Origin of the sequence: Streptomyces sp. NPDC056231, assembly GCF_048270745.1 — a bacterium.
Taxonomy (GTDB): Bacteria; Actinomycetota; Actinomycetes; order Streptomycetales; family Streptomycetaceae; genus Streptomyces.
Genome location: NZ_JBLVKW010000005.1, coordinates 172,423 through 214,625 on the forward strand (window position 1 = coordinate 172,423; position 42,203 = coordinate 214,625).

The following is a 42,203-nucleotide window of genomic DNA, read 5'->3' on the forward strand; positions in this document are numbered from 1 at the left end:
GACCGCCGAGGGCGAGGGCTGCGCCGACGGCCACGGCCGCCCACTTCCTTCGATATGTACGTCGTGACGCCATGTGGGTCCCTTCGGGCGGGCGTGACATATAGGCAGGGAAAGAACGATCCAGGGACGACACCGGTCAGCGGCCTCCCGTCATGCGCTGGTACTCCGCCGCCACCGCTCCGGCCGGCACCGATCGGTCCAGGAACAGGAGGTCGTCCATGCGGCAGTCGCAGGCGTTGTTCTCCCGGGTGTTCTGGGGGAAGCTTCCGCCGATCTTGATGCCGCGGGGATCGGTGGGCGAGGCGCGGTGGGGCGCCGACGTGCCGGCGATTTCCCAGGGGTCGCCCGGCGTGACGTAGAAGCCGTCCAGGGGCTTGCCGTCGCGGTAGAGCGCGAGGGTGCCGTCGCGGAAGTCGAATGTCGCGGCCAGGTGGACCCATTCACCACGAGGCAGCAGTTCTTCCCAGGGGGCCTCGGCGGCGAACGTCTGGGAGGCGCCGCTGTCCAGGCGTCTCCCCAGCGCGACCAGCTTCAACTCGCCGTTCACCTGAATGAGTTCGAGCAGCGCACGCACCGCGTGACCGTCAGAGGTTCCGGACAGCACGCCGGCCAGCCCGATCGCGTTGTAACGGTCGTTCGGGTTGGCCGTGTTGGAGTTGAGGGCGGGATTGTCGCCCGTCATCTTGAACCAGCCCATGACGGTGGCACCCCGGGCACTGCGGAAGGCCCCGAGGGACGACATGCCCTCGGCGTCCCAGGCCCCGGCCTTCCAGTCGTCGTTGCCCGCGGTGTCCGGGTTCTGCTGGCGCACCTGCAGGGCGGGCGAAGCGCCCGGGTACGCTTCGTCGGCCACGCGCATCGCTGCACCGCCGTTGATCAGGCTGAGCGTGGTGCCGGAGCGCCCGATGTCCTGCTCGCGACCGGGGTCGGCGGGGTCCGGGTGTCCGAAATCGTACGCCGCCACAGCCTGGGCTCGCAGCGGAGTGTAGGCGGTTGACGGGCGGGCCGCATGGGCCGGAAACGTGCCGGCGGCAAGCGAGGCGGTCGCGGCGAGTGCGGCGACGGCAAGTGAGTAGCGTCTGGTGCGGGGCGATGTCATACAGCCTCCCAGCGGCAGCGAAGGGGCAGTGAAGGGTCGGTCGATCAGGGTCTCCCGATCGACAGAAAGCGCTTTCGTCCGCGTGCGGGGACCATGTAACCCCCTTCGCTACGACCCTGACAATGGGCGTGTACTCGCCAATTTCTTGGGCGCCCTTCCGCGGCGGCGCGAACCTCCTTGCGAACGAGCACCCAGACCGCGAGCGGCCCATCGAGGCGCAGACCCCACGAACTCACAGCGATTTACGAGCGGTTCGCTCCGATTCCGAGCGGGTACGGCGGGTGGGTGAAGTGGCCCGGCGGGCAACCGCGCGGGTGCCGGTTCACCGCAGGTGCGCCTGTCGCGGCGGACTCGGCGGGAGCCTCGATCATTCAGCTGAACACGCCGCCTGGAAGCGGTGGTTGAGGCCGCACGCGAGCAGCGTCAGGCCCCGGCCGACCAGGCTGAGCAGCAGCTGGGATCGGCTGTTCGCGACGACGTACATGGAGACGAGCGTGGCGATGATGGCCGGAGCGGTGGCGTAGTAGAGCCAGGGAAAGAACCACATGTGGACCTGGAGCCGTTCGGGTGCCTCCGCTGCCGGCCTTCGACGTGTGCGCAGCCGGGCGAGTGAGACTGATCAGCCAGGCATCCCGGCCGCACGGCGGAGCCGCCCGCCGGTGTGCCAGGGAGTGCGCATCCTTGTCCTGTGCCGCCTCAGCGATAGGCGGCCTGACCGGTGAGGGCCTGCCCGACGACCAGTGTGTGCACCTCACTGGTGCCCTCGTACGTGAGCACCGACTCGAGATTGTTGGCGTGCCGCAGCGGCGAGTACTCCAAGGAGATGCCGTTGGCCCCGAGCACGGTCCGGCACTCCCGGGCGATGGCCAGTGCCTCCCGTACGTTGTTCAGCTTGCCCGCACTCACCTGCTCGGGGCGGAGGGTGCCGAGGTCCTTGAGCCGGCCGAGGTGGAGGGCGAGCAGCGCCGCGTTGCCGAGGGAGAGTGCCATGTCGGCGAACTTGCGCTGGGTGAGCTGGAAGGCGCTGATCGGCCTGCCGAACTGGACGCGCGCGTCTGCATAGTCGATGGCCGTCTGCAGGCAGTCACGGGCCGCGCCGACTGCGCCGAAGAGGATGCCGAACCGGGCCTCGTTCAGGCACGAGAGCGGACCCCGCAGCCCCTGGGCCCCGGGGAGCCGGGCGGATTCCGGCAGCCGGACGTTGTCGAAGTGGAGCTCGGAGGTGATCGAGGCCCGGAGCGACATCTTCTGCTTGATGTCACGGGTGGTGAAGCCCGGCGTGCCGCGTGGCACGAGGAAGCCCCGGACGCCGTCCTCGGTCTGCGCCCAGACCGTGGCCACGTCGGCGATGCCACCGTTGGTGATCCACATCTTGGAGCCATTGAGGATCCAGTCGCCGCCGTCACGGACGGCACGCGTGCGCATCGCCGCCGGGTCACTGCCGAAGTCGGGTTCGGTGAGGCCGAAGCAGCCGATGGCTTCCCCCGCGGCGAGCCGGGGCAGCCACTCCTGCCTCTGCTCCTCGGACCCCCACTTCCGGATCGAGTACATCGAGAGCGAACCCTGGACGGACACGAAGCTGCGGAAGCCTGAGTCGGCGGCCTCGAGTTCCAGGCAGGCGAGCCCGTAGCCGACAGCGCTGACGCCCGCGCAGCCGTAGCCCTCCAGATGCATGCCGAGAACGCCCAGCTTGCCGAGTTCGGGGGCGAGTTCGCTGGCGAAGTGCGCGTTCTCGAACCACTCGCCGATGTGCGGGCGGACCCGGTCGGCGAGAAACTTGGCGACCGTGGCCTGGATTTCGCGTTCCTCGTCGCTGAGCACCGAGGCGATGTCCAGCAGGGCGAGGGGGTCCTTCATCGGCTTGTTGCCGCTCATCGTGTGCTCCTGGGAGGGGGTACGGAGGTGTGCGTGGTGGTCGGGGCGGGTTGCCTCGGTGGCTGGGTCAGCTGTCGAGCCAGTCGGCGATGGAGTCGGTGTGCTCGCCCAGCCGCGGCGGGCGCCGTGCGTAGTGGACCGGGGTACGGGACAGCCCGATGGGGTTGGCCACGAGGTTCATCGGACCGTCGTGCCCGCCCTCGGCCTCGGCGCCCGCGTCGTCCGGGGTGACGCGCGGCGCAAGCCCCAGCTGTTCGGCCAGGTCGAAGGCCCCGGCGAGGTCGTTCACCGGACCGCACGGCACGCCGAGCGGAGTGAGGAGGTCGAACCATTCGTCCGCCGCGCGCCGCCGGAGCCGTACGCACAGCTCTTCGGCGAGCGCGTCGACGTGGGTCACCCGGTCGGTGTTGGTGGCGAACCGCGGATCCACGGCCAGACCGGCCGCGTCCAGGCCCCGGCACAGCGCGGCGAACTGGCGGTCGTTGCCGACGGCGACGACGAGTGGCCGGTCCGCCGTCTCGTAGACCTCGTACGGCGCGATCGACGGATGGCGGTTGCCCAGGATGCCCGGCACCTGACCGGCCAGGGTGTAGCCGGCGGACTGGTTGACCATGCCGGACAGCAGCGACGACAGCAGGTTGACCTCGACATGCTGACCCTCGCCGGTCGCATCCCGATGACGCAGGGCGGCCATGACCCCCATCGCGGCATGCAGCCCGGTGAGTACGTCGACCAGCGCGACACCCGTCTTCACCGGTTGCCCGGGGGCCGGTCCGGTGACACTCATCAGTCCGCCGACGGCCTGGATCAGCAGGTCGTAGCCAGGCAGCGCCGCACCCTTACCCGCTCCGAAGCCGGTCACCGAGCAGTACACGAGGCCGGGGTTGAGTTCGCGGACCCGCTCGTAGGCGAGCCCGTACTTGTCCATGGTGCCGGGGCGGAAGTTCTCGAACACCACGTCCGCCCGGCGGATCAGTTCCGTCGCCCTGCGGCGGCCCGTCGGGTCGCGCAGATCCACGGCGAAGGATCGCTTGTTGCGGTTGACGGAGAGAAAGTAGGTGGCCTCACCCTGTGCCTTCGGCGGGCCCCACGCCCGGGTGTCGTCACCGGTTCCCGGCTGCTCCACCTTGATCACATCCGCGCCGAGGTCGGCGAGGAGCATGGTCGCGTACGGTGCCGCGAGCACCCGGCCGAAGTCGGCCACCAGCACACCGGACAGCGGCAGTCGAGCAGCGCCGGTCATCGGGTTCCTGCCTGGGAGGCGTCCGCCAGTCCGGCCTCGACGAGTGCCTCGGCCATGCGCACGGCGAGCAGCGGCACGAGTCCGGAGGGCTTCCACACCACGGTGTTGCCGTATCCGAGCGCTGGGGCGACCTTCCCCGCGGGGATGGCGACGGGGAAGTTGAACGGGGTGACCGCGGCGACGACACCCACCGGACGGTGGATCACCGCGGCGGCCTCCGGGGCGCGGTCACGGCCTGCGTGCTGCTCCATCGGCGTTCCCTTCCGTATGCGTCCGTACGCACCGTCCTGGAGCGCATCGGGATGACCAGGCCGCCATTCTCCGCATGCCGCAGCCCCTCACGCAGTGGACAGAATGTCCCGGCCATCGCGCATTCCGCGCTCCACTATGTCCATGGCTGTCGGCCTCGGGGCGCGGTTGGCTCGGCGGTCCATCCCCGTGCATCCCGGCTCGCCCCGGTGCCCGGCGAGAAGCGCACCCGGCTCGTCAGCTCCGGTGCCGAGGCGGTGGAGAACGCGGTCAAGATCGCCCGCGCGGCCACCGGCCGGCCAGCCGGTCACTGGTCCACGATCCCCTCCCAGGCGGCCAGCGCGAGCAGCAACTCGGCCCGTACATGCGCGGAGTCGAGATCGACGCCCAGCAGTGTCCGGATCCGCTCCATCCGGCTGCGCAGTGTGTGCCGGTGGACCTCCAGGGCTGCGGATGCGGCACCCCACTGTCCGTGATGTTCCAGGAACGCGCGGAGGGAAGCGAGCAGTTCCGAGCCGTTGTCCCGGTCGTGTGCGGCCAGCGGCGCGAGCCGTTCGGCGGCCACCCGGCGGAGAACCTCTCGGCTCTCGGGGGCGCTGACGAGCACGTGTCCGGCCAGCGACTCGAAGGCTACGAGCCCCGCCCGGCCGCGCGCCTCGGCGACCGCGGCGGCGTTGCTCGCCTCCTGGAGCGCCTGCGGCCCGGCGTCGGGCTCGTGCACAAGGCTGAGCCCGGCCCAGAGGCGCGGCCCGAACCGTTCGACCGCATCGTCGACAAGATCCCGGGCGATACCGATACCCGTGGCGCCGCGGCGTCCGTCGCTCGCTGCGGGACCGTCGTCCCCACCCGCTCGCATCCCCGTTCGGGGGCCGTCCCCGGGCAGCAGGAGCACGGCACGCCCCTCACGTACGGCACCGAAGCGCGGCAGGCCGATCTCGGCGAGTCGGGGGCCGACCGTGTCGAGGGCCTGCCGAGGGCTCGGCCCGCTCAGTAGGAGGACGCGGATGCCGTTGCGGGCCGGGAAGCCGGCCTCCGCCAGGTGGTCGAGGGCGGTGCGCGAGGGGAGTGTCCCGTCCAGGACCATGCGCAGGAAGAGGCTGTTGACCCGGTGCTGCTCGTCCTGCAGGCGCAGAGGCTTCTCGGCCTGGAGCGCGATCAGCGACGCCGCATGCCCGAGCAACAGGTGGTCGACGGCGGTCAGTTCCCGGTCGGCGGCCAGCACGAGTCTGCCGTGGGTACGTGGGCCCACGCGGACCTGTTGGGCGACGACCACCCCGTGCGGTCCGGCACTCAGCGCCTGCGTCGCCCGGTCACTCCCGCCGGCGCTCCTCAGCTCGGCGAGCACACCGGGGTCGACGCCCGCCGAACCGGACGGATGGGCGGCACGCACCGCACCGGCTTCGTCCAGGTACAGCACCGTGGAGTGCGTCGAGACGGCCAGTTCCCGTACGACGGCCCTGGCGCCGTCGCGCAGCGCGGCCCGGGTCATCCGGGGCTGGACGCGGGAGGCCCGTACGACTCCCTCGTACTGCAGCTCGGCCAGGCGTTCCATCAGGGCCTTGGTGATCGCGACGAACGGCGTGGGCAGCGGCACTTCGAGCAGGGGCAGTCCCACCTTGTCGGCCGCGTCCACGACGGCCGCGGGAACGTGCCGGTGCGAGAGTCCAGTGCCGAAGCCGACTGCGGCCACACCGGCATCCGCCAACCGCTGGATGTACGCCTGCTGCCCGGCCTCCGCTTCCGGTAGTCGCAGTCCGGTGGTGAGCAGCAGTTCGCCGCCGCTCAGCCAGGGAACGGGGTCGGCCAGATCGATGCTGTGGGCCCAGACGGCCTCCCGGTCGAGCCCGTCCCGCCCGGCCAGCACCGTCAGCCGCAGCTCGGGGCGGCCGATCAGCCAGTGGAGGGGTACGCCCAAGGTTTCCACCGCCGCCCTGCCCGCGCCGCGGGGTCGCACCCGGGCCTCTCGTTCGATCGGGCAAAGCTAGCAGGCCGGCAGGAATCCGCCTCGACCGGTGCGGGAGCGTTCCCGGCTCCCTTCACGGCGCACAGGGTCGCGCCACCTTCGCCGACTCAGAGTGCCCGGCGGGAAGCATCTCCGCCGACACCGTACCCACCGGACGACTCCGGGAACTCACCTACGATCGACCGCGTGTGCGCAAACGTCATCGTCGCCGAAGACGACGAGAAACAGGCCGAACTCGTACGCCGCTACCTCGAACGTGAGGGCCACGCGGTCACCGTCGTCACGGACGGTCTCGCCGCACTCGACGAGGTGAGGCACGGGGAGCCCGACCTGCTGGTCCTCGATGTGATGATGCCTCGGGCGGACGGGCTCGATGTGGTGCGTGTCCTGCGCGCCGAGCACCGGGAGCTGGCGGTGCTGATGCTGACGGCCCGGACCACCGAGGACGATCTGCTGCTGGGCCTCGACCTGGGTGCGGACGACTACATGACCAAGCCGTACAGCCCGCGCGAACTGATGGCCCGGGTCCGCACGCTCCTGCGCCGCACGAATCGGCCAGGACAGGCGACCCCCTCCGCGGACGCCGTCGATGAGGTGCTCTCCGTGGGCGGACTCAGAGTTGACTCGGCCCGGCACGAGATATCGGTCGACGGTATGTCGGTGGAATGCACGCCGGGTGAGTTCCGGATCCTCGCCGCGATGGCCGCCGAGCCCGGCCGGGTCTTCAGCAGGCAGCGGCTCCTGGAGGAGTTGCACGGCTTCGACCGGTACATCAGCGACCGCACGGTCGACGTGCACATCATGAACCTGCGCAAGAAGATCGAGCCCGCCCCGCGGAAGCCGTCCCGGCTGCTCACCGTCTTCGGAGTCGGGTACAAACTGACCGACCCCGCAAGGGGCGCGTCGCGTGCGTAGCCGTGGCCGGCTGGACCGCCGGCGACTGCCCTTCCGCAAGAGTCTGCTCGTGCGGCTGCTGGCCGTATCGGCGCTGGTGGCGGCCTGTTCGGTGGCGGCCACTGCCTGGCTCGCCGTGCAGACCACTTCCGGTGCCATCAAGCAGGAGCAGGGCCAGAACCTCACCGCGGATGCCCGGATCTACACCAAGCTGCTCGGCTACGCGGCGGGCCATTCCCAGTGGGACGGTGTCGAGACGACGGTGCGCGATCTGGCGGCGCGGTCCGGCCGCCGGATCGCCCTGACCACCCAGCGCCGGGAGATCATCGCCGACTCCGCGACGGGGGCGTCCCCGCCCGCGCTTCCCGCGCAGGCGTCGGCCGTGGTCGACCCGCTCTCCGTGGACACAGCTCTGGCAGCGCAGTCCTCCGGAGCGACCGGCACCGCGGCCGACCGCGTCGACCCGCGAGCCGTCGGACCGTTCCGCCTGCCCCCGGCGGAACGTACGCAATTGCGCCGCATCGCCGACCGGGGCGTGGCGTGCCTCAACGACGCCGGGATCGCCTCGGACATCGTGGAGGAACCGAGCGGGCGCCCCCGCATCCAGATCGTCGGCAACGACCCCGACCGGATCCTGGGCACCAGATGCTCGACCGACGCACTGGACAGGCCCACCGGAACCGAGAAGAAGGCACTCGACGCGCTCAACAAGCTGGCCGACGCCTGCCTGGACCGCCAGGGCCGTGCAGCCGTACACCTGCGCCTGGACCTCTCCTGGGGCCAGGACCCCGGGCCGGAACCGAGCCCCGGCCCGGTCCGTCGGCTTTCCGCCGCTCCCCCCGTCCCGGTGCCGGCCGTCCAGAGCAGCGACAACGACCGGGCGATCGCGTCGTGCGTCGGCGCCGCCCGCCGCGAGCAGCTCAGTTCGTACGTGGCCTCGCCCGCACTGCTGTTCATCGGGGACGCGGGCGGCGCCACCGTCCCCGGTTTCGATCTCTCACCGGCGAACACCGCCCGTATCGCAGGTGTCGCCGCCCTGGTACTCGCCCTCACCGTCGGCGCCTCGGTGCTGGCAGGAGTCCGGCTCGTACGCCCGTTGCAGGCACTCACCGGTGCCGCCCAGCGAATGCGGGACGGCGAGCAATCGGCGCCTGTACCGGTCACCGCGGACAACGAGATCGGACGACTCGCGGCCACGTTCAACGACATGACGGCGCATCGTGCACGCCTCGAGGAACAGCGGAAGGTGATGGTCAGCGATGTCGCCCACGAGTTGCGCACCCCACTGAGCAATATCCGTGGCTGGCTGGAGGCAGCGCAGGACGGCGTGGCGGACCTCGACCCGGCTTTCGTCTCCTCGCTCCTGGAGGAGGCCGTTCAGCTGCAGCACATCGTCGACGACCTTCAGGACCTGGCCGCGGCCGACGCGGGCGCGCTGCGTCTGCACCCGGCGCCGGTACGGATCGACGACCTCCTCGGCCAGGTCGTCGCGGCGCACCAGGCCCGCGCCGAGACGGCCGGAGTGACGCTGACGGTGGGCACGGCGGTTCCCGGGCCCCCTTCTCGTCCCCTGACCGCCGACCCGGTACGCCTGCGGCAGGCCCTCGGCAACCTGGTGTCCAACGCGGTACGCCACACACCTCCGGAAGGGCACGTGACCCTGCGCGCATACGGCTCCGAGTCGGGTGACGAGGTGGTCGTGGACGTCGAGGACACCGGCGGCGGCATCTCGTCCGAGGACCTCCCGTACGTCTTCGACCGTTTCTGGCGCGCGGAGAAGTCGCGGAGCCGCCGCACCGGCGGCAGCGGTCTCGGCCTGGCCATCGTCCGCAAACTCGCCGAGGCGCATGGTGGCGTGGTGAGCGCCGCGAGTACGGAGGGAAAGGGCTCGGTCTTCACGCTGCGCCTGCCGACGGGTCCGCATCCCACACCGGCGGGCCGGTCACCGAAGCCGTCCGACCGTCCGGACGAGGCCGCCCTGCGCCATCGGGGCTGATGCGATGACCACAGCGATCTGACAGCTTCTTCATAAGTTCACGCGAGGCTGACGGCATGCCCGGCGCCTGGTGCGAATCGGCATCCAGGCACCACCAAGGCCGGGCTGGAACTGGAGCCACGTATGTCCCACCGTCCCCGTCCGACCCTGCGCACCGCCGTCCTCACCGCCGTCGCGGCGGGCGCAGTACTCCTCCCGTCCGCCACGGCCCTCGCAGCGGCCCCTTCCAACGCAACGCCCAGCCCTTCGGTGACGTCCACCGAGCGGACCCCGGCGCCCGTTCCGGAAGCCGGGTCGAGCAGGCCCGCGCGTGGCGAGGTGCCCTCGGTGGCGCCCCGTGGCGGCGTGGCCGCGGGCGACAGGCCCAGCCCGGCCCCGGCCGTGCGCTTGAAGCATGGCTCCGCCGAGCCGCGTGGCGGCGTGGCCGCGGGCGAGCGTCCGATCGGCACGACGAGCAACACCACCGCCGCCGTCGCGGGTTCGGTCGCCGCCGCGGCCCTGCTCGGGGGCGCGGGCACTCTGGTGCTGCGCCGCCGCGCGACCGCACACCGAAACGGCTGACCCTCGCAGTGGCGCCGCTCTTCATGGGCGGCGCCACTGCCCGTCTCCGCCTCGCCTGTCACCTGCTCTGGAGCCCGCATGTCCCCTGCCCACCACAGACGCCAGCGATCCGCCGCGCCGACGGCTCTCGCCTGTCTCACCCTCGCTCTCGTCACCGGCTGCACATCCCACGCCGCGGCGCCGTCGCCCCCCACCCGCTCCCCCACGCATTCCCCCACTGCCCCCGCCGGCTCCCCCGGCTCCCCCGGGGCGGAACAGCCCGCGGCTCCCGCCCAAGTGGCCATCCCCTCGATCAAAGTGACCAGTTCCCTGATGCCGCTCGGTCTCAACGCGGACGGCACCGTCGAGGTCCCACCGGCGGAGAAGGGCATGACAGCAGGCTGGTACACGGGAAGTGCGATCCCGGGCGAGCGCGGAGCGGCCGTCCTCATCGGGCACAACGACACCCGGTTCGGCAGGGCCGTCTTCCACGACCTGAAGAAGATCGGCAAGGGGACGGACATAGTCGTGCGCAACGAGCAAGGCCAGACAACCCACTTCACCGTCACCGGCACGGAGTCCGTGAGCAAGCAGGCGTTCCCCACGAAGAAGGTGTACGGCAGGACCGACGACCGCGCCCTCCGTCTCATCACCTGCGACGGCGCATTCGACGCCCAGGGCCACCCGGTGGACAACCTCATCGTCTACGCGACCGCCCGCTGACGGCAGGTCCGATGAGGCCTCCACCACCATTGGTACGCAATGGCAGGCCTCCCGACACCCGACGTCTACCCACGAGTAACTCCCGCTGCTTGGATGGGTGTCGCCTGTTCCACCCCCATCAGCAGATGCAGGAGACCCCCGTGCCGCTCACCGCGCTCCGCCGCACCTCCGGCGTGACTCTGTCCGCCGCGCTCGCCGCCGTCACGCTGATCGCCAACGCCCCTCAGGCGTCTGCGGCCGACGCCCCGTCCCTGCGCGTGCTCACGTACAACACGTTTCTGATGCGCAAGAACCTCTTCCCGAACTGGGGACAGGACCACCGAGCCGCAGAGATACCGAAGACATCCTTCTTCCAGGGCAATGACGTGGTCGTCCTCCAGGAGGCGTTCGACAACTCCGCCTCCGACGCTCTGGCACGGAGCGCAACCGCTCAATACCCCTACCAGACACCGGTGATGGGCCGGAGCAAGAGCGGTTGGGATGCCACCGGCGGTGCTTACTCGGCCACCACTCCGGAGGACGGTGGGGTCACGGTCCTGAGCAAGTGGCCGATCGTCCGCAAGGAGCAGTTCATCTACAAGGACGCCTGTGGCAGCGACTGGTGGTCCAACAAGGGCTTCGTCTACACCGAACTGAACGTCAGTGACTCCTCCCCCTCGTAAACGAGGGGGCTTATCGCTATGCCGGTTGGGCTTCGCGACGGACCAGCCCGGCCCGTAGGACGTTCAGGGCGCCCACTGTGTCCGCATGCGCGTGGTGGCCGCACGAGACGCAGTGGAACTTCTCCTGGGTGGGCCGGTTCTCCTTGGCGGTGTGCCCGCACCGAGGGCACCGCCGGGAGGTGTTGCGGGGGTCCACGGCCATCACTTCCCGTCCGGCGCACTCTGCCTTGGCGGTGAGGATCGTCAGGAACACCCCCCATCCGGCATCAGCGATCGAACGGTTCAGCCCGGCCTTCGCGGCGGCCCCGTTGGGCAGGAAGCCGCCCGGCGTGGCGGGGTCCGGCTTCGGAGCCGGGGCCTTGCTCATGTTGCGGATCCTTAAGGATTCGTGCGCGATGAAGTCGTGTTCGCGTACGAGGCCGAGCGCGGTCTTGTGCGCGTGGTCGAGTCGTTGGCGGCGGACCTTGCGATGCAGCCGGGCCACCACCTCTACGGCCTTGCGGCGACGCTTGCACCGGGCGAGGGCCCGCTGCGCGGCATCGAGCCTGGCGGCGGCCTTCGCCCCGTGACGGGGGTTGGGCACGAACTCGCCGCCCGAATCGGCGAGGAAGTTCGTTATCCCCATGTCGATGCCGACCACGCTGCCGGTCGCGGGAAGCGGCTCAGGCGCGGTCTGCTCGGCGGTGAGGATGACGTACCAGCGCCGCCCTTCACGCTTGACGCTGACCGTCTTGACCTTGCCGACCACCGGACGGTGCCGGTGCACCTTGACGTGCCCGACGCCCTGGAGGCGGACGCGGGTGACGGGATCATGCGGAGTCGAGTCCCAGCGGCAGCCGTCGCCGTCCTTCGGGAAGTCGACGGTGTCGAACCGCTTGCCCGAACGAAAACGCGGATACCCCGGCGCCTCCCCGGCCTTCACCCGGCGGAAGAACGCCGCGAACGCCTTGTCCAGCCGCCGCAACGTCGCCTGCTGCGAGGAGAACGACCAACGGCCCTGACGCTCCAGGTCGAACGCCCGGATGTCCTTGAGCTGCGCGGACTGCTGCCCGTACCGAACCGTCGTCCTCGAGCCGTGCCGGTAGGCGTCACGGCGCTCCTGCAACGCTCCGTTGTAGAGCGAGCAGTGATCACGCAGCATCTCGGCGAGCGCGCCCTGCTGGCCCGCAGTGGGCCGCATGAGGAACTTGTACGCACGGATCATCCGGCCCACCCCCCTTCGGCTGTCGTGATCAACATAGTGCAGGCCACTGACAACGCAGCGAACTTTGGCGCTTCGCGCCTCCGGGCCGAGGATGCGTTTCCCTCCCCGGCTGAAGCCGGGGATACCCACGCAAGATCACGGATGGAGCGCTTGAGGGGTGGCGAGTGATGAAACCGCGCAAGGTTCGCGTTCCGCCGGAGCTCGCAACAATCGATTTTTCCGCACGAGTGCACAGATCACGACAAGATCGATCATTCGCCCCTGGCGCACTTGCCCGTCCCGCGCTTCACTCCTGACTCATGAAACGACAGATCACGTCCATGCTCGCCGGACTGGTGCTGGCCGCCGGTTCGGCGTTCGGCGCGGGCCCGGCGGCCGCGGCCGAGCCGGTTCCCGTGGAGTTCGGCACCGACTGGCACGACCCGCTGACCGCGGCGCCGGCCATCGAGAAGCCCGACACTCGATCCTGCGAAGTCACCATCGCGGAGGCGCAGTTCCGTGATTTCAAGCCGTACAGGGGAAGTTACGCCCCGCCCGTGGAGTGCGGAGACCGCTGGAGCAAGGTGGTGCTGCGCCTCGACGGAAAAGTGAAGGGCCGTCAGTACGACCGGCTCGGCTACCTTCGTATGGGCGGCGTCGAAGTGTTCCGTACGTCCACGCCCGAGCCCTCCGTCGACGGGATCACCTGGTCGGTGGAGAAGGACGTCACCCATTACAGCGACACACTGCGCCGCGAGCAGCCCGTCGAAATGCTCATCGGCAATGTCGTCGACGAGACATACACCGGCGTCATCGACGTCAAGGTCACGCTGACCTTCTATGCCGCAAAGGGCAGTACGAAAGCCGCCGAGACGCCCGACAAGGTGCTCCCGCTGGAGGGCGCCACGCTGACCACGCCGCGTAACTCCGAGCGTATCGTCGCCGAGGTGTACGCCACCGGATCCGGCGGCGGCTGCGAGGAGTACTGGTACCTGACCGTGCCGGACTCCGCGTCCTACTCGTGCAGGGCGGACAAGGGTCCGTACCGCGAGGTGCAGGTCAAGGTCGACGGCCAACTAGCGGGAATCGCAGCGCCGTTCCCGACCGTGTGGACCGGCGGCTGGTCCAACCCCTTCCTGTGGTACGTCGTTCCGGCGCCGCGTGCCTTCGACGTGAAGCCGATCGAGTACGACCTGACGCCGTTCGCCGGCATCCTCAACGACGGGCGCGAGCACCGCGTCGAGGTGTCGGTCGCGGGCCTGCCCGCGGGGCAGAGCGGCTGGAGCACGCCCACGAACGTCCTCGTCTGGCAGGACGAGGGCAGCGAGCACGTCACCGGGGCGCTCACGAAGCACGATCAGAGTGATCTTTCCAACTCGACGACGATCACGCCCGGTTCACTGAACCGGCTCGACACCAAGGGCGGCCACCGGCTCACCGTCGCCGGCTATGTGAACACCTCGCACGGGCGCGTCGAGACCACCGTCTCGCGCACCCTCGCCAATACCTCAGCCCACCACTGGACGGAGGACGAGAACACCGACGGGCTCACGTCACGCTGGGACGACGACGAGACGGTGACCGTGGACGGCCGCGGCCCGGCGCGGGTCGCGCTCACCCATCGCGTCTACACCATGGACGGCGAGACCACGATCGGCACGGACAACCGGCTGCGCACCGTCCTCACGCTCGGGGACCGCGCGGACACCTCGGTCGTACGCGCCGGCAAGCGCATCTCCTGGTCGCGGCTCGACGACACGTACACCGGCGACGCCACCTGGACGCTGGGGGTCCCGCGTGACCAGCGCCATGCCGTCGGCACGTCGAACGAGCGCTACCGGCTCGACGGGTCGGAGGGCTGCTACGACCGCACACTACGGACCGAGCAGGGCGTCCTGACGGAGGACCGTACGGGCTGCTGAGCCCACGCGGGGCCCGGCCGTGCGTGCCGGGCTCCGCCAACGGCCATCGTCCCCACCGCGCCCTGGGGCAAGCCGCTCCACTAAGCCCGCTTCCCCCACCGATGATCGGGCCCGGGCAGACCAGCCACCTGCAGGTCCGCCAACGAGATCGACTCGGCGGAACACTTCGCGAGTACCAACGTGCTGCTTGACCTGGCCGGATGATTAACCGGCACCCGCACTGCCGGGCAGCGGAACCCCCGGGTCACCGCCCTCTGAGGGGCGGTGACCCGGGAGGTTCACTGCGGTGGTGCCGTCGTCAGCAGGTGTTGCACTGCTGGGGAAGAGTGTCCCAGAAGGAGGTGTCCGCGTGGTCGATCGAGCCGTCGGCGACCGCCTGGATAGTGGCTTCCATGGTGAGCACCGACTGCCGGATCAGGTAACCGTTGGACTTCTGGCCGAGTACATACGGTGCGTACTCGTGGTCGCTCATCCCGCGCATCTCGAACAGCAGCGTGGCGATGCCGTACTCGGCCGCCATGCCGTTACGGCCGATGGTGTTGGCCGAGCCCCCGTCGTAGCGGCCGATGTTGCCCCAGCCGGTGCGGTTGACGTTGTGGTACACCACGGAGCCGAGCCGCTTGGACTTCTCGACCAGTTCGGGCGAGACGTCCGGGGTCGTCGGGTACAGGATCGAACCGGACACCAGATCCCCGTTCACCCGGGACTGGGTGCCCTGGTGGTGCAGGTCGATCGCGTAGTCCACGTCGTAGGCGCGCAACACATTCTCGTGCAGGGCCCGCGTCTCGGGCTGCTCCTTGGCCACGTGGTCGCGGTTGAGGTCGACCTCGTTGGCGTTGTAGCGGGTCAGGTGGCGTTCGCCTTTGGCGAGGTAGCCGTCGAGGGGGAAGTTCACGTCGCCCATTGCGCCGTCCGCGTTGAACATCGGGATGAAGAGGATGTTCACCTTCTTGAGCAGCGAGGCCTTGGATGGCGAGCCGAGGGACTTGATGGTGTGCAGCATGGCCTCGGTGGTCAGCTGCTCGTTGCCGTGCTGCTGCGCCAGGTACAGGATCGTCGGGTTGTCCGGGTTGCTGACGTACTTGACCAGGTGGATGTCGCGGCCCTTGACGGTCTGCCCGATCACCTCGAGCTCCATGGCGTCCTGCTTGGCGTCCTGGGCCTTCAGGAAGCGGGTCACGTCGTCGTAGGTGGACAGGATCGAGGTGTTGATCGTCTCGTTGCCCCGGTAGTCGGGGCCTTCCCCGACCGCAGCGGCGGTGCCGGTGAACAGGGCACCGGTCAGCAGGAGTGCGCCGGTGAGGGCGGCGGTAGTAGTGCGGGCGGATCTGGTGAAAGTGGACCTACGCATGTGTTTCTCCCTGGTATCGCGAGCATCGTCTGACGGCGGGCGAGCCTATGATCTTGTTGAAAACCCGTCAATGCTGTTGTGTCTCAGAGGCGTTACTGCAGATGAGAGCATTTTGGCGGCAAAATGCCGTGAAGTGCATGGCCGTTGCAGGCAGGTCGGCCGCCCGCCGGGCCAGGTGCGTATGCGACAGGAGTAAGGCCCCCGTTCACAGATGTCTCTTGAGCGCCTAGAGTGGCGCACGCCCCCTCGGAAGTGCCTTACGACACCTGAGGAGCAGTGAATGTCCGCTCGGAGATGGGTCGCCACACCGGCGAGCACCGCCCTGATCGCCGGCCTCTCCACCGTTGCCGCCAACGCCACCGGCAACCCCACCGCCGGCGCGATCCCGCCGGTGTCCCACTGCGGCACCGAGGCCTCCGGATCCGGCAACAACGGCTTCGTCGACTACGCGCAACTGACCACCGATCTCCAGCAGCTGGAGACCAGCACCGGCGGCATCGTCGATGTGGAGGTGGCCGGGTACTCCAACCAGGGCCGCGCCATCCACACCGCGCGCGTCGGCGAGGGCGACAAGGTCGTGTATGCAGACGCAGATCCACGGCAATGAGATGCACGGCACCGAGGCGGCCCTGGAGCTGCTCAAGCAGTGGGGCTCCAACACCCCGGCGGCCAAGAAGCTGCGGAAGAACGTCACCGTGGTGGTCATCCCCCGGTTGAACGTCGACGGAGGCGAGCTCGACCAGCGGCAGAACGACATGACCTGGGACGAGGTCGTCGCCGACTTCCCGCAGCTGGCGAGTGCGTCCCCGTCGTGGAACTACAACTCCCGGGTCGGCGGTTTCGACATCAACCGTGACTTCCACCCGAACCTGGACTACGTTCCTGCCGCCGAGGACTTCCCGGGCGACAGCGCCGACACCGGCTGGTACATCACTCCCGAGGCGCAGACCTCCCGCGATGTCTACCGTTCGCTGGAGCAGGAGTTCGGCACCGTCGACTACTTCGTCGACCTGCACAACCAGTGGTCCTGCTACGCCACCGATGACATGGAGAGCATGTCACCGCTGTCCATCTCGGCCAAGTTCATCGACAACCCGGCCGAGTTCGGCAGCTGGCCCAAGTTCGACATGGACGCCTCCAAGCGGGCCAACGTCGCCGTCTACGAGGCGCTCCAGAAGCGGGGCAAGTCCTCCTACGGCAATCTGACCCTCTACCCACAGTCCACCAACCTGCCGGGCACCGCGCTCGGTTCGTACCAGCTGCGCGGCTCTGCGGCGATTCTCTTCGAGACGTCCTCGCAGACCCAGTACGACGGCATGAAGCGCAACGGCATGCTCACCAAGATGGTCGAAACCGGGCTCGGCGGCCTGGTCGACGCCGTCGCGGACGGCTCGGTGAACTCCCTCGACACGGGCGTCTACGACGCCATCCCGACGCGCGTCACGCTGCCTTCCGACGGCCCCGGCGTCTGACGGAGCGGACAGCCCGCGGCATCGCCCGGCAGTCCGGCTCTTCCCTGGATCCGCACCGCCGCTTCGGTCCGGAGCCAGCGGAACCGCCGCCCTGCCGGGAGGTGCCGCTTCACGCCTGCCGAACCGCGCCGGGGCCAGGTCGACGCCGAGTACTTCGATGTCGGTCACAGCCGCTCCCGGCCCTGACAGCGCCGCCCCCGCGCGATCGAGTTCGAGGCCGATGCAGAGGGGGCGCCGGTGGGGCAGGTTGGTGGCGCGAACATCGACGATCCGCTGGGTGAGCTTGTTGTCGTTGGCCTGGGCGGAGGTCAGGAGCGCGGCAAAATCGCCGGTGAGTCGGGCGACCCCGGGCCGGTGGGGAGCGAAAGAAACGGAAGCCCATGTTCTATGACATCGGTCACAGCGCTCCGCCGACCAACCGGCATACTTAGTAGATGCGGCGTGGCAAATACCTGCACATTTGTCCGCATTTGCCCTAATTTGAATCCCGCCGCGCGTCCCGAAATTCCGCCCGGCCGGCCAGCACGCCCGTTGCCCCGCGCTGTAACGCTTCTGACGCCGCGACAGCTTCCTCTCCCGCCGTCATGTGCGGACCGAAGACCCGCACACAGCCCTGGCGAGGTCCCGAGACCTACGAGGCGACATAGCGGCGGTACCTCTTGTGCTCCCTGTCGAGCCGTTCTAAGAATGGCGACCCACAGGACATCGCCGCAGTTCGGAACCGGTGTTCACGCAGAGTCGACCATGCACCGGGCGCTCGGCGTCACCGAGCGAGTAGGAGCCCCCGTATGAAGTCGTCTCGAACGTCCGCGAGGCTCCTCGCTCTCGGCCTGGGTCTGGCCTCCACCGCGCTTGGCGCGGCGGTGCCGGCGAGCGCCCAGACAGCCGCCACCCCGTCCGCTGCCACCGGTACCTCCGTGGCGCGGTACGCCGGGTCGGTTCAGGAGGCTGCGAACAACAAGGCGTTCTTCGAGGCCGTGCTCAAATCGGTCGCCGCGAAGCGCGCCGCCCAGCCGAACGTGCGGGCGGTGACCCTCTACTACAACGCCTCCCAGGCACCGAGCTTCCGTTCGCAGATATCGAGCGCGGCCTCGATCTGGAACAGCTCCGAGTCCAACGTCAAGCTCAAGGAGACTTCGAGCGGTGCCGACTTCTCCTACCACGAGGGCAACGACCCGCGCGGGTCCTACGCCTCCACCAACGGCCACGGACGCGGCTACATCTTCCTCGACTACGCCCAGAGCCGGCAGAACGACTCGATCCGCGTCGTCACCCACGAGACCGGGCACGTGCTGGGCCTGCCGGACAACTACAGCGGGCCGTGCAGTGAGCTGATGTCGGGCGGCGGCCCCGGCCCGTCCTGCACCAACCGCTACCCGAACGCCACCGAGCGCTCGCGTGTCGACCAGCTGTGGGCCACCGGACTCGCGCATGCCCTGGGCACGGTGAACCGGGCCCGCTGACCACCTGAGCGCTGCACCACCGGTACGGACCGTGGCGCCGGGTCGCGGTCCGTACGTGTGCTCGCCGGGCCGTGCGCTGCACTCATCCATGCCGCCCGCGACCTGCTGCCCGACCCGGGTCGCTCCATCAGCTCGATCGCCGAACTGCTCGGTATCTCCCCGGGCACCCTGTACAACCACATCCCGGACCTGCGCGAGCTGCGCGCAGGCGCCTTGCCCCGTCAGCTCGAAGCGCCGACGAAGTAGACCCACTCCAGCCGGGCATGCCCGAGCGGCGCACGCACGACTACGTCCGCAACGGGCTGACCGCCTTGTTCGCCGCGTTCGACGTCTTCACCGGCGACCGCGGCAGGTTGGGAACCTGCCGCGGGCCGCGTCGCTGTTGTGGGTCACGTGCCTGCGCACGGGACCTGTTCCGGCGAGGTCAGTCCGCCGGGGTCTCCCACCCGTAGTCCGGCAGCTTGAAGAAGTCGTCCCCGTTGACCCGGTCGGCGCTGCCCGTGGCCAGGCCCGTCAGCAGGGACTCCACTCCGGTACGTACGGACTGGACGAACATGCCGCGCTGCCGCTGTCCCAAGTCATCCTGCTGCCCGCGGACTTCGAAGAGGACTGTGCCGGTTCCGTTGAGGGCGAAAGCGGAGCGGCCCTGGCCGGCGTATTCGCGCGCGTCGGGGTGGAAATAGCGGCCGGTCGCGGCGAGCCTCGACTGTTCGCCGTATGCGTCGGCGATGCCGTTGGCCACCGTGAGCGCATAGCGGCGGGACTTGTCCTGGTCCAGCTTCGGCCACTGCTTCTTGTACTTGGCCCCATCGTTGATGCCGAGCGGCGGATAGTCCAGCGAGACCGTGATCAGCTTGCCGTCCTGAGGGCCCCCTGTGATGCGCTCGCAGGGACCCATGTGGTGCAGATCGATGAACCCGTCGACAGATCCCTTCTCATTGCGCATCTTCACATACGTGTCACGGATCGCGCGCGACTCGGGAGAGAGGAAGAAGCCGGCGTCGGTCTGCTCGCCGGGGAGGTCGGAGGCCCGCGGGACGTAGTTCAGATCCGGGTTGAAGTCCCGGTTGAGGTCATAGCCGGGCTGGTCGATGCCGTCGCCGCGGAGGCTGTGGTACCAGGCCCGCGGCGCCCCGGCCAGCTGGGGGAACTGCGCGACGGTCTGGTCCCAAGAATGTACGTTCATACGACGGTTGAGCTCGCCGCCGTCCGGGTTCACCATCGGCATGGCAACCAGGGTGACTTTGCTGAGGAGTTCGGCGGTCTTCGGACCAGAGTCCGAACCCAGCTCCTTGAGGATGCCGATGAGGGCCTCCGTGCCCGTGCGCTCGTTGCCGTGAATGGCGCTGGTCACCATCAGGACGCGGGGACCGGTGCCCACTCGCGCGGCCCACAGTTCGCGGCCCTGGGTGGTGCGCCCGGCGACATCGACCTGCACCCGGCCTTTGCTGGTCTTCTCGATCTGCCGCAGTGTGGCACCGAGTTGACTATGGTCGGTCCAGCCGGACCAGGACGGACCGTCGGAGGTCTTGCAGTTGCCGGGATCGCTTTCGGCGGCCGTGGCGGCGGCCGGTGAGGTGACCAGTACCGCGCCGAGGGCGGCGGAGGCCGCGACGGTGGCAACGGCTGTGCGTAGCGCTCGCGGACGGGTGTTCCGCGTGCTGCGGTAGGTGCGCATGGGGCGGGCTCCTCACAACGTTACGGGTGGCACTGGGGTGGGGGGCGTTCCGGATGATGCTGACCCGAGGGTCAAGGAAAGGTCAATGGGGCGTACATGAATGCCCATGTCGGCGAACGACCCCGAAGGCCTGGAGGTGGGCGGCGCCGGCTGTGCGTCAGGTCAGCCCATAAGGCCGGCACAACGCCATCGGCAGCAGACAGCCGCACCCCGGATGGTGCCGACCCTGCCTCCGGTCCGCCCGGCGGCACGCAGCACAACAGCGACCGCGTCAATCAGTTCACCGCCGCTGCCATACAGCAGCCCGGACCGTACGGGTTCGGCTTCCTGCCGCGCCCGTTCGAGGTCGGCCTGGAAGCGGGCTCTGTCGTCGATGCAGCGGCGCTCCAGTTCCTCGAGGGCGACGCGGGCTTTCGTCTCGCGGGTGTCTCCAGTTCGGCCTGCGCCGTTGGTCTTGCAGAGGGAATCGCCACTGCTGTCGCGGTCAACATCCCGAGGCCCGAGCTCTCGGCGACGAAGCCGTGGATGTGCCGTGAGCTCGCCACGAGGGCGCGGTGATCGACCCGGAGCGGGCGCCCCGTCCCGGGAGCATCGAGGAGACGGGCCTCAAGCTGCTTGGTCCGGTAGTCGAGGACGCGGTGCAGGTCGCAGGCCAGTGCGTTGATGTGGATGAGCCGGGCCAGTCCCACAGGAAAGATCGCTCCTCCACTTCGGAGAGCGGACGCGCTCAGCGCCGGAATCGTTCTCCATTCCGGTGCTGAGCGCCTCCACTTCGGAGAGCGGACGCGCTCTGCCCCCTTGCTCTGGTTGCCGAGTTCGTTGCTGGTGATCACGAACTGTTCCGCGTCCAGGCCGGAAAGCGCGAGTCGCGCACCCTGGGCCGGATCAGCCTTGGGGGTCGACCGCCGGCCCTCAATGTCTACTCTGCTGCGAGCCGGCTACGGACCTTCACCTCGGCGAGGGCCAAGGGATTGGTGTGCGACTCAAGCTGAATGCGCACATACCGGCCGGGGGTTTTGCCGAGGTCGATGCTCGTGGGCCGTCCAGCGACGTTCGGCTGGTAGATCGCTGTGACACCCGGGGTCTTGCGCGCCTCGCTGAGAGAGCTGCTGGTGATCGGCGTTTCCGAGACGAGCACCCAGTATCCGGCCAATCGCTCAGAACAGCAGTCCGTGCGGTTCCAGATCTCAATCTGGTCGATCATGTGCTCCTTCTGAAGATCGACCTGCCACCATGCCTGGTTCGACGGCTCGGCCGTGTGGGTCGTGGAGTTGTCGCCGAAGTAGTCCCCGCCCGTGTTGCCGTCGACGGCCCTGCCGGCCGCGCCTCCCCACGCGGTGCTCGACTGCGTTGCGGGTTTACCGACCGCCACGTTCGGCAGCACGACGTTGACCTCGTTGGTCAGGCCGAGAACGCGTGCGTCGGTGTCGAGATCCGAATGCAGTCGGTAGGTGCCCGGCTCGCCCTCGCGGGACACGGACAGCTCGATCGGCTGGGTCCGAGTCGCACCCGGTGGCACCGTCACCGCCGCAGCCGGGCCAAGGGTGAACGGCCCCTGGCCGTCCAGTCCGACCTGACCGGTCACGGTCCGGCTGCTCAGGTTGGTCACGTGCACCGGGATCGGCGCCGTCGCTCCGAGCTCGACCGGGTTGGGCGGCTGCGACCACGCGACCGCGGTGCCGGTGAGCCCGACCATGACGGCGTCGATACTCACTCCGAGATCCTGGGATGTGTACTCCGGTTCGGCTCTGGTGATGGTGAGGGGCAGCACGCGGCCGGGTTGCACGACGAACGGTCCAACGGCCGATCCGACCAGTTGTTCCCCGGTCACGACCTGCTCGCGGCCCCCGAGTCGGACCCGGTACCGGGCGGCCGGGTCCGCGCGTCCGGCAAGAGCGATCGAGGCAGGTCCGCCCCGGTGGGCGCGCAGGTAGGCCGTGTGACGGACCACGGTGCGACGGGTGCTGGAGTAGGCGCCGTTGTCGGCGTAGCTGTAGCCCGTTTCGATGTCCTCGGGGGACAGCACCCACGCGCCTTCAGTGTCGGCAACCGTGCGCGTCGGAACGATCCGCAGGTTTCCGGCCAGCTCGACCCTGATGACCGGCAACACCTCGTCCGCGGCATCGGCGGGCAGGGTCACAACCAGGTCGGTTCCATCCCGACGCCACCCAAGCTCTCCGGCCCCGTCCTCGAGCACCCGCCTGACCTCGGTCGCCAGGCCGGGCAACCTCAGCTCCCCGTCAGCCGGCCATCGAGTGACGTGAAGAAAGAGGTCGTGGCCGTTGGCGGTCACCTCACCCCACGGTTGGCCGCCGAACCGGGTCGGAGAGGCCCCGAGGACCGCTCCGGGGTGGCGCTTGAGCCAGGCTCCCATGCCACGGAGGACGTCCGCCTCGAACTCGACGATGCTGCCGTCGCCACGGGGGCCGATGTTGAGCAGGTAGTTGCCACCCCGGGCGCGAACGCTGGCCAGGCCCTTCACCAGGTCGCGCACCTTGCCGGGCAGGTCGTCGCGGACCTGCCAGCTGCGGTAGCCCCAGGTCGAGTGGTAGATCGACGCCGGTGTCTGCCATGCGCCGTCCACGGCGACCGATGGGATCTCGTTGTCTCCGAGGGTTCGGAAGTCGCCGACGTTGTTCCAGATCCGGCTGTTGATGACGGCATGCGGCTGCAGCTCACGCACGACGCTCGCAAAAGCCTCGCTCTGTTTCTTGGTTGGTGACGACATGTCGAACCACACCTCAGCGATCTCCCCGTAGTTCGTCATCAACTCGCGGAGCTGCGCCTTGATCACCGGCTCCATCGCCGGGGGTATCGGGTTGTTGTTGTTCCCGTCGAACGCGTGGCCCTGGTGCCAGTCGACCAGCGAGAAGTAGAAACCGAACTTCAGTCCCTGGCTGCGGCACTCGTCGGCGAGCAGCTTGAGCGGATCCCTGCCGTACGGCGTCGCATCCACAACGTTGTAGTCGGTGGTGCCGGTGTCGAACATCGAGAATCCGTCGTGGTGCTTGCTGGTGATCACGACGTACTGCATCCCGGCGTCCTTGGCCAACGAGCAGATCGTCTTTGGGTCGAACCGGTCCGGCCGGAACCGCTCGGCAACCTTGCGGTAGTCCGCCTCGGGGATGTTCGCCCACATCTGGATCTGTTCGCTGTAGCCCTGCCTGACCGGTTCGTCCTGCCAGACACCTCCGAGTTCGGAGTACAGACCCCAGTGGATGAACATGCCGTACTGCAGCCGCTGCCAGGCGGCCAGGTCCGCGTCCTCGCTGACGGGAATCGTGCCGGGGATGCCTTTCACCCGTTCCGGTGGTGTCCCGGCTGGCTCGGCTGCCGTGGCCGGACCGGACAGCGGTACAAGAGCAGCGACGAGTAAACCGACCAGCATGGTCATCAACCAGTGACGGTGGCGCACATCAGGCTCCTTCGCAGGTGGGCAGGGGCCGAGCGATCACGGTTTCGTCCCTCACGCTCAGCCGATTCCGATATTCCGGACCCGGATATCGGGGGCCTTGGTCACGCGGATGCGGGAGCTGCGCCCATCCCGGGAGATCCCGTCGCCGTCGCTCGGACGTTCATGACCCCTCCAGTCCAGGAACCCAGCGTTGGGCCTTAGAGATCCGATGTCTAAGGCCCATCTTCTCCAACTTCCGGCGATTGACTCTAAGTAATGGAAGTGCAGCCAGGAACATAGGATGACTCCGAGCGATCGTCAAGGCCTGAGGTTCAAGAGCTTCTCGATGAACGCCCCAAGAGGTCCAGGCCCAGAGCCTGCCACCAAGGCCGCATGGCTATCACCAGCAATAATCGCCGCTGGAAAGCCCGACAGCTCATCGGATGAATCGTTCCATGCGGCGTGATCAAGCTGGAAATCTTGCTCGTCTATGCAGTTTTTTGGCTACTGTGCGCACTCGCAAGCACGTATGCCGCAGATACGATCACCAATGGACTCTCAGGCGCCCGCACATTCAGTGGCGAAAGATCCGACCTACTCTCGCACTCGTCGCGCTGATGACCGCCGTTTTCCCCGTGCTCGCACTCCCGGCACAGGCCGAGCCTGGTGAGACCGCCATCGGAAAGAGCGCGCCGCCCGCATCGACTCCCCACCGCCTCGAGAGTTCCGGACCGTCCCGGCCGGCGTCCACGACGTGCACGGCAATTTGGCGATCGCCAACATGGACTTCGCGGAGTTCGCCGAGGCAGCCTTCGCTGATCCCGACCGCATCTACCGGTCCTTCTGAACCAGCTACTACCGGTTCTCGTCCCGGATCATCTGCCGCAGGCCGGTGCGGGCCGCGGCCAGATCCCGTTTCAGTTCTTTGACGTAGTCGGCGAGTGGCCGGAGCTGGGCCAGGTCGTATTGTTGATGGGTTTGGGAGGTGCCCCGATCCACGGTCGGGTGATGTTGATGAGTTTGGGAGGCACGGTGGCTCCCGTGAGTATGAGGGTCGTGTCACTACTGGTCTCCGGCAGGCTTCTGCCCTGACGCTCTGCCGGTCGTGGCTCTTCTGGATCTTGCCTATCCGTGCCAGCCTGAGGCGTCTGGGGACTCGGTCGGCTGGCAGATGGGGGCAGGGTGGGGGACATTGCGGTGCAGGTGAATAGCGACTTCGACGGCCGGTTGAAATGGCGCTCTCGCTATCTGATCCACAGAGCCCGCCGCCGAGGCCAGACCGGGCTGCTGTTGCAGGTGGACCTGCGTGACGGGCCCCGCAGCATGTCACTCAAGTGGTGCCTGGTATCGGTCACCGAAAGTGGGCGCGATCTCTGCAGCGTGGATCGGACCAGCATCAGAAAGGTTCGTTTCATCCCTTTGCCTCAAGGTCCGCATCCGCTGCACCTTGAGGTCATGCGGTACCGCAAGCGTCGCTCCACACAGGTCCAGCGGAACGTTGTGCTCGGGCAGGGAGACATTCTCCTGGTGACGTGCGACCCGGTACAGCCGAACGTCTTCTACCGACGCAGTCCCGTGGTGGACACCTGGAGTGCGCAGATCCTCCAGCAGCACCAAGCAGATCCGAACACCTGCTGAGCTGGAGCTCGCCAGGGCCGCGCAAGAGATTCCAGCGAGCGGGATCCGCACCGTCATCCCTCGGCCCTACGACCAGGTCCGTCACCGTCTGCGGCGAGGCCGTGCCGGCGGTCGCCCACCGGCTTCCGACGCCGACGCATACACGCAGTGCAACGCGGTCGGGCGATGCATCAACCGGATCAAGCAGTGGCGCGGCCTGGCCATGCGGACAGACAAACTCGCCAGCACCTGTCAGGCCGCACTCCACCTCGCCGCCATCCTCATCTGGGCACGCCGATGACCACGGAACAAGAACCTAGACCCGTTCCAGCGAGCGGTGGGGAAGGGGCGGGGTTTCGACCTGGATGGAATCGTCGGGGCGGACGATCCCTCCACGGCGGACCACAGCCATGACGCCACACTTGAATGTGAACTCGCCGGACACGGAGTCCATGGTGAAGACCTCACCGAGCAGCCCCTTGTGGAAGTCGTTGATCTTCGAGCACGGGTTACGCAGTCCCGTCACCTCGAGCACCGCCCGCTCTCCGAGATGGAGCAGAGTGCCGGTGGGCAGACCCAACAGGTCCACCCCGCGCGTGGTGATGTTCTCGCCGAGCTGACCCGCAGAGACCTTGAAGCCCTTGAGCGCGAGCTCGTCGAAGAGTTCCTCGTGCATCAGGTGGACCTGGCGCAGGTTGGGCAGGTCCGGCTCGTAGGTCATGCGGAACTGGTGGCGGATCGTCTCACCTGCGTGAACGTCTCCTTCCACTCCGAGCCCCGTGAGCAGCGTGATGCAATCGCGATTGGGCTTGCTGAACGAGTACACCTCGTTACGGCTCACTGCGGCGACCTGACCAGTCATCACGCCCTCCCCCTTGTTGTCGTTCTGCGGCCGGTCGATCTTAAAGGTGGTGCAACCAGCCTTGTGAGGGAGGCATGCAGTGAGCGGACCTCATCGGGCGGATGCGCCACGGTACGGGACCCGACCGGCTTCGTCCCGTCACCGAGCATCAAAGAGACAGGCCCTGGCGGGGCGTACGAATGCTGCGCCACGACCACATGAGCCCCGCCGGCCCCGGAATCGCACTGCAACCGACTGCACCGTCAACCAAGGTAGCGCCGGCCCGTGCGGTCCCGACCCTGCCCGACGGCCCGGGCTGGTGGTACGAGCCCAAACTTGACGGTTCTCCGGACATTCAGATGTGTCTCGCGTCGTTAATCGCTTGCCCGGTACGACCTCACCGGTAAGGATCAGCGGATGCCTACAGCTGTGTCGGACGGGCGCGCAGGAATCAGCGCCGCCCTGGTGAAGCGGTTGATCACCGCTCAGTTCCCTCAGTGGAGCCGTCTGCCCGTGGTCCCGGTGGCTGTGGACGGCTGGGACAACCGCACCTACCGCCTCGGTGACGACATGACGGTCCGCCTTCCCACCGCAGCCGGCTACGCCCCTGCGGTCGACAAGGAATGCGACTGGCTGCCTCGCCTGGCCCCCGCGCTGCCGGTGGCTCTCCCCACCGTCCTGGCCAAGGGAGCTCCCGGCGCGGGATACCCCTACCCCTGGTCCGTGCGCGGCTGGCTGCCCGGCGAGACGGCTTCTCCCGAACGCATCGACGACATGACCCAGTTCGCTACCGGCGTCGCCGGGTTCATCCTCGCCCTTCAGCGCTGTGACTCCAAGGACGGTCCTCTCGCCGGGGCGCACAGCGGGTATCGCGGCGCGTCACTCGCCTACTACGACGACGAGACGCGTCGCTGCATCACCGCCCTGAGCGGCCGGATCGACACCGTGAGGGCCAGCGAGACCTGGCAAGCGGCACTCGAGGCCCAATGGCGTGGAACGCCGGTGTGGTTCCACGGCGACATGGGCGGCAACAATCTGCTTGTCACCGACGGCAAGCTGTCGGCCGTCATCGACTTCGGCACGTCGGGCATCGGCGACCCCGCCTGCGATCTCGTGATCGCCTGGACGATGCTCCGCGAGGAAAGCCGCGAGGCATTCCGGCACACAGTCGGCCAGGATGACGGCACCTGGGCCAGGGCCAGGGGCTGGGCACTGTGGAAGTCCCTGCTGACGTTGACCCAGTGCTCCGATCCCAGGGACGGGCGAGTCGCCATCCATCTCGATGTGATCGACGCGGTGCTGGCCGACCACGAACGCTTCGCGTAGCCCGGACCGACGCCGGCGCACTCCCCCACCGCCCAACGCCACCCACCAGCAGGTCACTTCGTGTCTCATGAGACACACCGAAGTCTGGAGTACGACGGGCACCGGATGATCATGGTGCGGGCCGAGGACACGGTCACCCTGTACGCCCGGTCGGGGCGGGTCCTCACGCCGTACTGGATGGACCTGGCCCTGGCCGGCATGGAACTGCGGCCGGGCACGGTGCTGGACAAGGAGGCAGTGATCTGGAGGCATGGGCGGCTCGATTTCGGAGCGGCCCGGTCGAGGGCCGCGTCGTCCGTGACCCGGGCCCGTGCACTGGCCGCCCGATACCCGGCCTCGTATGCCTGCTGGGATCTCGTGCAGCACCCGGCCCGGCGATCGGCGACACCCGCCCCCTCCCGTACACGGAGCGACGCGCCCTGCTCCTGGAACTGCTCGCCGATGTCGGCCCGCCGATCCAGCCCGTACCGGCAACCGATGACAGGGACGTAGCAGAACACTGGTACGAGGCACTCCAGGCGCAGGGCCTTGTCATCGCTGACGTGAGTACCTGTTTTCATTCCCAGGCTCGGTGACGAGTCGGGCGAAACCGTGCTGGAGCGCTACGAGAGGGTGGTGGCATGCTCCCGCAGGAAGGCTCCGGCATGAGCGGCGGCCTCTTCCCTCGTCGCGTACCAAGTGCCGTCCTCGGCGGCGCCGCGAGTTTCGTCCGCGCCCTCGCCCGCCCAGGCCCAGCCACCGGACGACGGGTCCTGCACCAGTTCGGCTGTGCCGCCGAAGAGTTCGAGCGCCGCGCCCCTCTGCGCCGCCACGGCAGCGGGGCGAGGAACTGCGTCGGGCCACTTCTTGCGCGCGCCCTGGCGGGTAATGCCCCAGACCGCACCCATCTGCTCGTAGTTCGCGCCGTAGGAGCCGGCTGTCGCCGCCGCGATCGCCGTCAGATGCTTGACCTCCGTATCCACCACCTTCCAGGCGGCAAGGACGGACAGAGTCACATCAACCGGGTCCGCCTCCCACATGCGGGCCGTGGACAGCCCTGACTGGCGGGAGCGAATGGCCGCTGCGAGCGGGTTGAGGGCATCAGTAAGGGCCATACCCAGCTCGGCCCGCTCTTCGGAGGTGATCTCGATCGAAGCCATGCGACAACTATAGTTACCGTAATCGATACCGACAACTTTAGTTCCGGCTGGGCGGCACCGCACCGAGGTCGACCAGGTGGCCTGCCGCACAGTGAAAAGCACTGTGGCCGCGCTGCAGGAGCTGGGGATGCTCTGCGTGGGGCGCACGCGCGCGGGGAAACCGGCGGGTTGAGCTACGGGGCCACTCACCCTGCGGGCGAATACTGCAACTCTCGAATACCGACACTTCGCCAGTGCCACGCTGACACCGTCGACGGTTTGATCGTCGGGTTCACGGGGCCCAGGCTCCGCCCGCATCACCTGGCCCTGGTGGTCGGCGACGAGGACAGCAAGGTACGGCTGTCAGCCCGCCTCGAGCCCGTCGGCGTCGTCGACGCGTTCGCGCCGTGCGGGGCGGTCGCGGGGGTGATGGCCCGTACGGATGTGTCGCGCGACGTGTGGAAGGCACCGGCCGGCATCGACGCCGGGATCGCCGGCGCCAGCGGCCTCGCCGTGACGCTCACCGACGACCACCGGCTCGGCAAGGCAGAGGCGGATCACGGGAGTTATCAGGAAATGGCCGAAGTCCTCAGTGGACCTGCCTGGCCGGTGCCGCCCTGGGGAGCGGATCGATACGTATGCGAATCCTCCGAAATTTCGGCTGAACCCATAGCGCGCATAGGGATTGTCCAGGCAAGTCGGCAGCGTCTCCGCAGATCGGATTCATCACGGACCCAACTTGTTCGAATAGAGCTCCGCTGACTACAGTCAGCCGCCATGACCGCTGACTTCTCATTGATCCGGAGCAGCTTCGCGGCTGTTCAGCCGAACGGTTCACAGGTGACCGAGTACTTCTACGACCACCTGTTCGCCCACCACCCCAGTGTGCGTCCCCTGTTCGCAGCCCACCTCGATGAACAGCGCGACCGCCTGTGGGCGGCGCTGGGCGCACTGGTCGCCAACCTGGAGAACACCGACATGCTCGTGGGCATGCTGCAAAACCTGGGGCGGCGCCATGCGGGATACGGCGCGCTGGCCGAGCACTATCCAGCCGTGGGCGCCAGCCTGATCGCGGCCCTGCGCCACTTCGCGGGCGATGCGTGGACACCGGCCGTCGAAGAGTCATGGACGGCGGTCTACGGCGTGATCAGCAGCACGATGGTCGCAGCCGGCGAGGCAGCTCCCAGCTGACCCAGTCGCCGTTCGGCTCCTCACTACGAGGAGCCGAACGGCTTTCGATCCTTGGAGGTCACCCCTGATGCCAGCCCTGATGCCAGCAACCGGAGGGCGGACGTGAGCGATTCCCAGGCGCTGAGAGATTCCTTCGCTCTCGTCGGCAAATCTGGGGACGAGGTGCCACGGTACTTCTACTCCTACTTGTTCCTCATCGCGCCGGAGGTCCGGCCGATGTTCCCGGTGGCCATGGGGGCGCAGCGCGACCGGCTCGTCGCCGCCCTGGGCCGGATCGTCGCCGAGGCGGACGACCCTGACCGACTCCTTCCGTTTGTTCAGCAACTAGGCCGCGACCACCGCAGGTTCCAGGTGGTCGCTCAGCACTACGAGGCGGTGGGACAGGCGCTGCTGGCCACGCTGGCCTACTTCCTGGGCGAGGCGTGGACCCCGGAACTCCAGCGTGGCTGGACCGATGCCTACTCCCTGGTGGCTCGCACCATGATTCAGGCCGCCGAAGCCGACAGCGCGGCGAATCCGGCCTGGTGGAACGCCCAGGTGGTGCGACACGAGCAACGCGGCTTCGATCTCGCGGTGCTGACGCTGCGTCTGGACCAGCCGATGGCTTACCTGCCCGGGCAGTCCGTCATGGTGGAAACCCCGATGCTGCCGAGCACCTGGCGGCCCTACACCCCGGCCAACGCACAACGTGCCGACGGGACCGTCGAGTTCCATGTGCGCGCCGTCGACGGCGGCCTGGTCAGCCCGGCCCTGGTGTACGGGCTGCGCCAAGGTGACGTACTGCGCCTGGGAGCCCCGGTCGGTGAAAGGCTCACCCTCCGGGCGTCCCGGGGCCGCGATCTGGTGCTGATCGCCGGGGGCACCGGTCTGGCCCCGCTGCGCGCCCTGGTCGAAGAGGTCGCCCGGCACGGTCCGCATCGCCGGGTCGACCTGTTCGTAGGGGCACCCGACAACCACGGCCTGTACGACCTGCCCGCGCTCAGGCAACTGGCCCAGGCCCACCCGTGGCTTCGCGTCACGCCGCTGGTCGGTGCCGATGCCGGCACCTTCGACAACCGCAGTCTCGCCGGCCCGGTCCTGCGCTCCGCCGCGTGGAGTGGATGCTCCTTCTACATCTGCGGCTCGTCGGCCATGGTCTCCGCGACAGTGCGCGAACTGGCGGACGCAGGCATTGCCCACGACCTGCTGCACTTTGAAGACGCTCGGTGATCGGAGACACGTGAACGAGACAGGAGCCCACCAGCCGCAGGAGCCGTGGGAGCCCCGGATGACGCCCGAGGCACTACGGTCGATGACCTTCCCCCGCGCCCCCCTGACCCGTCGTGGCTACAACGAAGAGGCAGTGCACGACGCCCTGCGACGCTGCTCCCAGGTGCTGACCGCGCTCACGGAAGAGAACGACCGGCTCCGGGGGGACATGCAGCGTCACCGGGACTGGATCCGGGCGAACAACATCGGCGACGGCAGCGGCCCCACAGGGGTGCCGACCGTGGACGCCGTACTTCAGCAGGCCCGCGCCCAGCAGTCGGCCGAGCAGACCGTCTCCGCGGCCCGCGATCAGGCCCGCAACATGGTGCGGGCCGCCAGAGCGCAGGCCGAGGCGATCTTGCAACAGAGGTGGGAACAGGCCACCCAGGCGAACGAAAGCGACCAGGAAGAGACCGAGCGGCTCATCACCTACCTGCGCCAGATCGCACAGTCTCTGACCGTCACCGCGGACCAGTACGACACCAAGCGCCCCGACGCCTCCCCGGACGAGGCCTGACCGGCGCACACCGCGAACCCGGTTACCAGGCGGCATGTGGCCTGGCCGCGGCCTGCGCGTCGTACTCGCGGAGCATGCGCATACGATCTCGGCCGTCGACAGCGCCCAGGCCTTCGCCCTCGACTGCCGATGCGGCTTCGTACGGCGGCATCGCGCCGGCCGAGGCAGTGACGTCAGACCTCCAACACCGTCCGCCGTCAGCCTCGTGGGCGCCAATCCTGTCGGTATTCGGGATGCCGGGCATGTGGCTGTGCAAGCACGGACAGCGCGCGACTCAGAGCGGCGGCCTGGCCTTCCAGCCAGGCAGCGTCGACGAACTCGGCCGTCGGCACAGTGACGCCCGCCGCCGTCATCTCCGTGATCTTCCGCGCGGCGCCGGCGGCCAGGACGGTCGCCCTTTCGCATGCGTCCACGATGGCCTGCTTGGCATTCACCTCTGCAACATCCGCCTGCCAGTTCTGCATGCGGAATTCTATGGCTGTCTGTCGTTCTTCGGCATATCGCGCCCGCAGAAAGCAAATGAGGTCATCGATCAAGGCAGTCCTTACCGGCATGGCAACAACACGGCCAAGGACGGGCAGTACTGCCCTCGGTCCGCGCACAGAAAGCCGGGGTACTGGGGATGCCCCGGCTCTCTGCGGGGCCGCCATTCGGAACGACCCCCTCCGATTCTGCGTTATGAGGCCAAGCCGTGTCACACAGGGACAATGGCGGCACCCCTCAAGCACCTCACCAAGCGGCGCCGGCACCGTGCCGGCCGATGTGGCATCCGCGGGCGGATCGACGCGAGCACGGGCTGACTCGCTGCCGGGCTTGACCCTCACGCTGCGTGAGGGTCAACGATGTGGCGCATGAGTGATTTCTTCAATGCGTTCAAGATGGGCCCGCTCACCGAGCGAGGACCCGAGGCGGTTGCACCGGAGGTGTTTCGTGGCATCTACGCGATGCCGATGTTCGTGACGATTCCGACATCCGATCTGGCGGTGTCGACGGACTTCTGGGTGCGCGGGCTCGGCTTCATCGAGCTGTTCAGCATTCCCGGGCAGGTGGTCCATCTGCGTCGTTGGGCGTTCCAGGACGTGCTGCTCGTCCCCGCAGAGGCAAGCCCCGAAGAGGCCGACGTTCCGGCGATGAGCGTGAGCTTCGCATGCGTTCTGAACGAGATCGATCCCCTTGTCGCGGCGTGTACGCAACTCGTACCCGGCAGCGTGACCGACCCGCGAGATACTCCCTGGAGCACTCGCGACGTGGAAGTGATCACCCCTGAGCGGGCGCGGGTCGTGTTCACCGCGCCGAGGCAGTTCGATCCCGACAGTCAGGAGGTGCGCGATCTCGCAGCGGTCGGAATCGTCGCCCCGGAAACGGCGGAGGACGGTCACAGTGACTCCTCCCCCACCTGACGCCAGTACATCGAAGGGCAGAACGACCTGCCTGATCGTCACCCCAAGGGCGCAGCGAACTTTGGCGCTTCGCGCATCCGGACCAAGGATGCGTTTCCCTCCCCGGCTGAAGCCGGGGATACTCACGCAAGATCAGGGATGGAGATCATGGTTGATCGGAACATCGACGACGGTGCCACGGTGGGCGCGGCCGCCGAGCTCGCGGGGGTGACTGTCCGCACGCTGCATCACTGGGACGAGATCGGCTTGGCGTCGCCCTCCGTGCGCACCCCGGCGGGCTATCGCCATTACACCGAAGAAGACCTGCAACGTCTGTACCGGATCGTCGCCTACCGGGAAGCCGGGCTCGGGCTGGATGCGGTGCGTGAGGTGCTCGACGACCCGACCGCTGACATCGGCGCCACCCTGCAGGACCAGCGTTCCCAGCTCGCCGAGCGGATCCATGATCTGCAACAGCTCGACAAGCGCCTGGAACGAATGAGCCACGCGCACGAGCGCGGCATTCTCCTGAGCGACGAGGAGCAGGCGGAGACGTTCGGGGCGGACTGGGACGCGCGCCGATCCGAGCAAGCCCGCGCCGTGTGGGGAAGTTCCCCCCAATGGGCGCAGTTCGCCGAGCGCTCCGCCTCCCGCACCCGGGAGCAGTGGCAGTCGCTGTCTGACGCGATGTCGACGTTGCAACGCGATCTGGGCGAGGCTCTGGACGAGGGCGTCATTCCGGGCAGCCCAGAGGCGAACAACCTCGTCGAGTGTCACCGCGATGTCTTCTCCCACTTCTTCCCACTCACGCGGCAGATGCAAGTGTGCCTGGGACGGATGTTCGAGTCCGACCCAGGTTTCTCCGCCCACTACGACGGCATCCGAGCCGGGCTGGCCTCCTGGTTCCGGCGGATCATCGACGAGTCTGCTCGCGCCCACGGGATCGATCCCAACGCCGCAACCTGGCAGTAGCACCCACAGGCAGGCGTCAGGCCGCAGCTTCCGCCAGCTGGACAGGTGGCTCCACACCCCCGTCGGAGGGTGTGGAGCCACCTCGTTCGCAACCTCCCGAACAACCTCAAGAGGAACTGTCAGCAGGTCACTTCAGCCGGACCGTCACTTCAGGCCGAACGCCCGGATGATTTCCTGATCGACGCCGAGCCCGTCCCCGGCCTCGGCGTGCGCCTTGATCGAGACGAAACCGCCGGCCTTCTTCGGCGTCTGGAACCGTGCGGTCCAGGAACCGGCCGAATTCTCGCGCAGCTCCACGTCGCTCCAGTTCTTGCCGTCGTCGTAGCTGACCGACAGCGAGGCCTTCTTCGCCTTCACCGCACCGTCCAGCCACTCCTGCGTGCCCGAGGTGAGACCGATCTCGGTCCACCGGCCCGCCGAGACGTCACCGGCCAGATCGGTCTCGACCCCGTAGTCCAGCTGGAGCATCGGGATGTCGGCCTGGTTCGGACCGTTCTTGTCCAGCGCTCCCGAGACGAAGTTCCACTCGGTGTGGGTGCGGGTGGAGGTCTTCCACACGTCTGCGTCCCGGGTGGCGTCGAGCACGAAGCGATACGGCAGCTTCTCGGCGGACACGTCCCAGGCGAAGCCGGCCCGGCCCTTGACCTTCTTGATCAGCGTGTCGCCCTGGTAGAAGGCGGTACTGGTGGTCTCGTACTCGTTCTCCATGGCGCCCGAGTGGCCCGCGCCCGAGTCGGTCCACGGAGTGAAGTTGAACTGGATGTCGTTGTAGACGGAGCGGAACGGACCCCAGTAGGCGGTGCCCAGACGCGGGCGGGAGATCGGCGCGAACCACTGCGCGGAGTAGGTGCGGCCCGCCGTGTAGTCCAGGGCGCCGCCGCGCATCTCCTGCGCGGAGTCCGTCTGGGTGGCGTTGAGGACCGAGTGGTTCTCGTACCAGAAGGAGTCGCCCGGAAGGGGGTTGACCCACTCCTGGCGGGTGCCCGGGAACTTCTCGTACTCCTCGAAGCCGACACCCGGGCCGTAGTCCGGGATGTCATAGCGGAAGCCCGCTCCGAGCGTGTCCTTGTGGCCGTAGAAGGTGTTCTCCACCTTCGCCAGCTGGCGGGTCGACGGAGCGAACTCCAGCGAACGGTCCGGCACGAAGCCGTCGTGGCGGTCCACCAGGTCGTACACGTAGCTCGCGTAACGGTGCTGAGCAACCGTCAGCTTCGCACCACGCTGCGCGGCCTTGATCAGGTCCTCGCCCGCCAGGCGCTGGACCGAGGCGACCGGAATGGTTCCCTTGGTCCCGTAGCGGGTGTAGCTCTCCATCAGGACGCCGTCGCCGTCGTTGACGACGAACAGTGCCCCGGCGCCCGCGGCCACCGCGTTGGCGAGCCGGTCGGCGGGAGCCACCGCGTCACTGCTGCGGATGACGACGGCCTTGCCCTTGACGTTCAGACCCTCGTAGTCGGCTACGGCGCCGTTACCCGCGAAGACGCCGGCCAGCTTCTCCTCACCGCCCTCGGCGATCGCCGCACCACCCTGCGGGAAGACCGGCACGCCACGGCCCTCGACCGACACATCCAGCTGCTTCTCGCCCTGCCGCCAGCGGGTCAGGAAGGAGAAGCTGCCCTGCTTGACCTTCTCGGTGGGACTGGCCCACAGCTGGTCGTAGATCAACGGGATCTGGTACAGGTCGCGCTGGACCGTGCCATCCGGTGCGGTGCGCGCCATGTCAAATCGCAGCTGTCGGGTCTCGGTCTCCTTCGGGGTCCGCACACTGACCTTGCGGGCCTTGGACGCGTCGAGGGTGACCGTGGTCGCCTTGTCGAGGATCGTCTCGGGGGCCGCGAGGAATGCCACGGCCTTCGAGTCGGCGCGGTCGCCGGCGATGTCCGCGGCGGTCCAGGCGGTGTAGTTGCCCGGCGGCAGCCGCAGTGTGGACTCGCCCGACACCGGGACGACATTCAGGTTCGGATCGCCGAGCGCGCCGAGGACGACCAGGCCGTCCATCGGCTTGCCGTCGCGGTCACGGAGCCTGAGCGTCAGGTCGTACAGCTCCTGCTCCTTGTTGAGGGCGAAGCCGGTGTGGGCGACGACGGTGCCCGCCGCGTCCTTGGCGATGACCTGACCGGAGAACTGGGTGTCGTTCGCGACCTTCGACGGATCCAGCGAAAGCACGGCCTCGGCGGTGGAACCGGCCGGGACAGTCAGCTGATTCGTCGACAGGGAGTAGGCCTCGGCATCGGTGTCCATGGCCAGGTCGAGGGTGACGTCCTTCGTACCGGTGTTGCGGTACGTGATGGTCCGCTGGGCGACCGGGTCGGACGCGGAGTGCGGCCAGTTGTAGGAGGCGACCGCGACGGAGCCGGTGGCCTCGATGGTGGTGTCGACGGCCGCCTTCACATCGAGCCGACCGGTGCCCTGCTCGTACGGGGTGTACGCGTCGAGCTTCTTCGACGAGCTCATCAGCGCGTCCTTGATCCGCTGACCGGACCAGTCGGGGTGACGCTGCTTCAGGATGGCTGCGGCGCCCGCGACATGAGGGGTCGCCATCGACGTACCCTGCATCGACTGGTACATCCCGCTGACGCCCGGAACCGCCTGCGAGGCGGCAGCGTTGATGGCCACACCCGGTGCGGACAGGTCGGGCTTCAGGCCGTAGGACCTGACGAGCGGGCCCATCGAGGAGAAAGCGGCGCGTTTGTCCTTCTTGTCGACGGCGGCGACGGTGAGTGCCTTCTCCGCCGAACCGGGCGAGCCGATGGTGCCCGCGCCGTACGCGTTGCCTGCGGCAATCACGAACAGCGGCCCGCCGTCGGCGGAGAGCGCGTCGACGGCCTGGGACATCGGGTCGGAGCCGTCGTCCGGAATGCTGGACCCGAGGCTCATGGAGACGACGTCGGCGCCCTCGGCCTTCGCCCACTCCATGGCTTCGATGATCCCGGAGTCCGCGCCCGAGCCCTCATCGCCGAGCACCTTGCCGATGATCAGATCGGCGCCCGGGGCGACGCCCTTGTTGACGCCCTCCGAGGCGGCGCCCGAGCCCGCGATCGTGGAGGCGACGTGCGTGCCGTGGCCGTGCCTGTCGAGGACCTCCTCGCCCGGCACGAAACTCTTGGTTTCGAGCACGCGGTCCTTGACATCCGGGTGGGTCGCATCGATTCCGGTGTCCAGGACTGCGACCTTGGAGCCCTTGCCGTCGTAGCCCTCGGCCCACGCCTGCGGGGCGTTGACCTGCGGCACTGAGTCCTTGAGCGCGGCCTCCACCCGGCCGTCGAGCCAGAGCTTGGCAATGCCCTTGCCCAGCGAACGGGCCTTGGGGGTACGGGCGATGTCGTTCCAGAAGGCCCGGGCGGTGCCCTTCTCGGCCTTCAGCGCGGCGCCGTGGATGCTCTCCAGAGTGCGGGTCTTCTTCGCACCGCGAGGGGCGGCCGGCAGTGAGCGGCCCTGACTCGCCGAGTAGGTGGCGATCAGCGGAATGCCGCCGGACTTCCGGTCGTCGTACCCCATCTTGGCCAGAGCCGAGACATTGAACAGTCGGCGGTCCAACCTTCCCGCAGCAATGAGGGAGTTGGCCTCGTCGGGCAGGACGTACAGATCGTCACCGGCCTGCTGGACATGCACGCCGCCGGCCGCTCCGTCGGGGCGGTCCACGGTGACGGTGTCCTGCTTGCCGACGCCATCCGAGTAATGCACGACATCCCCCGTGAGCAGGGTGATGTCGTACTCCTTGACAGGGGCGGCGGCCTGCCGGTCGACGGGCCCGGACTGACCCGCGGCGGTGGAAGCGAAGCCCGTTGCGGGCAACAGTGCCCCACTCACCAGGGCGACCGAAGTCGCTATGAGCAGAGCCCTGCGTCCCGCACGAGCGGATCTCGCCCGGCCGGAAGCGGAGGAGGATGTGAATGTCATGCAGCAGATCTAAAGGTAAAACCGAGGCTACGGTTGGGTTCACACCTGGCGTGAAGCCGCCGTGGCGGCAACCCGCCCACGAACGACCGTGGTTCAGGGGACGGTTCAAGCCACAGAGATGATCATTCCATTCGACGCCCCGTCGCCTTCGTGATGGATCTGCGTGTGCGCGCCCTTGAGCGGTACTCCGCTGCCACCGCACGGGTCGGCGACGATTTCGGCGGCGATCGACAAGCGGTCTCCTCGGGGTACGAGCACCGAGGTCGAGGCCGATCGGCGAGTGCAGCCTGGCCAGTTCCGGCTCCATGACCCGACCTCGCGCAGCCGGTCGTTGCACTCGAGGTGGGTACGGCGCGAGCCCATCACTCCGACATACGCCCGAAGAACCCGCCCAGGCCGGCCGAGGCCGGCTGCTTGACGTGACTGACAAGCGTGAAGTCAGATGCGGTGACGAGCACCCAGTGGCGACGCACCCGTACTGGGCGACCCTCGACAACGGCTACGACATGCTCCCGCGAACCGACGATCAAGGTGCCAAGATTCATCGGCCCGACGCCGTGGTTCACCACCCAAGCAGCGGTTCGGTGCAGGAGGCCCACGGGCAACTCCCCGCGCCCGGCCAGGAATTCACACCCAAGACACCCCGTCACATCGACGCGCACCAGCCTGTACTGACGACGCCCGCCTCCCTCACAGACGGCGGGTCGTCCGCAGCATCGCTCCCTTCAAGATACCGATTCATCCGGGTGATCCGCCGACGTGCGGCCACGCGCCCGTCGCAAGAGGTGCCTCGCGAGCAACATCACCCAGACCACCAGAAAGAGCGCCGCGACAACCCTCATCCAGGGGGCAGTGCTGCTACTGGCTGCTGTCCACCCATAGAACACGATGCTCAAGCACATCCCACCCGGGCCGGCGAAGAACTCGGCTCTCGGATTTCGTGACATCCCCACCCTCCTCATACTCTCCCAGGCTCCGCCCGTTCCACTCCTGGCCCTGATCAGGATCCGTCCCATACCTCCAGACGCTTGAGTCGGCGCTGCCGGAGGCGCTCCGAGACAGCCGTGAGGGCGAAGACAACGCCCAGAGCCAGCCCGAAGACCACAGCGAACATGGGGTCGTCGGGTTCCTCCTCACGCGACAGCATCAAGAAGAAGAGCGTGAAGGGAACGGCCGCGCAGAGACCGGTGCCGATCGGGTGTCGGGCCACCCACTTCTGGATCCGAGTCGGACGCCGCTGCCCACCCAGGGCCCGATCCAGGGTCCAGAATGCATCGCCCAGAAGCCGCCGCCAGTTCGCCACGACAGAAGAATATGCCAGCCGATCCGCTCCCCTCCCCGGGCGAGGGCTGGTGATCAAACCGCGGTCTGTCAGCCACCGCGACCGAGGACCGACGTCATTTCATTTCTCGTGACTCCTCCCCCACCTGATGGTGGGGGCTTCTCGCTATGCCGGTTGGGCTTCGCGACGGACCAGCCCGGCCCGTAGAACGTTCAGGGCGCCCACCGTGTCCGCGTGTGCCTGGTGGCCGCACGACACGCAGTGGAACTTCTCCTGGGTGGGCCGGTTCTCCTTGACGGTGTGCCCGCACTGAGGGCACCGCCGGGAGGTGTTGCGGGGGTCCACGGCCATCACTTCCCGTCCGGCGCATTCTGCCTTGGCGGTGAGGATCGTCAGGAACACCCCCATCCGGCATCAGCGATCGAACGGTTCAGCCCGGCCTTGGCAGCGGCCCCGTTGGGCAAGCTGATCAACTCACTCAAAGGCGTCAGCTCCAGGTACCTGCGAGCTGAGTACACCGCGCGAATCAACCGCATCGGCACGGGACCGGTGTTCTGGTCCCGCTCCTACTTCGCGGGATCCTGCGGCGGAGCACCACTGACCGTGATCCGCCAGTACATCGAAGGGCAGAAACGACCTGCCTGATCGTCACCCCAAGGGCGCAGCGAACTTTGGCGCTTCGCGCCTCCGGACCAAGGATGCGTTTCCCTCCCCGGCTGAAGCCGGGGATACCCACGCAAGATCAGGGATGGAGATCCCCGCCTCTGGGCGAGCGCGCATGCCGTCCGAACCCATCGAGAAACGCTGTCACTGGAAGTGAAAGAACCCACCCCACGCCGTACGACATCGCCGTCGCCGTCGCCAGCCGATGGCGCCCGGCCCCGATCACCTCGGACTTCCCGCGGCCGGCCGTGTCCCCACGGCGCCAGTGGAGCCAAACATGCCGGGCAGCTCAACCGGCCAGCCCGCAGCTGCCGCTCCACCAGCAGCACGTCCGAGTCCACAACCAGCACCGCCACCTCCGCCTGACCTGCAGCAATCAGCAGGTCGGAGCGGGCGCCTGCGGCGGACTCGTAGCACCGTCCGTCGCAAAGGAAGCCCCAGAGGACGTCGACAGCGGCGAGCGAGGCGTCACCCATTCGGCCCGTAGTGATTGCTGTAGGGCGGAGTTGAGGGTGGGCTGTGAGTGCGCCTGGCGATAGTCGCCGGCGCCAAGAGGGCGGGGCACCCCCTGCCGAACGAGCGGGGCCAGCCCACGCCGACCCACACGAGACTTGGAGATCCCCATGCCTTACCGCAAGGGACAGCACGTGGAGTACCGGGACCAGCAGGACGAGCTTCAGCGGGGCGAGATCCGGAGTGCCGAGGGCAGCGGGGCACAGACTCGCTACGCCGTCCAGAACGAGATGACCATGCGCGAGGACAAGGTCAGCGAGAGCCAGATCGAGCGGGAGCTGTAGTAACACCCCTGCCGACACAGCCCGCCGTTGCGCCGAACCAAAGTGCACCGGCGGGCTGACAGCTGTCCTGCGACCCCGCGGTACCGATCTCGATCAACAAGGCCTACAAGACTCGCTCGGGCGTCGCGATCAGCCGGGTCCCTGTCGGCCGCACCCGTCCGCCCCTTAACGCAGGCCGCTGACCGCATTGTTGAGCTGGTGGCCCTTCTCGTGGACGCTTGTGGGGTGAACGAGGACGGCGAATACATGCTGAGAGAACTCCAGTCCCTGGACCCCGCGGTGCGCGCGGACGTCCTGCGCATGCTGGACTGCGTCGTCCAGGGCCTCCCCGCTCACTGGCAGCGCCGCAGGGGGGTGCCGCAGCTCATGGTGTTCCTCGACGGTCCGGAAGATGTGCGGATGGAGAAGATCACCCTGCGGGAGCTGTCCGGGCATGGGTATCTCGACGAGTTCAGCCGCTGGGCTGGCAGCGTCCCGGTATCGAAGGCCAGGGAACACGGCTGTGCCGCCCTGGTCCACGGGAACCGTATTCACGCGAGGATCAACCAAGTCGGCCCCATCGGATCGGGCCGGCACCGTCCCGACACCTTCGTTTGCATCCGCACCGTGCACCGGGATTTGAGAATGAGCCCATCTTTTTCTCTCAAGTTCGATGTCGAAGGCCGGTTCTTCCCGCGGCTCGTGTTTCATAAGTGGGTCTTCGATACCATCGCCCGCGCCCGGCAGAGTTGAGCCCGAGGCGAGTACTTCGGTCGTACCGGGAAGCCTTGGCCGCTGTCGCGCAACGAAGCCGGCCACAGGAAGCAGTCAACTACATCCAGCTCGGCCGGCAAGACCTTAACAGGCATGCCAGAGGCCGTGGTTGAGCCCGCAACTCAATGGAGGCGCAGAGCGGGATGACCGCCTGAACGGAGCTGGAACCACGTCGAGACAGCCGAGCCGGACCAGAACGCATCCAACCGCGAGCGGTCACCCGGCGGCGGCCAGGCGGCGCCGAAGCTCCTCCTCCGATACGTTTTCCACGTGGGTCAGAAATACCCACATGTGACCCGAAGGGTCCCTGAGGATGACGGTGCGGTCACCGTGAAACATGTTCGTCGGTGGCTGGAGGATCTCGGCGCCGGCAGCCTCTGCGCGCTCTGCCAAGCTGTCGACGTCCGGCACAAAAACATGCAGCGTGACGGACGTGCCTCCACCGAGCGAGGTCGGCGCGGCGAAGGAGCCGGCCTCCGCCTCGTCCACGCCGGCGTCGCCCAGCATCAGCGTCGACCGTCCAATGGTGATCTCGGCGTGCAGAATCCCGCCGCCCGGAGCATCGATCCTGAAGTCCTCACGGGCGCCGAACGCCCGCTGGTAGAAGTCGATCGCCGCGGCGGCGTCATCGACCATGATGTGCGGGATCACGGCATAGCGGTAACGGTCGGGGATCTCGATGTCAGCTGTGCGCTCGGCCATGACGAATCTCCTTGAAAGGCACCGCTAGTCGGTTCTTGCGGCTCTGGAACGAACCTAGAAACTCAAGCTTGGTTCAGGTCAAGCGCCGATGCGCCCCCATCCGTGATCTTGCGTGGGTATCCCCGGCTTCAGCCGGGGAGGGAAACGCATCCTCGGCCCGGAGGCGCGAAGCGCCAAAGTTCGCTGCGTT

Annotated in this window: 40 protein-coding genes and 5 pseudogenes (1 of these 45 running past the window's edge); 24 read left to right on the plus strand and 21 right to left on the minus strand. The window is 68.0% G+C overall.

Annotation, left to right across the window (positions count from 1 at the left end):
* The 7 genes from ACNPQM_RS07230 to ACNPQM_RS07260 form a co-directional block, all read right to left on the minus strand.
* Positions 1-34, minus strand: partial view of a PQQ-dependent sugar dehydrogenase gene (locus tag ACNPQM_RS07230; protein ID WP_418083336.1) — the 5' end (the start) only. 2,045 nt of this gene lie to the left of the window's left edge; only the first 34 of its 2,079 coding nucleotides appear in the window; its start codon is at positions 32-34; its stop codon lies off the left edge, out of view.
* Between the two features lie 102 nt (positions 35-136).
* Positions 137-1,099 (minus strand): hypothetical protein, encoded by a 963-nt coding sequence (locus ACNPQM_RS07235; RefSeq protein WP_418083337.1) that lies wholly within the window; start codon positions 1,097-1,099, stop codon positions 137-139.
* Positions 1,100-1,466: 367 nt separating this feature from the next.
* Complete coding sequence (locus ACNPQM_RS07240) at positions 1,467-1,646, minus strand: hypothetical protein (protein ID WP_418083338.1); 180 nt, start codon at positions 1,644-1,646, stop codon at positions 1,467-1,469.
* A gap of 149 nt (positions 1,647-1,795) precedes the next feature.
* Positions 1,796-2,974 (minus strand): acyl-CoA dehydrogenase family protein, encoded by a 1,179-nt coding sequence (locus ACNPQM_RS07245; protein WP_418083339.1) that lies wholly within the window; start codon positions 2,972-2,974, stop codon positions 1,796-1,798.
* A 67-nt stretch (positions 2,975-3,041) separates the two neighbouring features.
* Positions 3,042-4,217, minus strand: a complete 1,176-nt coding sequence (locus ACNPQM_RS07250) for a CaiB/BaiF CoA transferase family protein (RefSeq protein ID WP_418083340.1) — start codon at positions 4,215-4,217, stop codon at positions 3,042-3,044.
* Positions 4,214-4,468, minus strand: coding sequence for an aldehyde dehydrogenase family protein (locus ACNPQM_RS07255; protein ID WP_418083341.1), 255 nt, complete (start codon positions 4,466-4,468; stop codon positions 4,214-4,216). The genes ACNPQM_RS07250 and ACNPQM_RS07255 overlap by 4 nt, the downstream gene beginning before the upstream one ends.
* 305 nt (positions 4,469-4,773) lie before the next feature.
* Positions 4,774-6,390, minus strand: coding sequence for a PucR family transcriptional regulator (locus ACNPQM_RS07260; RefSeq protein ID WP_418083373.1), 1,617 nt, complete (start codon positions 6,388-6,390; stop codon positions 4,774-4,776).
* 225 nt (positions 6,391-6,615) lie between these two features.
* On the opposite strand from ACNPQM_RS07260, the gene ACNPQM_RS07265 reads away from it, so the two are divergent.
* The 5 genes and pseudogenes from ACNPQM_RS07265 to ACNPQM_RS07285 all read left to right on the plus strand — a co-directional run.
* Positions 6,616-7,344, plus strand: coding sequence for a response regulator transcription factor (locus ACNPQM_RS07265; protein WP_418083342.1), 729 nt, complete (start codon positions 6,616-6,618; stop codon positions 7,342-7,344).
* A complete protein-coding gene (locus ACNPQM_RS07270) occupies positions 7,337-9,319 on the plus strand; it encodes a sensor histidine kinase (RefSeq protein ID WP_418083343.1) in 1,983 nt (660 codons plus the stop codon). Before ACNPQM_RS07265 ends, ACNPQM_RS07270 begins: the two co-directional genes overlap by 8 nt.
* Positions 9,320-9,442: 123 nt before the next feature.
* Positions 9,443-9,880 carry a hypothetical protein gene (locus ACNPQM_RS07275; protein WP_358861256.1) on the plus strand — a complete coding sequence of 146 codons (438 nt, stop codon included), beginning with the start codon at positions 9,443-9,445 and terminating at the stop codon, positions 9,878-9,880.
* 78 nt (positions 9,881-9,958) lie between these two features.
* Complete coding sequence (locus ACNPQM_RS07280) at positions 9,959-10,582, plus strand: class F sortase (protein WP_418083344.1); 624 nt, start codon at positions 9,959-9,961, stop codon at positions 10,580-10,582.
* Between the two features lie 140 nt (positions 10,583-10,722).
* Positions 10,723-11,226: pseudogene (locus ACNPQM_RS07285) on the plus strand (endonuclease/exonuclease/phosphatase family protein); the annotation flags it as partial.
* Positions 11,227-11,260: 34 nt separating this feature from the next.
* Here ACNPQM_RS07285 and ACNPQM_RS07290 read toward each other — a convergent pair.
* Entirely contained in the window at positions 11,261-12,448 is a 1,188-nt protein-coding gene (locus tag ACNPQM_RS07290; RefSeq protein ID WP_418083345.1) for an RNA-guided endonuclease InsQ/TnpB family protein, read from the minus strand.
* Positions 12,449-12,747: 299 nt separating this feature from the next.
* On the opposite strand from ACNPQM_RS07290, the gene ACNPQM_RS07295 reads away from it, so the two are divergent.
* Positions 12,748-14,349: a peptide-N4-asparagine amidase gene (locus ACNPQM_RS07295; protein ID WP_418083346.1), complete on the plus strand. Its 1,602-nt coding sequence runs from the start codon at positions 12,748-12,750 to the stop codon at positions 14,347-14,349.
* 298 nt (positions 14,350-14,647) lie between these two features.
* Here ACNPQM_RS07295 and ACNPQM_RS07300 read toward each other — a convergent pair whose 3' ends face one another.
* Entirely contained in the window at positions 14,648-15,700 is a 1,053-nt protein-coding gene (locus ACNPQM_RS07300; RefSeq protein WP_358862796.1) for a M14 family zinc carboxypeptidase, read from the minus strand.
* Positions 15,701-15,980: 280 nt separating this feature from the next.
* Here ACNPQM_RS07300 and ACNPQM_RS07305 point away from each other — a divergent pair, with 280 nt between their 5' ends.
* From ACNPQM_RS07305 to ACNPQM_RS07320, 4 genes are all read left to right on the plus strand, one after another.
* On the plus strand, positions 15,981-16,307 hold the full coding sequence (locus ACNPQM_RS07305; RefSeq protein WP_418083347.1) for a hypothetical protein: 327 nt from the start codon (positions 15,981-15,983) through the stop codon (positions 16,305-16,307).
* A complete protein-coding gene (locus tag ACNPQM_RS07310; protein ID WP_418083348.1) occupies positions 16,282-17,172 on the plus strand; it encodes a M14 family zinc carboxypeptidase in 891 nt (296 codons plus the stop codon). The genes ACNPQM_RS07305 and ACNPQM_RS07310 overlap by 26 nt, the downstream gene beginning before the upstream one ends.
* Before the next feature lie 788 nt (positions 17,173-17,960).
* Positions 17,961-18,635 carry a snapalysin gene (gene snpA, locus ACNPQM_RS07315; RefSeq protein ID WP_418083349.1) on the plus strand — a complete coding sequence of 225 codons (675 nt, stop codon included), beginning with the start codon at positions 17,961-17,963 and terminating at the stop codon, positions 18,633-18,635.
* Between the two features lie 57 nt (positions 18,636-18,692).
* On the plus strand, positions 18,693-18,881 hold the full coding sequence (locus ACNPQM_RS07320) for a helix-turn-helix domain-containing protein (protein WP_418083350.1): 189 nt from the start codon (positions 18,693-18,695) through the stop codon (positions 18,879-18,881).
* 178 nt (positions 18,882-19,059) lie between these two features.
* Here ACNPQM_RS07320 and ACNPQM_RS07325 read toward each other — a convergent pair whose 3' ends face one another.
* Both ACNPQM_RS07325 and ACNPQM_RS07330 read right to left on the minus strand, forming a co-directional pair.
* Entirely contained in the window at positions 19,060-20,313 is a 1,254-nt protein-coding gene (locus ACNPQM_RS07325) for a M14 family zinc carboxypeptidase (RefSeq protein WP_418083351.1), read from the minus strand.
* 919 nt (positions 20,314-21,232) lie between these two features.
* Positions 21,233-23,728, minus strand: a complete 2,496-nt coding sequence (locus ACNPQM_RS07330; RefSeq protein WP_418083352.1) for an alpha-L-fucosidase — start codon at positions 23,726-23,728, stop codon at positions 21,233-21,235.
* 679 nt (positions 23,729-24,407) lie between these two features.
* Between ACNPQM_RS07330 and ACNPQM_RS07335 the strand changes: the two genes are divergently transcribed.
* Positions 24,408-24,554, plus strand: coding sequence for a DUF6924 domain-containing protein (locus tag ACNPQM_RS07335; RefSeq protein ID WP_418083374.1), 147 nt, complete (start codon positions 24,408-24,410; stop codon positions 24,552-24,554).
* A gap of 8 nt (positions 24,555-24,562) precedes the next feature.
* Here ACNPQM_RS07335 and ACNPQM_RS07340 read toward each other — a convergent pair whose 3' ends face one another.
* Complete coding sequence (locus ACNPQM_RS07340) at positions 24,563-24,706, minus strand: hypothetical protein (protein WP_418083353.1); 144 nt, start codon at positions 24,704-24,706, stop codon at positions 24,563-24,565.
* Between the two features lie 183 nt (positions 24,707-24,889).
* Here ACNPQM_RS07340 and ACNPQM_RS07345 point away from each other — a divergent pair, with 183 nt between their 5' ends.
* On the plus strand, positions 24,890-25,345 hold the full coding sequence (locus tag ACNPQM_RS07345) for a hypothetical protein (RefSeq protein ID WP_418083354.1): 456 nt from the start codon (positions 24,890-24,892) through the stop codon (positions 25,343-25,345).
* A gap of 40 nt (positions 25,346-25,385) precedes the next feature.
* Positions 25,386-25,625, plus strand: a pseudogene (locus ACNPQM_RS07350) (IS5/IS1182 family transposase); the annotation flags it as partial.
* 15 nt (positions 25,626-25,640) lie between these two features.
* Here the strand turns inward: ACNPQM_RS07350 and ACNPQM_RS07355 are convergent.
* Positions 25,641-26,186: an MOSC domain-containing protein gene (locus tag ACNPQM_RS07355; RefSeq protein ID WP_418083355.1), complete on the minus strand. Its 546-nt coding sequence runs from the start codon at positions 26,184-26,186 to the stop codon at positions 25,641-25,643.
* A gap of 396 nt (positions 26,187-26,582) precedes the next feature.
* On the opposite strand from ACNPQM_RS07355, the gene ACNPQM_RS07360 reads away from it, so the two are divergent.
* Positions 26,583-27,491, plus strand: coding sequence for an aminoglycoside phosphotransferase family protein (locus tag ACNPQM_RS07360; protein ID WP_418083356.1), 909 nt, complete (start codon positions 26,583-26,585; stop codon positions 27,489-27,491).
* A gap of 60 nt (positions 27,492-27,551) precedes the next feature.
* Positions 27,552-27,983 (plus strand): hypothetical protein, encoded by a 432-nt coding sequence (locus ACNPQM_RS07365; protein WP_418083357.1) that lies wholly within the window; start codon positions 27,552-27,554, stop codon positions 27,981-27,983.
* Between the two features lie 110 nt (positions 27,984-28,093).
* Here ACNPQM_RS07365 and ACNPQM_RS07370 read toward each other — a convergent pair whose 3' ends face one another.
* The gene (locus tag ACNPQM_RS07370; protein WP_418083358.1) at positions 28,094-28,630 is read right to left on the minus strand and encodes a hypothetical protein; all 537 of its coding nucleotides are present in this window, start codon (positions 28,628-28,630) and stop codon (positions 28,094-28,096) included.
* Positions 28,631-28,888: 258 nt separating this feature from the next.
* Here ACNPQM_RS07370 and ACNPQM_RS07375 point away from each other — a divergent pair, with 258 nt between their 5' ends.
* The 4 genes from ACNPQM_RS07375 to ACNPQM_RS07390 all read left to right on the plus strand — a co-directional run bounded on the left by ACNPQM_RS07375 (position 28,889) and on the right by ACNPQM_RS07390 (position 31,565).
* Positions 28,889-29,371: a hypothetical protein gene (locus tag ACNPQM_RS07375; protein WP_418083359.1), complete on the plus strand. Its 483-nt coding sequence runs from the start codon at positions 28,889-28,891 to the stop codon at positions 29,369-29,371.
* A 15-nt stretch (positions 29,372-29,386) separates the two neighbouring features.
* Positions 29,387-29,800: a globin family protein gene (locus tag ACNPQM_RS07380; protein ID WP_418083360.1), complete on the plus strand. Its 414-nt coding sequence runs from the start codon at positions 29,387-29,389 to the stop codon at positions 29,798-29,800.
* Between the two features lie 102 nt (positions 29,801-29,902).
* Positions 29,903-31,009, plus strand: coding sequence for a globin domain-containing protein (locus ACNPQM_RS07385; RefSeq protein WP_418083361.1), 1,107 nt, complete (start codon positions 29,903-29,905; stop codon positions 31,007-31,009).
* A 10-nt stretch (positions 31,010-31,019) separates the two neighbouring features.
* The gene (locus tag ACNPQM_RS07390; protein ID WP_418083362.1) at positions 31,020-31,565 is read left to right on the plus strand and encodes a DivIVA domain-containing protein; all 546 of its coding nucleotides are present in this window, start codon (positions 31,020-31,022) and stop codon (positions 31,563-31,565) included.
* Positions 31,566-31,762: 197 nt separating this feature from the next.
* Here the strand turns inward: ACNPQM_RS07390 and ACNPQM_RS07395 are convergent, their stop codons facing one another.
* Positions 31,763-32,101, minus strand: coding sequence for a DUF6221 family protein (locus ACNPQM_RS07395; RefSeq protein WP_358862843.1), 339 nt, complete (start codon positions 32,099-32,101; stop codon positions 31,763-31,765).
* A 315-nt stretch (positions 32,102-32,416) separates the two neighbouring features.
* Here ACNPQM_RS07395 and ACNPQM_RS07400 point away from each other — a divergent pair, with 315 nt between their 5' ends.
* Positions 32,417-32,965 (plus strand): VOC family protein, encoded by a 549-nt coding sequence (locus ACNPQM_RS07400; protein WP_418083375.1) that lies wholly within the window; start codon positions 32,417-32,419, stop codon positions 32,963-32,965.
* Positions 32,966-33,112: 147 nt separating this feature from the next.
* Positions 33,113-33,916, plus strand: a complete 804-nt coding sequence (locus ACNPQM_RS07405) for a MerR family transcriptional regulator (RefSeq protein WP_418083363.1) — start codon at positions 33,113-33,115, stop codon at positions 33,914-33,916.
* 144 nt (positions 33,917-34,060) lie between these two features.
* Here ACNPQM_RS07405 and ACNPQM_RS07410 read toward each other — a convergent pair whose 3' ends face one another.
* From ACNPQM_RS07410 to ACNPQM_RS07430, 5 genes and pseudogenes are all read right to left on the minus strand, one after another.
* Positions 34,061-37,726, minus strand: a complete 3,666-nt coding sequence (locus ACNPQM_RS07410) for a S8 family serine peptidase (RefSeq protein WP_418083364.1) — start codon at positions 37,724-37,726, stop codon at positions 34,061-34,063.
* 195 nt (positions 37,727-37,921) lie between these two features.
* Positions 37,922-38,194: pseudogene (locus tag ACNPQM_RS07415) on the minus strand (XdhC family protein); the annotation flags it as partial.
* Positions 38,179-38,415 (minus strand): hypothetical protein, encoded by a 237-nt coding sequence (locus tag ACNPQM_RS07420; RefSeq protein WP_418083365.1) that lies wholly within the window; start codon positions 38,413-38,415, stop codon positions 38,179-38,181. The pseudogene ACNPQM_RS07415 and the gene ACNPQM_RS07420, both read right to left, overlap by 16 nt.
* A gap of 401 nt (positions 38,416-38,816) precedes the next feature.
* Positions 38,817-39,026: a hypothetical protein gene (locus ACNPQM_RS07425; RefSeq protein WP_418083366.1), complete on the minus strand. Its 210-nt coding sequence runs from the start codon at positions 39,024-39,026 to the stop codon at positions 38,817-38,819.
* Positions 39,027-39,263: 237 nt separating this feature from the next.
* A pseudogene (locus tag ACNPQM_RS07430) lies at positions 39,264-39,562 on the minus strand (RNA-guided endonuclease InsQ/TnpB family protein); the annotation flags it as partial.
* On the opposite strand from ACNPQM_RS07430, the pseudogene ACNPQM_RS07435 reads away from it, so the two are divergent.
* From ACNPQM_RS07435 to ACNPQM_RS07445, 3 genes and pseudogenes are all read left to right on the plus strand, one after another.
* A pseudogene (locus tag ACNPQM_RS07435) lies at positions 39,555-39,743 on the plus strand (IS200/IS605 family transposase); the annotation flags it as partial. The pseudogenes ACNPQM_RS07430 and ACNPQM_RS07435 sit on opposite strands and share 8 nt — an antisense overlap.
* Before the next feature lie 641 nt (positions 39,744-40,384).
* Positions 40,385-40,558 (plus strand): hypothetical protein, encoded by a 174-nt coding sequence (locus ACNPQM_RS07440; protein WP_358859644.1) that lies wholly within the window; start codon positions 40,385-40,387, stop codon positions 40,556-40,558.
* A 225-nt stretch (positions 40,559-40,783) separates the two neighbouring features.
* Positions 40,784-41,290 (plus strand): hypothetical protein, encoded by a 507-nt coding sequence (locus tag ACNPQM_RS07445; protein ID WP_358859643.1) that lies wholly within the window; start codon positions 40,784-40,786, stop codon positions 41,288-41,290.
* 237 nt (positions 41,291-41,527) lie between these two features.
* Here the strand turns inward: ACNPQM_RS07445 and ACNPQM_RS07450 are convergent, their stop codons facing one another.
* Positions 41,528-42,013 (minus strand): VOC family protein, encoded by a 486-nt coding sequence (locus ACNPQM_RS07450; protein WP_358859642.1) that lies wholly within the window; start codon positions 42,011-42,013, stop codon positions 41,528-41,530.
* Positions 42,014-42,203: the final 190 nt, after the last annotated feature.

Excerpts from the sequence above, each read along its gene's own strand:
- ACNPQM_RS07240 (WP_418083338.1), bottom strand. The coding sequence starts at position 1,646 with ATGTGGTTCTTTCCCTGGCTCTACTACGCCACCGCTCCGGCCATCATC.
- ACNPQM_RS07300 (WP_358862796.1), bottom strand. The coding sequence starts at position 15,700 with ATGCGTAGGTCCACTTTCACCAGATCCGCCCGCACTACTACCGCCGCC.
- snpA (WP_418083349.1), top strand. The coding sequence starts at position 17,961 with ATGAAGTCGTCTCGAACGTCCGCGAGGCTCCTCGCTCTCGGCCTGGGT.
- ACNPQM_RS07440 (WP_358859644.1), top strand. The coding sequence starts at position 40,385 with ATGCCTTACCGCAAGGGACAGCACGTGGAGTACCGGGACCAGCAGGAC.
- ACNPQM_RS07295 (WP_418083346.1), top strand. The coding sequence starts at position 12,748 with ATGAAACGACAGATCACGTCCATGCTCGCCGGACTGGTGCTGGCCGCC.
- ACNPQM_RS07305 (WP_418083347.1), top strand. The coding sequence starts at position 15,981 with ATGTCCGCTCGGAGATGGGTCGCCACACCGGCGAGCACCGCCCTGATC.
- ACNPQM_RS07250 (WP_418083340.1), bottom strand. The coding sequence starts at position 4,217 with ATGACCGGCGCTGCTCGACTGCCGCTGTCCGGTGTGCTGGTGGCCGAC.
- ACNPQM_RS07450 (WP_358859642.1), bottom strand. The coding sequence starts at position 42,013 with ATGGCCGAGCGCACAGCTGACATCGAGATCCCCGACCGTTACCGCTAT.
- ACNPQM_RS07370 (WP_418083358.1), bottom strand. The coding sequence starts at position 28,630 with ATGGCTTCGATCGAGATCACCTCCGAAGAGCGGGCCGAGCTGGGTATG.
- ACNPQM_RS07400 (WP_418083375.1), top strand. The coding sequence starts at position 32,417 with ATGAGTGATTTCTTCAATGCGTTCAAGATGGGCCCGCTCACCGAGCGA.
- ACNPQM_RS07275 (WP_358861256.1), top strand. The coding sequence starts at position 9,443 with ATGTCCCACCGTCCCCGTCCGACCCTGCGCACCGCCGTCCTCACCGCC.
- ACNPQM_RS07280 (WP_418083344.1), top strand. The coding sequence starts at position 9,959 with ATGTCCCCTGCCCACCACAGACGCCAGCGATCCGCCGCGCCGACGGCT.
- ACNPQM_RS07245 (WP_418083339.1), bottom strand. The coding sequence starts at position 2,974 with ATGAGCGGCAACAAGCCGATGAAGGACCCCCTCGCCCTGCTGGACATC.
- ACNPQM_RS07325 (WP_418083351.1), bottom strand. The coding sequence starts at position 20,313 with ATGCGCACCTACCGCAGCACGCGGAACACCCGTCCGCGAGCGCTACGC.
- ACNPQM_RS07405 (WP_418083363.1), top strand. The coding sequence starts at position 33,113 with ATGGTTGATCGGAACATCGACGACGGTGCCACGGTGGGCGCGGCCGCC.
- ACNPQM_RS07355 (WP_418083355.1), bottom strand. The coding sequence starts at position 26,186 with ATGACTGGTCAGGTCGCCGCAGTGAGCCGTAACGAGGTGTACTCGTTC.
- ACNPQM_RS07290 (WP_418083345.1), bottom strand. The coding sequence starts at position 12,448 with ATGATCCGTGCGTACAAGTTCCTCATGCGGCCCACTGCGGGCCAGCAG.
- ACNPQM_RS07235 (WP_418083337.1), bottom strand. The coding sequence starts at position 1,099 with ATGACATCGCCCCGCACCAGACGCTACTCACTTGCCGTCGCCGCACTC.
- ACNPQM_RS07360 (WP_418083356.1), top strand. The coding sequence starts at position 26,583 with ATGCCTACAGCTGTGTCGGACGGGCGCGCAGGAATCAGCGCCGCCCTG.
- ACNPQM_RS07380 (WP_418083360.1), top strand. The coding sequence starts at position 29,387 with ATGACCGCTGACTTCTCATTGATCCGGAGCAGCTTCGCGGCTGTTCAG.
- ACNPQM_RS07310 (WP_418083348.1), top strand. The coding sequence starts at position 16,282 with ATGCAGACGCAGATCCACGGCAATGAGATGCACGGCACCGAGGCGGCC.
- ACNPQM_RS07255 (WP_418083341.1), bottom strand. The coding sequence starts at position 4,468 with ATGGAGCAGCACGCAGGCCGTGACCGCGCCCCGGAGGCCGCCGCGGTG.